We start from the raw sequence: 57,671 nt of genomic DNA on the forward strand, positions 1-57,671 counted from the left end.
GCCCGTGTACTGGACGTACTCGGGTTTTCGGTCGGTGCGGCGAGAGCGCGTGCCGGGCGCCGCGACGCCGCGGACATCCGTCAGACACCCCCTAGCTCCAGGTCCGCCCCGACGCCTGGGCGACCAGCTCGAAGGCCGTCTTGCCGTCCAGGGACTCGCGGACGATGTCCGCATGGCCCGCGTGCCGGGCGTGCTCCTCGACCAGGTGCAGGAGCAGCCAGCGCATCGAGACGCGGCCCTCCTTGGGGAACCACGGCTGGTCGGGCAGCGGGAAGGTGTCGTCCAGGCTCGGCACGTCGCGGATGAACTTCTCCAGCTCGGCCACCACCCCGTCCCAGAACTCCAGGACCGCGGCGACCGATTCGCCCTCGACCAGCCGGAAGCTGTCCGCCCAGGTCTCCTCGGTGCGCTGCTTCTCGTTCGGCTGCTGCTGGGCCATCCGCAGCCAGCCCAGCTCCGTCTCCGCCACGTGCTTGAGCAGTCCGGAGAGGGAGAGTTCGCTCGCGCTGGGGCGGCTCGCGGCCTGCTCCTCGGTGAGCCCGAGGACCGAGCGCCGCAGCGCGCCGCGCTGGGCTTCGACGAAGGACAGGAGCGCGCCGCGCTCGTCGCCGGGTGCTTCCGAGGGAACGTGAGTGACCATGCCGACCGACCGCCTCTTGTTGTCCGTGGTGTGTTGTCCGTGGTTCCGGCTCGGTGCGCCGTCCCCGACAAGAGACAATCTACGGAGCAATGAGGACAGGTCCTGTCCTAGAAGGCCACGACAGGGGCCCTAGAAGGGGAATTGGGTCCGTCCGTGCTGGACCGAGATCCACTTCTGGGTGGTGAAGGCCTCCACCGTCGCCCGGCCGTTCAGCCGGCCCAGCCCTGAGGCCTTCTCGCCGCCGAACGCGGCCAGCGGCTCGTCCCCGATGGTGGAGTCGTTCACATGGATCATGCCCGTCTCGATCCGCTGGGCGAAGCGCACGCCCCGCTCGACGTCCCGCGTGTGGACCGCGCCGCTGAGGCCGTACGGGGTCGCGTTGGCCAGCCGTACGCCCTCCTCCTCGCCGTCGAAGACGACCAGCAGGGCCACCGGGCCGAAGATCTCCTGGCCCAGCAGGGGGGAATCCTCGGGCAGGTCCGCCAGCACCGTCGGTTCGACCAGGTTGCCGCGCGTAGAACCGCGTACGAGCGCCTGCGCGCCCGAGGCGACGGCCCGGTCCACCAGCGCGGTGAGCGCGTCGGCCTGGAAGGAGTTGATCAGCGGGCCGATGTGGGTCTCGGGGTCGTGCGGGTCGCCGGTGTTCAGGGAGCGCACCTTCGCGGTGAACTTCTCGGTGAACTCGGCGGCCACGGAGCGGTCCACGAGGATCCGGTTCGCCGCCATGCAGACCTGGCCCTGGTAGACGAAGCGGCTGAAGACCGCCGCGTCCACGGCGTAGTCGAGGTCGGCGTCGTCCAGGACGACCAGCGCGCTGTTGCCGCTCAGCTCCAGGACGGTCCGCTTGAAGTGGCGGGCGGCGACGGCGCCGACGTGCCGGCCGACCCGGTCGGAGCCGGCGAAGGAGATCACCTTGGGCACCGCGTGGGTCAGGAGCGCGTCGCCTATCTCCGCTATGTCGGTGACGAGGACGTTCAACAGTCCGGCCGGGAGGCCCGCGTCCTCGAAGATCTTCGCGATGACCCCGCCGCCGACGACCGGCGCGTTCTGGTTGGGCTTGATCACGACGGCGTTGCCGAGCGCCAGGGCGGGCGCGACCGACTTCATCGTGACCAGGAAGGGGAAGTTGAAGGGGCTGATGACGGCGATCACGCCGACGGGCAGCCGCTGGACCCTGTTCTCCTTGCCCTCCACGGGCGAGGGCAGGATGCGGCCCTCGGGGCGGACGGAGAGCTGGATGGCCTCGCGGATGAACTCCTTGGCGAGGTGGATCTCGTACTCGGCCTTGGGCCGGGTGCCGCCCAGCTCGTCGATCATCGCCTCGACGATCTCCGGCTCGCGCTCCTCGGTGATCCGCAGGGCGCGTTCGAGGACGGTGCGTCTGGAGTAGGGGCTGGTGGCGGCCCATTCGGCCTGCGCGCGCTCGGCGGCGCGGTAGGCGCGGTCGACCTGCTCGACCGTGGCCACGGTGATGGCCGCGAGCTTCTCGCCGTTGTAGGGGTTCACGTCGATGATGTCCCACGAGCCCGTACCGGCCAGCCATTCGCCGTCGATGTACTGGTGGGCCAGGTCGCTGAATATGGACATGCCATCCCTTACTGCGAGCGCGCACCCTTGCGCTGCACTGGAGACTGATCAGTCGTCATAGTACGTGCGAATCAAGACAGTTGGAGCAGGCCACGCAGAAGATCCCGGGTCTGGCGCGGATCCGGGCAGTCGCCCTGGAGCCGTTCCATGGCCCGGCTGTACTGCCCCACTTCCTCGTCCTTGTCCAGGTAGAGGGCGCTGGTGAGCTGTTCCAGATAGACGATGTCCTGGAGGTCGGACTCGGGGAAGCGCAGCAGTGTGAACGCGCCGCTCTCGCCCGCGTGCCCGCCGAAGGAGAAGGGCATCACCTGGAGTTGGACGTTGGGGCGCTGGGAGATCTCGATGAGATGCTCCAACTGGCCCCGCATGACGTCGCGGTCGCCGTACGGGCGGCGCAGGGCCGCCTCGTCGAGGACGGCGTGGAAGACGGGGGCGTTCTCGGAGACCAGGACCTTCTGGCGTTCCAGGCGCAGCGCGACCCGCCGGTCGATCTCGGCGGCGGTGGCCGTGGGCATGCCGCGGCTGACGACGGCGTGGGCGTACGCCTCTGTCTGGAGCAGGCCGTGGACGAACTGGACCTCATAGATACGGATGAGTGACGCGGCGCCCTCCAGACCGATGTACGTCTGGAACCACCCGGGCAGTACGTCGCCGTAACTGTGCCACCAGCCCGCGGCGTTGGCCTCGCGGACGAGCCCGAGGAGCGACTCGCGCTCGGTGCCGTCCATGACTCCGTAGAGCGTGAGGAGGTCCTCGACGTCCCTTGCCTTGAAGCTCACCCTTCCCAACTCCAAGCGGCTGATCTTCGACTCGGATGCGCGGATCGAGTAGCCGGCCGCCTCACGGGTGATCCCACGGGATTCACGGAGCCGCCTGAGCTGCGAGCCCAGGAGAATACGGCGCACCACAGAACCGCTGGCTTCTGCGGTCACTTGTCCTGCCTCCCCTTCGCCTTGGCGTGCGCGGGGCCCCCGTACCCCAGGGGCCGCAGTCTGCCACCAAAACGCATCGGCCCGTACTCGTTCTGTAACGGAATCCTGCGTCCCGGAAAAGAAGTCCGTAAGTATGCGTAGGAAGAAATGAGCAAGAACCATGACGGGACCGGACACGTCCGGCGCGTGCACGTGCATCTGCCCTTGCATCTGACATCCGCATTCGGAAGCATGGTCCCCGCGCACCTGCGTGCTCTTCGCGCCGGCGCGAGACCCACCCCGCAGTTCTTTCTGGTCAGGGCCACCGCCCGGCCGCGAATCCCGGGAGTGCCTCGCATGGGGACGAATGGATCGACCGTGCTAGAGCCGTTACGGCAGGGGCTGCCCCCGGTCGACCCCACGGCTGTCTCCGGGTCCGCCTCCTGCGCTCTGCCCGCCCGGTACGAGGCGGTGCGGGGCGCCCGTTCGTTCACGCGGTCCACGCTGGCGCAATGGGGACTGGACGACCGTTTCGACGACGTGTCCCTGGTCGTCTCCGAACTCGTCACCAACGCGCTGCGGCACGCGCTGCCCGAGGAATCCCACGGCCCCCAGGGGTCTCGCGAGACCCGCGGGGAGCAGGACCCGCCGGTCAGGCTGCACTTGATGCGGTGGAGCACCCGGCTGGTGTGCGCGGTGCGCGACCCGAGCGAGGACCGTCCCGGGGGCTGTTTCTCACCGGAGCGGACCGAGGAGAACTTCGACGCCGAGTCGGGGCGCGGGCTGTTCCTCGTGGACTCCTACAGCGACAGCTGGGGCTGGCACCCGCTCGCGGGACGGCTCACCGGCAAGGTGGTCTGGGCCCTGTTCATGCTCCAGGACTGACGGGCGCGAACCAGCCGATCCACACGACACTGGCCGGGAACGATCATTGCGATCGTTCCCGGCCAGTGCACGTGCATGGCTTGATCAGCTGCCCTGTACCTGCTGCCCGCGGCCCGTTGCCGTCAGGCGATGAGGTGGTCGAATTCCCCGTCCTTGACGCCCAGCAGGAGCGCCTCTATCTCGGCCGGCGTGTAGACCAGCGCCGGCCCTTCCGGGTGACGTGAGTTCCGTACCGCCACGTCGCCTCCCGGCAGTTTGGCGAACTCCACGCAAGAACCCTGCGAGTTGCTGTGCCTGCTCTTCTGCCACATCACCCCGTCGAGTTCTGCGGCCGCCATCCCGTTGTACGCATGGTCCACAGGAAGCCCCCGATAGTGCAGATGTCAACTGCACCGGATCATAGCTGTGTTCATCAGGCGCTGCATGGGCAGATGCACGTGCACGGGGCGTGGTCCCTTGATCACAGCCGGGCGGCCGGTTTCGCCCCCAGCGCCGCCGAAACCTCCTCCAGGGACTCCAGCAGCAGCTCGGCGGTACTGCGCAGCACACCGGGCGGGGGCCCGGCCGGGTCCGCCAGGACGTCCCGGACCGCGTCCCACTCCGGGATCCGCCGCTCCCGCACCGCCCGGGCCCCCTCCTCGGTCGCCGTCCGCACGGCCTCGGCCAGCGCCGCCGCGCCCGGCTCCGGGGCCCGGTCGCGGTCGGGCAGGTGCGCCTCCAGGAGCATCGCGCGGCGCCCCAGCGCCGCCAGCGCCTCGGCCGCGTCGTCGGCGGCGGAGCGGGAGATGCCCCGGTGCCGGACCGGCTCGTCGGAGGCCCGCGCGACCGCGTCCTGCCAGGCGACCCGGGCGTCCCGGGCGGCCAGCACCGCCTCGCGCACGTCGGCCCGGCGGGCGCCCGCCGGGTCGGCGTACTGCCCGAGCACCGCGGCCGCGTACCGCCCGCCGGCCGCGACCCAGTCGGCGAGCCGGGTGCGCAGCCGCGGGGTCTCCCACGCCGGGTAGAGGGCGTAGCCGATCATCGCCAGGAGCCCGCCGACGAGGGTGAGGGCGACCCGGTCGGGCACGGTCTGGTCCCAGCGCACCCCGCCCATGCCGAGCAGGAAGACGACGTAGGCCGAGAGGAAGACCTGGGAGACGGCGTACCCCGTGCGCATCAGGACGTACATCAGGCAGGCGCTCACCACCGCGAGCAGCCCGGAGAGGTACATGCCGGGCTGCGCGAGCTGGACGATCCCGGTGGCGGCCGCGACCCCGACGAGGGTGCCGCCGAAGCGGGCGACGGCGCGCGAGTAGGTCTGGCTGAAGTCGGGCCGCATCACCATGACGGCGGCCATCGGGGCCCAGTAGGCGTGCCCGAAGGGCAGCAGGTGGCCGATCAGATAGCCCGCCGAGGCGACCGCGGTGACGCGCAGCGCGTGCCGCAGGACCGGCGATCCGGGGCGCAGCTCCGCCCGTACGGCCTTGGCGACCAGCGGGACCAGCCCGGGCAGCGTGGGGCGCAGCATCGATTCCGCGGGGTCCGCGGTCCGCCCGGACCCCGGCTCCGCGGTCTCCAGTACGTCCTCCAGCAGAGCGGTGAGCCGGCGTGCGGCCCGCAGCGCCGCCCCGTCGAGCAGGTCGGGGGTGTCCGGCGACTTGAGGACGGCCAGGGCGGGCGCGGGCAGCCGGACGGGCTCCCCCTGCCGGATCGCGCGCGCGGCGGCGTCGAGTACGGTCCCGGCGGCGGCCAGCAGCTCCCGCACCCGGTCCCGGGCGGGCCCCTCGGCCGGCGCCCCCACCGCGGGGTCGGCGAGCGAGGCCAGCACGGGCCGGATCCGCTCGGCGAGCCCCCGGGCGCCGTGCAGTTCGGCGGGCCGGCTGCGGGCCTGGCGGCGGGTGACGGTGGCGGCGGCGCGGGCCGTCATCAGCGGTGCGGGATCGAAGGGCGCGGCCGGATCCTGGCGCAGCCGCCGCGCGTAGTCCGCCTCGGCGGCGAGCGCGTCGGCGAGGGCGTCGCGCTGGGCGCCCCAGCGGCGCACCGGGAAGAGCACGATGAGCAGCGCCTGCACCACCCCGCCCGCGGCGATCATCGCGGCGTGCCCGGCGGCCTGCGCCACGGAGGTCGGCAGGGTGACGGTGACCAGCATGATCGCCACGTTCCCGGAGGCGATCACCCCGGCGGTCGGCCCGGCCGCCCAGAGCATCCCGGAGGCGAAGGTCCACAGGGCGAGCAGCGCCAGGAAGGCCAGGGTGTCGGAGGAGCCGACGAGATAGCCGATGAACGTACTGACGGCGAGGGTCAGTCCGGAGGCGAGCGCGAGCACCGGGCGCGGGCGCCAGCTGCGCTGGAAGGAGGAGACGGCGGCCGTGAAGGCGCCGAAGGCGGAACTGGCGGCCGCCCCGGGCCCCAGGAAGGTCAGGCCGAAGCCGATGACGAGGGCGAGGCCGATGCCCGCGCGCAGCGCGATGAGCGGTTCCAGGCGGGTCCGCTCGACCGTCAGCCCCGACCGGGCGGTGTCCTTCAGGGCCCGCAGCCAGCTCATGCAGCGAGCGTAACCGCATTCAGGGTTTCTTCAGATTTGTCCGCACACGGCGGATGGGGCTTCCATAGGGCCGTTCAAGACCGTTCAATGCCGTTCAAGGCCGTCCGACGCCGGTCACCGTACGTCCGAAAGATGGGTACGCGCATGCTCAGGAACGCCATGGAACCCTGGCACCTCGTCGTCCTCCTGGTCGTCTGTCTCCTCGTGTTCGGTTCGAAGAAACTCCCCGACATGGCCCGCTCGCTGGGCAAGTCCGCCCGCATCCTCAAGAGCGAGGCCCGCGCCATGCGGGCGGACGACCGGCCCACGACGGGGGACGTCACCCCGCACTGAGCGCGGACGGCCGCTACCGGCGCAGCGCCTGACGGTCCGGCCGCCCCGCCGTGCCCACATGGGCCCGGTCGGCCGCCTCCGTGCCGTCGGTCCACCCCGCGAGGTCGGTGGCCCCGCGCAGCCGGGTCGTCGTGGTCTTCGGGAACATCTCCTCGGCCCGGGAGCTGACGGCCACGTCGCGGGCCACCAGCGCGGGCAGGTTGTCGGGCGTCTCGGCGGCCGTGTGCTCGGCGGTCTCCGCCAGCCGCTGCCCGAGCCGGCTCGCGTAGGCGAGCAGGAACGACTGACGGAACGTCTTGGTCCGCTTGCGCCCGCCGGCCCGCTGCCCCGCCTCGGCGCGCGTCATCGCCGCCGTGCCCTGCACGAGCAGCGAGGTGTGGAGCAGCTCCACGGACTCCAGATCGCCCTCGAACCCCACCACCGTCGAGAACTCGAAGGCCGCGTTCCACACCGCCTGGCACCGGTTGGCCCGCGCCACCGCGTCCAGCAGCACCGCCTTGGCCTCCTCGTACGGCGGCTCGACCCCGATCCGGCAGGCCCCGGGCACCTGCCCGGCCCCCCCGGCGCGCACGGCCAGCAGCGCCTCGTCGACCGTGTGCCGGGCCATCAGCTCCTGCGCCTTCGCGCTGAGCGCCTCCGCCTCCTCCGGGAAGTTCGTGGCCTCCGCCTTCGCCAGCAGTGCCCGGATCCGCGCGAGCATCCGCGGCTCTATGTGCCCGGCCGCCTCCAGCTCCCCGGCGGGGTCCCCGGGCAGCGGTCCGACCGGCTCGATCGACGGCAGCCGGACCAGCACCCGCAAGACCTCCAGCACCGCGGTGGCCAGCGAGAACCGGTCGCACTTCTCCCGCGCGGCCACCCGCTCCGCGTACGCGGAGTCCTCGCCCCACCACGCCTGCCCGGCCCCCCACCGCGCGGGCAGCCGCGCGTACCGGCGCGCCTCCCCGGCGATCAGGTCCCCGACGAGCCGCACGTGCCGCTCGTCCAGATCCCGGCGCACCAGCCGCACCACGTCGGCGGGCTGCCATCCGCGCTCCCAGGCCTGGCGTACGAACGCCTCGCCCCGCGCCAGCAGCTCCTGGCCCACCTCGCCCCACGCGGCGGCGGCGAGCAGCGACGCGCCGGTGTCGAGCCCGGTGTCGTCCTGGGCGTAGAGGGCGGCGGCGAAGGCGCGGTCGACAACATTTTTCACACCACCAGCTTGGCACGCCCCGTCACAGGGCCCGAGCGCCCCCGGGCCCGCCCCGCGGCCGCCGCCCCACACCCCCGGCCCGCCGGCTCCGGCCCGTCGGCGGCCCCGCTGTCAGACCCCGGTGGAACACTCGGACGATGAGCGACCACCCCCCGCGGTGGGTGTTGGCCGAGACCCCGGACGCCCACTGGCAGGCCACCCCGGCCGACGGCCACGGCCCCCGGATCACCAGGCCCACCCCCGCCGAGGCGGTCCGGGCCGCGGCAGCCCCGCCCGCCACCCGCTGGATCTGGCGCTCCACCCAGGCCGTGTACCCCCGCCTGCTCGCCTCCGGGGTCACCGTCGAGCGGTGCTACGACATCGAGGACGCCGAACTCCTGCTCCTCGGCCACGAGGGCCGCCTCGGCGAGCCCCGCTCCGCGGCCGCCGCCTGGGCCCGGCTCACGCACACCGCCGTCCCGCCCGACCCCCCGCAGCGCGCCGCCGAGCCCGGCACGCAGTCGTCCCTCTTCGACCCCCGCCCGGCCCCGCTCCCCCTCGACTCCCTGCTCGCCGTCTACGCCGACCAGATGCGCCGGCACGGCGCCACCGCCCACCCCGACCGCATGCACCTGCTCACCACCGCCGAGTCGGCCGGCTTCCTCGTCGCCGCCGAGATGAACCGGGCGGGCCTGCCCTGGCGGGCGGACGTGCACCGCGCGCTCCTCACCGACCTCCTCGGCGAGCGATACGGCGGCGGCGGCTCCCCCCGCCGCCTCGCCGAGCTGGCCGAGCAGATCTCCGCGGCCTTCGGCCACCCGGTCCGCCCCGACCTCCCGGCGGAGGTCATCAGGGCCTTCGCCCGCGCCGGGATCAAGCTGAAGTCCACCCGCCGCTGGGAGATCAAGGAGATCGACCACCCCGCCATCGCCCCGCTGCTGGAGTACAAGAAGCTCTACCGCATCTACACCGCCCACGGCTGGGGCTGGCTCCAGGACTGGGTGCACGACGGCCGTTTCCGTCCCGAGTACATCCCCGGCGGCACCGTCACCGGCCGCTGGGTCACCAACGGCGGCGGCGCCCTGCAGATCCCCAAGGTGATCCGCCGGGCGGTCGTCGCCGACCCCGGCTGGCGGCTCGTCGTGGCGGACGCGGACCAGATGGAGCCCCGGGTGCTGGCCGCGATCTCCCGCGACCCGGGCCTGATGGAGGTGGCCGGCCGGCCCGAGGACCTCTACACCTCGATCTCCCGGCAGGGTTTCTCCGGCGACCGCGACATGGCCAAACTCGCCGTCCTCGGCGCGGTGTACGGGCAGACCTCCGGCGACGGCCTCAAGAACCTCGCCGCCCTGCGCCGCCGCTTCCCGCGCGCCGTGGCGTACGTCGACGACGCCGCCCGCGCGGGCGAGGAGGGCCGTCTGGTCCGCACCTGGCTGGGCCGCACCTGCCCGCCCGCCGCCGGGGCCGCCGCCCAGGAGGAGGCGGGCCTGCCCCAGGAGGCCCCGGCCGCGGGGGCTCCGTACGCGGTGGACGACGGCGCCCCGGACGCGCCCGAGGGCTTCACTCCGGGGTACGCGTCCTCCAACTCCCGCGCGCGCGGCCGCTTCACGCGCAACTTCGTGGTCCAGGGCAGTGCCGCCGACTGGGCCCTGCTGATGCTGGCGGCCCTGCGCCGCTCCCTCGCACCCCTCCGCGCCGAGCTGGTGTTCTTCCAGCACGACGAGGTGATCGTGCACTGCCCCGCCGAGGAGGCCGACACCGTCGCCGGGGCGATCCGCGCGGCGGGCGACCGGGCCGGTCTGATCGCCTTCGGCGAGACCCCGGTCCGCTTCCCCTTCACCACAGCCGTGGTGGAGTGTTATGCCGATGCAAAGTAGGGACGTAAAAGAGCCACGGTTGGTTCAGAGATGTTTCAGAAATACGCTGAACCGATGACCGGGTGAGTGCCACCCTTGTCCCATGTCGGGTATCCGTGGCGCGGGCCCATCGCCCGAGCGCCGCCTTGTGCTGGACCGTTACGCACTGCTGGAGCGTTTCCAAGGGGGCATGGCAGAGGTCTGGAAAGCTCACGACCAACGGCTCGACCGCATGGTCGTGGCCAAATTCCTCCGGGTCACGGACCGGGGCACCCACCCCGCCCTCCGCTTCCTGCGCGAGGCGAAGATCCTGGCGGCCATCGACGATCCCCGGATCGTCCGCGTGCACGACGTGGACGAGGCCCGGATCGACGGCTCCTGGCACCTCTACCTGATCACCCAGTACGTCCACGGCCGGACCCTGCGCGCCGCCGTCCCCAAGGGCCACCGGCTGGCGGTCGCCCACGCCCTGCGCTGGGCCGCCGAGTTGTGCGAGGCACTCGTCCCGGTGCACGCCCGGGACCTGGTCCACCGGGACATCAAGCCGAGCAACATCATGGTCCGCGGCGCCGACACCACCGCCGCGGCCTCGGACCCGGGCGGCGGCGGCCCGGGCGGCGGCCCGGGCGGCGGTACCGGAACGGACAGCGGCGGCACCGGCGGTGGCCTCACCGCCGCCGCGGCCGCGCCCTCCACCGGCAATGCCGCCGGCTCCCGCGGCAGCCTGGTCCTCCTCGACTTCGGCATCGCCCGCTCGTACACGGCCTTCGGCGCCCTCGGATACGCGGCCGGGGTCACCGGCTACGCCCAACTCGTCGGCACACCCGAGTACATGGCCCCTGAATGCTTCCTCCAGGAGCCCATCGGCCCGGCCACCGACCTCTACGCCGTCGGCTGCGTGCTCTTCGAGATGCTCACCGGCCGTCAGCCCTACAGCGCCCCCGACGACTACGGCACCCTCGTCACCCTCCACTGCCGGGCCCCCATCCCCTCCGTCCGCGCCCTGCGCCCGGAGGTGCCGCCCGCCGTGGACCACCTGGTCACGCGGCTGCTCACCAAGAACCCCGGTGAACGCCCCGCCGACGCCCGCGAGATCGCGGGGCTGCTGCGCGGGCTCAGCGTCGCCGTCGTACCGCGGCCCACCGTCGTCGTCACCCCGCTCACCCCGCCGCCGCCCGGCCCGCCGCCGGGGCCCCCGGCCGATCCCGCCCGGGCGGTCGAGGCCCGCTGCAACGCCGTACTGGAGGCCACCGACGGGGAGTCGGAGGCCGCGTCCGGCGAGCGCGTGCGGCGGCTGGGCGAGGTGCTCGCCTCCGCGCATGCCACGCTGCCCGCCGATCACCGCGGGATCTGGCTGGTCGCGCTGCACCTCGCCCAGGCCCTGGCCCGGGCGGGACGGCCCGCGGCCGCCGCCGAGCGGCTCGCGCCGGTGGCCGCGCGGGCCCGCCAGGTGCTCGGGGCGGACGACCAGCTGGCCGTGCTGTGCGCGCTCAACCTCGCCCGCTACATCGGCGAGTCCGGGCATCCGCGCCCCGCCGCCCAGCACCTGCTCGAACTGCGCGCCGCCGTCTCCGGGGTCCTCGCCGCGACCGACCCGAAGCTGTCGGAGATCCGCTACGACCAGGCCCACTGGCTGGCCGCGGCCGGCGAGACCCAGCGCGCCGCCGCCGAGTTCGAGGCCCTGTACGCCGATCACTGGACGGCGTACGGCCCGGACCACCCGCAGACCGTCCGACTGCGCGAACTGATCGCCCGCACCCGGGCATGACGCGCAGCCGGAGCATCAGGGAGGGGATGTAGAGCATGGCCGACATGTACGACCTGAACGCGATCCGGGACAGCTTCTTCGCCAGCCAGTCCAAGACGGGGGCCGGGCAGCAGGAGGTGTACGTGGACCGCGACGGCAAGGTCCGCCTGGGAACGGGCGGCGAGAACGACGCCCCGCTCTCCAGAGTCCCGCAGAGCACCTTCGCCGCCGCCACCGACGCGGCCCGGCTGACACGCGAACGCCGCGTGGTCGAGGCCAAGATGCCCGCCAACACCTACTACGAGGACGCCCCGGGCGCCGAGGGCTGGGTCTACGAGATCACCACGATGTTCGAGCACAAGTACGTGATGTGCGCGCGCTTCGACGGGGTCGAGTACCAGGTGCGGCTGATCGAACCGGAGCTGGAGTCGCTGCCCAGCCACGACCAGCACGGCTTCCACCTCTACAACAGCGGGAAGATCTGCCTCTCCGAGCGCCCCGGCTCGGGCCAGCCCACCCTCCAGGAGGCGTACGCGCGTTCGGCGACGTGGGCGCTCGGCGTCGACTTCGTCCGCATGGGACGCCCGTTCCCCTTCAACCGCAAGCAGTAGGGACCGATGCCGTGCTGCCCGTACATGTCTTCGACTACGTGATCGACCAGGTGGGCAGGGACATCGGGCGGACCCGGCCCGAGCAGGGCGGCGCCCTGCTCGGGCTGCGCGGGCGCGACGTACTGACCGCGTTCGTGCACGACGCCCGCGCCCAGGTGACCCGGGTGGAGTACAGCAACACCGCCTGGCTGCTGGACGAAATAGGGCGGATGGAGGGGGCCGGCCCGGTCCGGTTCAAGGGCATCATCCACTCGCACCCGACGGGCATGCCCCGGCCGTCCCGGCAGGACCACCGCGAGTACGGCCGCACCCTGGAGGCAGTGCCCGACCTCGGGCGCTACCTCGCGCCGATCGTCACCCACGACCTCACCACACCGGGCGAGCGGCACGAGCTGTTCACCGACACCGCCCGGATCTCCTTCTTCGGCGCGATGTGGACCGAACGCGGGGTCCGGCTGGAGCCGATGCGTCCGGTGGTCGTACCGCTGGCCGCCGCGCTCCGCCACGCCGGGCTGTCCTGGTCGGACTCCTTCCCGCTCACCTGCCTGGTGGGCGGCGTGCCGGGGGTACGGGTCCCCCTGCCCCCCGGCCGCTCCGGCGCCCGCCGCCACCTCTTCGCCACCGCCGACTTCCCGGTGACCCCGCCGCTGCTGCTGGAGGAGGCCGGGGCGGACGGGGCGCACCCCGAGCTGATCGTGCGGGAGCTGGGCTGGGACCCGCGGATCCCGGAGACGGACCGGCTGCGCGAGGCGCTGGGGGCGCTGGGGTCGGGGGGCGCGCAGGGTTCCCGGGGGGCGCACGGTTCGCCGGGGGCGCTGGGTTCAGCCGGGGCGCACGGTTCGCCCGGCGCGCACGGTTCGCACGGGGCGCACGGTTCGCCCGGGGCGCTGGGGGCTCGTACCGGCGCGCCCTTGTCCTCCGCGCCCGCCCTCTCCGCGCCCCCGCCCACGCCCCTTCCGGCCCCGCGGAAGCCGCGCACTCCGGACGCGCGCGAGGCGCGCGCCCCGCAGCCCCTCGCCCCGCAGCCCCTCGCCCCGCAACCGCTCGCCCCGCACGGGGCGGACGAACCGCCGACCCCCTCGGACCCGCCCCCGGGACGGATGCGCAGGCTCGTCTACCGGGCCGGGATCGGCCGCTCGCGGGCCGCGCGCGACGGGCTCTTCGCCCGCACTCAGGGCCTGCTCTCCCCCGCGCTCGCGGACACCCACGTCCTGCTGGTCGGGGTCGGCTCGGTCGGCAGTTACCTCGCCGAGGTGCTCGTCCGCTCCGGGGTGGGACGGCTGACCCTGGTCGACCCCGACCGGGTCGAACCGGCCAACCTGGGCCGGTCGTTGTTCGGGGTGCGCGACATCGGCCGCAACAAGGCCAAGGCCACCGCCCGGCGGCTGCGCAAGGTGAACCCGCGGCTCAAGGTCACCGTCCTGGCCCGCGACGTCGCCGCCCTCGACGACCACCACTGGCACCAGCGGATCTCCGACGCCCAGCTCGTCGTCGCCGCCACCGACGACAACCAGGCGCAGCAACGCCTCAACCACCTCTCGTACTTCCTGCGCCGCCCGGCCGTCTTCATCGGCCTGTACGACGGCGCGGCGGGCGGCGAGGTCGTCTTCACCACCCCCGGCTCCCCCTGCTGGTCGTGCGCGACCGGCGGGGTCCGCGAGTCCCTGGGCGAGCTGGGCCACCAGCCCCGTACGGACTACGGCACGGGCCGCCTGTACGCCGTACCCGGACTCCTCACGGACATCCACCACCTCACCGCGGCGGCGGCGAAGGTGGTCCTGGCCCTGCTGCACCCGAGCGGCGGACCGGACCGGGTCGGCGGGTTCCTGACCGCCCCGCTCCGCAAGGACCTGTCCATGGCCCTGTTCGCCATGGAGCCCGACCACTGGTTCTTCCCGCGGGTGCTCGGCGAGGCACCCGGCCAGCACGCCTTCCAGAGCATCTGGCTGCGGACGGGGCGACGGCCCGACTGCCCGGTCTGCGGCGACCCCTCGCTGCGCAGCGACCCGCGCGAGTACGGCGACGGGGCGCGCCACGACGCCGAACTGACGCGGCGCCAGAAGAAGGCCTTCGAAGAACGCCAGCAACGCCACCGGCGCTGAGCAGGGAGGACGAGAGCACCCATGGGGGACGACACGACAGAGGCGATGCGCCGCGCCCGCGAGGCCCGCCTCAAGTTCAACAAAGCGGAACCGTCGGCCCCCAAGCCGGCCCCTGCGCCGACGCCGCCCCCGAGGCCCCCACGGACACCGAGGCGCGCGCCGACACCGAGGCCCGCGCCGAGGACCGCACCGACGCCTCCTCCGGCACCCACACCCACGCCGAGGCCGGCACCGACGCCGTTCCCCCGGTCATCGGCCGCGCAGCCGCGCCCGGTGGCGGGCCTGGGCCCGCTCGCCGCGTTCGGCCAGGGCGCGGCCCTGGTGCTGCTGCTCTGGCAGCTGCTCGTCCTCAGCGCCTGGGCGGCCCCGCTGCGCATCTCGACGGAGCTGGCCCCGCGTTGGGGCTATCCGCACGATCTCGCGGTGAGCGAGCTGCGTGCGGACTGGTACGGCGACCTGTGCGACCTGGTGCTGTGGCAGGGCCCGGGCCGCGCGTACCCGTGGCTCTTCCCGGCCTGCGCGGTGATCCTCTACCTCCTGGTCCGGGTGGGCCGCCTCCCGGAGGCCCTCCAGGCCCTCCTGGGCACCCTGATCGGCGCGTACGGCCTGGCGGCCCTCCTCGCGAGCGCCCCGCCCCTGCTCCGCCAATGGCCCCTGGGCCTGGCCCTGGTGGCCCTGAGCGCCTGGGCTCTGAACGGCCTCCACCTGAAGAAATAGCCCCCCGGCCGCGGGCGGCCCGACCCACCTGGGCCGGGCCGCCCGCTCAGCTCATCTCAGGTCAGCTCAGGTCGTGGGCGTAGACGTGGAACTCGTCGCGCACGAACCCCTCGGACTCGTACAGCGCCTGGGCGGTGTGGTTGTCGTACGCCGTCTCCAGCTGCAGCCCGGCCACCCCGGCCTCCCGCGCCCGCCGCAGGCACTCCCGCAACAACGCCCGCCCCGCCCCGGTCCGCCGCCCCTCCGGAGCGACGTACAGATCGCTCAGCAACCAGGCGGGCCGCAGCGAGAGGGACGAGAACACCCGGTAGACCTGCGCGAACCCCACGGTCCCGGCCCCATCCACATCGGCGAGCAGCACGAGCGACTCCCCGTTCCGCATCCGCTCGGCCAGGAACTCCCGCGGCGCACCCTCGTCCTCGACGACCACCTCGTAGAACCCGAGGTACCCCCGGAACAACCCGGCGGCCACCTCAAGATCCCCGACCCCGGCCTCCCGCACCCCGACCCGCTCACCCATGTCCCGACTCCTCCTCATCCACCCCCGCGCGGCCCCCATTATCCCGCCCGCCTCCGGATTCCGGGCGGCGAGCCCCCCGGTCACGGGTGGTCAGCACACCCACCCGTTGATCACTCTTCGCAGTGGACCCGCCTCCAGGCCAGAACCTCGCGGCGCCGACAGGCGTTCCGGTCTGCACACACGACACTCCGCCAGAAGGGGACACCAGTGAGCAGGCTCGTCACCACCCGGATCATCGCCACTCTCGCCACCACGTTGACCTTGGCCGTCTTACCCGTCACCGAGGCCCAGGCGGGCGCCATCGGCTCCACGCCCGTCGCCGGCTTCGCCTACCAGGTCGGCGGCGTCACCATGAAGGTCCCGACGGGCTGCATGTTCACGCACATCATCCGAGGCGGGGGCAAGAAGATCACTTACCAGAACGCCGGAGTCGACTGCGGCTTCGTCGGAGCCCTCAACGCCGGCTTCTGCAACTGGCGCATCGACTTCACCTACGCGGACACCGACAACAAGACCTACCGCACCTCCCGCGGCCAGACGCACACGAAGTGCGAGATCCACCCGATGCGTAACAACGCCCCCCAGACGCTGCCCCGCTACGGCAAGGCGTGCGCCCACCTCAACATCAACGGCGTGCGCCGGGTCAGCCAGTGCCACCACATCACGAAGTGAGCTGCACATGACCACCCCACGCCCGCCCGAGGACTCCGCGCGGGAAGCCAGGCTCCGGCGCAGCGGCATCGCCGCCTTCCTCACCGGGGCGGCAGCTTGCCTCGCCTTCTTCGCCTTCTTCCCCGGCCTCCCCCACGTCATCGACTGGGGCGCGATCCTCGCCTCGCTGGCTGTCGGAGCCCTCGCCCGATGGGCCTGGCGGTCGCACATGGGCAAGAAACACGCCCGCGTCGAGTAGCCCTGAGGCTTGCGGCCGACGTCGACATCAAGATCGTGTCCGACGCCTTCGGGCACGGCGAGACGCCGGTGACGCACGGCACCCATCAGCCCGTCATGCCCCAACAGGCCGCCGACGCGATCGCGGCCACAACGCCGCTCGTCGAGCCGGCCTCGCGGTCCGCCATTGATCAACTTGTGGCACAGATCCGCGAGGCCGGCGAACATGACACCCGAACCCACGGATCCCGCGCTCACACCGGGCGCCAGGCGCGAAGACGGGCACGCCGGGAGGGTGCGCGGATCATCGCGTTCCGCCCCTTGCCGCCCCATCCGCCCTGTGCCACCCCGTCCGCTCACGCGGCGCGCACGCAGCGAGCCGCAGTCCGGACAGGGAAGGCGGGCCGGCACTGGAGTGATGCAGGCGATGGATCGCCTGCCCAGAGGAACGCCGCGACGGTGTGCGGCGTCCGGGCCCACGACACGCCTCCGGGGATACCTGGTGCGGTTATTTCGACTACTGCAGGTAATGCGAAAGGGACTCGCCTTCGCGAGCCCATGTCGCCGCACGAAGAAACGGGCACATCACGCTGATTGCGTACCGGCACCAGGACGATCAGAAGCGGCGGGCAGCTGCGGGCGAGCTCACGGCCCTGAACGAGGAGATGGGGCTGACCTGACAAGCCAACAGGCCTGAGCTTGATCCAACGAAACCGGCCGGCACACGAGAGTTGATGACGCGCGCCGTCCGGGACTGCCTCGTCAAGGACTACGAGCCACTGGAGGCGGTGCCGAAACAGACGCTGACGACCGTCACGTGCTCGCTGACGCCATCAAATCCCGGGCTCAACCCACCGTCACCAACAACCTCAAGGACTTCCCTCAAGAGACCCTCACAGCGTGGAATGTCGAAGCTGTTGGCGCAGACGACTTCGTCTTGGCCCAGATCGACCTGGAAGCGAGACGGCCTCGTAGAGTCGGCGGCCGCTCTCCGCGCCGTCTGAGGGCAGCGGGACTCTGGCTCACCTCGCGGAGCGAGCTTCCGAGATTCGAGCAGGATGGCCTCACGACGGCCTCACATGAGGGCGCGAAGATCATCGCGCTCTGCGCCCGCCTGATCGGGGCATAAGAAAAACCCCAGGTCACGGCGAGTGAGTCCTGAGGTTCTTCTAGAGCCGCCTTCGGGATTCGAACCCGAGACCTACGCATTACGAGTGCGTTGCTCTGGCCAACTGAGCTAAGGCGGCACCGCTGGGAAGACAAGAATTTCCCTGGTGGGAGGCTCTCATCAGCAGCGGCGCCAAGTCTACAGGGTTAAACCGGGTGCCCCGAACCGCGTCGCGGAGGGGTGGGTGGCGAGGGGGTCAGCACTTCTTGCCGGGCGGGGGCGCGGTGCCCTCCAGGAGGTACTGGTTGATCGCCGTGTCGACGCAGTCGCTGCCGCGGCCGTACGCCGTGTGGCCGTCGCCGTCGTAGGTGAGCAGGACCCCCGAGTCGAGCTGGCCCGCGAGGGCCTGGGCCCACTTGTACGGGGTCGCGGGGTCGCGGACGGTGCCGACGACCACGATCGGGGCCGCACCCTTCGCCTGCGCGCGGTGCGCCGTGCCGGTCGCCTTGACCGGCCAGTACGCGCAGTTCAGCGAGGCCCAGGCGAGGCCCGCGCCGAAGACCGGGGACGCCTTCTCGAAGGAGGGGAGGGCCTTCTCCACGTCCTCCGGGCCGGCGAAGGCGGCGGGCTGGTCCAGGCAGTTCACCGCCGCGTTGGCGTACATCAGATTGGCGTACTTGCCGTTCGCGTCGCGTTCGTAGTAGCTGTCCGCCAGCCCCAGCAGCCCCGCGCCCTCGCCGTTCATGGCGGCCTGCAGCGCCTCGCGCAGCTGCGGCCAGGCCGCCTGGTCGTACAGCGCCTCGATCACCCCGGTCGTCGCGAGCGACTCGCCGAGCGGGCGCTTCGCGTCACCACTGGGCACAGGCTGGGCGTCGACCTTGCGGAAGAAATCCTTCAGCCGGGCGGCCACCTCGTCCGGAGCGCCCTGGCCGAGCGGACAGTCGGGCTGCTTCGCGCAGTCCTGGGCGAAGGAGCGGAACGCCGTCTCGAAGCCCTCCGTCTGATCCCGGTTCAGCTCCAGCGCCGGGCGCGCGGGGTCCATCGCGCCGTCCAGGACCAGCCGCCCGACCCGGGTGGGGAAGAGGTCCGCGTAGGTCGCCCCGAGGAAGGTGCCGTACGAGGCGCCGACGTAGTTCAGCTTCGCGTCGCCCAGGACCGCGCGCAGCATGTCCATGTCCCGGGCCGCCTCCACCGTGGAGACGTACGGCAGGATCCGCCGGGACTTCTCGGCGCAGCCCGCCGCGAACTCCTTGAACGTCGTCACCAGCTTCGCTCGCTCGGCCGCGTCGTCCGGGGTCTGGTCCACCTGGGTGTACGCGTCCATCTGCGGTCCGGTCAGGCAGTCCACCGGGGCGCTGCGGGCCACGCCTCGCGGGTCGAAGGACACCATGTCGTACTGGGCGCGCACGGGCGCCGGGTAGCCGATGCCCGCGTACGCCTGGAGGTAGCCGATGCCGGAACCGCCCGGCCCGCCCGGGTTGACCAGCAGCGAACCGAGCCGCTTGCCGGGCCCGGTGGCCACCTTGCGCGAGACCGCGATGTCGATGTCCTGGCCGTTGCCGGGGTGCGCGTAGTCCAGCGGGGCCTTCATCGTGGCGCACTGGAACCCGGGCGCACCGCAGTCGCGCCACTTCAGCTTCTGCGCGTAGTACGGGGCCAGCGCGGCCGGGATCGCCGTGGGCTCGGGTGCCTGCGCGCTCGCGCCCGTACTCGCCCCGGAGGCCGAGCCCGGGCCGTTCGTGGCGCCGGCCCCGGAGGAGGACACGGCGGCGCGGGAGCCGGAGCTTCCCGTGGTGCACCCGGAGAGCAGCAGCCCGGCGGCGGCGATCACGGTTCCGGTGGTGCGCAGCAGGCGACTCGTGTCCATCTCCGGAGCGTACGGCCTGCCCGGCGCCCGCGAGGCGGAGGCCGGGCCCGCCCCGAAGGGTGACGCGGGGCCCGCCGGACCGCCGCACCGGCGAGGCGGGGCCCGTCGCGCTTCCGGCCGCGCCTTGCCCGTACGGGTGAGCCGGTCAACCGGCGTCCCCCGTCCGGGGCCACGCGCCCGGTCTCGGCCGCGGTCACCGTCCCGGACAGAACCCCGACCCCGACCCCGACCCCGACCCGACCGCGGCCCCGGCCTCGGCCCCGGGCGTGATCCCGGGCGTGATCCCGGTCAGCCCGCGCGCAGTGCCATCGTCATCGCCTCGACCGCGAGCAGCGGGGACACGTTGCGGTCGAGTGCCTCCCGGCACGCGATGATCCCCTCGATGCGGCGCAGGGTCCGCTCGGGGCCCGAGGCGCGGGCGACCCGGTCGAGGTCCGGACGTATCTCCTCGTTGGCGATGGCCAGTCCGGAGCCGAGCTGCAGCGCGAGCACGTCCCGGTAGAAGCCGATCAGGTCGGTGAGGGCCAGGTCGAGGGTGTCGCGCTGGGTCCGGGTGCGGCGGCGCTTCTGCCGGTCCTCCAGGTCCTTCATCACCCCGGCGGTGCCCCGCGGCATCCGGCCGCCGATCCCCGCGGAGGCGCCCATCGCGGCACGCAGCTCCTCGGTCTCCTTGACGTCCACTTCCTCCGCCACCTGCTTGGCGTCCTCGGCGGCTGCGTCCACCAGCTCCTGAGCGGCCTTGAGGCACGCCCCCACGTCATCCACCCGCAGCGGCAGCTTCAGCACGGCGGCCCGGCGGCTGCGGGCGCGCTCGTCCGTGGCGAGCCGGCGGGCCCGGCCGATGTGGCCCTGGGTGGCGCGGGCGGCCGAGGCGGCCATCTCCGGGGCGATGCCGTCCCGCCGGACCAGCACGTCCGCGACGGCGGAGACGGACGGGGTGCGCAGCGTCAGGTGGCGGCAGCGGGAGCGGATGGTGGGCAGCACGTCCTCCAGCGAGGGCGCGCACAGCAGCCACACCGTGCGGGGAGCGGGCTCCTCGACGGCTTTCAGCAGCACGTTCCCCGCGCCCTCCGTGAGCCGGTCGGCGTCCTCCAGGACGATGACCTGCCAGCGGCCCACGGCCGGGGACAGCTGGGCCCGGCGGACCAGGTCCCGGGTGTCCTTCACGCCGATGGAGAGGAGGTCGGTGCGGACGATCTCGACGTCGGAGTGCGTGCCGACGATGGTGGTGTGGCAGCCGTCGCAGAATCCACAGCCCGGTTCACCGCCGAGCGCCCGGTCCGGGCTCGTGCACTGCAGGGCGGCGGCGAAGGCCCGGGCGGCGGTGGACCGGCCGGATCCGGGCGGACCGGTGAACAGCCAGGCGTGGGTCATCTTGGACGCGGTCGCCGACTCGATGCCCGCGGCATCGGCCGTGACCAGGGCGTCGGCATCGCGGGCGGCGGCGGCCAGCTGCGCCTGCACGCGCTCCTGGCCCACCAGGTCGTCCCATACGGGCATGCCGCCCACCGCCTTTCTCTCTTTGTGCGTTCACGCGGTCACCCAGCGCTCACCATTGTGCCGGGGCCCACTGACAATCCCGGCCGACGGACCTCCCGGCCCGCCCGCCGGGCAGGTCAGCGGCGGCGCGGGCGGCCCTCGTCGCCGTCTTCGTCGTCCCGCCGGTGCGGGCCGAGCAGCTCGTCCGCGAGCGTCGGCAGATCGTCCATCGGCGTCTCCTCCGCCCAGTCCGAGCGGCGGCGCGGGTGGCCGGAGCCGTCGACGAGGGGCAGCTCCCGGGTGACGTCGTTGCCGTTGCCACCGCCCTCGCCGCCGTCGCCGGGGCCGCTGCCCTGGTCGGCCGCCGAATCCCGAAAGATCCGCTGCGGCACCCGGGCCGTCGGGTCGGAGTGCCGGACCGGCGGCAGCACGGCCGTCTCCTCGTTCGGGGAGACCGGCGCGGAAACCGGCCCGGAGACCGGCGGGGTGAACTTCGGGACGGGGACAGTCTGGGTGATGTCGTCCGGCTTCACCACCGGGGTGGCCACCGTGATCGCGTCCGCCGGATGCGCGCCGGTACCCGGCTCCGCGCCCCGCGCGTCCTCCTTGACCATGTCGACCCGCCGCGCGGGCCCCTCGGCCGCCGTGGCGGCAGCCGTCGCAGCGGCCTCGGCAGCGGCATCAGCGGCGGCCTTCGCGGCAGTGGCCGCCGCGGCCTCGGCCAGCCGCCGCGCCTCCTCCGACCTCAGCAGGGCCTCCTCGGCCCGCCGCTGCTTCTCCAGGCGGCGCTCCTCGGCCTCGGCGCGCAGCCGCGCCTCCTCCTCCGCCTGCTTGCGCAGCCGCTCCTGCTCCACCGCGCGGGCCTTCGCCTCGGCCTCCACGCGCAGCCGCTCGGCCTCCGCCCGGGCCCGGGCCTCCTCCTCGGCGCGCAGCCGCTCCTCGCGCGCCGTGCGGGCGGCCTCCGCCTCGGCCTCGAGCCGGGCGGCCTCCGCCTCCCGTGCCTTGCGGGCCTCTTCCTCGGCGCGCAGCCGCGCCTCCTCCGCCTTGCGCGCGGCCTCCGCCTCGGCGGCCCGCCGCGCCTCCTCCTCGGCCAGGCGGCGCGCCTCGATCTGCGCCGCCACCTCGGCCTCGGACAGCGGGAGCATCCGGTCCATCCGGTGCCGGACCACGGTGGCCACCGACTCCGGGTCCTGGCCCGCGTCCACCACCAGATAGCGGCCGGGGTCGGACGCCGCCAGGGTCAGGAACCCGGACCGCACCCGCTGGTGGAACTCCTGGGGCTCCGATTCCAGCCGGTCCGGCGCCTCCGTGAACCGCTCCCGGGCCGTGGCCGGGGAGACGTCCAGCAGGATCGTCAGGTTCGGCACCAGCCCGTCCGTGGCCCAGCGCGAGATCCGGGCGATCTCGGTCGGCGACAGGTCACGGCCCGCGCCCTGGTAGGCGACGGAGGAGTCGATGTACCGGTCGGAGATGACGACCGCGCCCCGCTCCAGGGCGGGCCGGATCACCGTGTCCACGTGCTCCGCGCGGTCCGCGGCGTACAGCAGCGCCTCGGCGCGGTTCGAGAGCCCGGCCGAGGAGACGTCCAGCAGGATCGAGCGCAGCCGCTTGCCCACCGGGGTCGCCCCCGGCTCGCGCGTGACGACGACCTCGTGGCCCTTGCCGCGTATCCATTCGGCGAGCTTCTGCACCTGGGTGGACTTCCCGGCGCCGTCGCCGCCCTCCAGGGCGATGAAGAACCCGGTGGCGGCCGCGGCCTGCACCGGCTCGCCGCCGCGCAGCGCCTCGCGCAGGTCGCGGCGCAGCGGGACGCCCCGGCGGTCGTCCGCCTTGATCAGTACGACCACGGACACCGGCAGCAGCAGCGCGCCGACCAGCATCAGGACGAAGGCCGCGCCGCCGTGGTCGAAGACGACCTTGCCGACCGCGAGCCGGTGCGGGCCGATCAGGGCGGCCAGCGCCGGGGCGCCGACGGCGCCGAGGCCGACCGCGACCCGGACGGCCGCGTGCAGGTGCTCGGTGAGCCGGGTCCGGCGGAACTCCTCGGTCTCCTGGTCCAGGAGGGTGTGTCCGGTGTTGGCCGCCACGCCCGCGCCGGTACCGGCGAGCAGGGTCAGGAACAGGACGGTCGCGGTGTCCTCGACCAGCCCGGTCAGCATCAGCGCGACGCCGGTGACGCCGAGCGCCAGGGCCAGCAGGCGGCGCCGCGAGAGCGCGGGCAGCATCTTCCCGGCCTGGGTGAGACGGATCCCGACGGCGGTGCCGCCGGCCAGCGCGAGCACCAGCAGGGCGAAGGTGGCGGGGCCGCCGGCCAGGTCGTACGCGTGCAGCGCGGCGACGCCGACGGCGCAGGCCACGGCTCCGGCGACCGCCGCACAGGCGCCGACCAGGAGCCGGATGGCGCCCGTACGCCCCTTCTCCGGGCGGTCACCGGCCTTCGGCGCGCGCAGCCCCTCCAGCGGGGAGCGCGGGCGCGGGGTCTTCGCATCGGGCAGCACCAGCGGGAGCAGCAGCGAGACGGAGGCGGCGAACAGTCCGGCGGCGACGTACGAGCCCAGCGCGGCCTGGTTCGCGGCGAACCAGTCCACGCCGAGGCCGAGCGCCCGGCCGACCAGGGTGGCCGCGAGCAGCGCGGCGGCGGCGATGGGCAGCGCGGCGAACGCCGTACGCAGGGTCAGGCGCCGCAGCGTGTCGAGGTGGTCCGGCAGCGGCCGTACGGTCGCGCCCTCGGGCGGCGGCCCGGGCAGCAGGGCCGGGGCGGCGCTCTCCTTGGCCAGGGTCCACAGCCGCTCGGCGGCGCCGGAGACGAAGACGGTGGCGAACAGCACGGTCAGCGCGTGCTCCGGGAGCCAGTCGAGCCACAGCGGAGCCACGACGAACAGCACGAGGCGGACCCCGTCGGCGCCGACCATCGTCCAGCGCCGGTCGAGCGTGCCGCCCGGGGCCGTGAGCTTGGCCAGCGGACCGAGCAGCACCGCGCCGAAGATCACGGTGGCCAGGACGCGGACGCCGAGGACGGCCGCGACGACGAGCGCGGGGCCCCGCGTGCCGTCGCCGAACGTGCCCTCCTCGACGGCGGCCTGAAGCGCCAGCAGGACCAGGACCAGCAGCGCGAGCATGTCGCCGACGCCGCTCACCAGCTGGGCGCTCCACAGGCGGCGCAGCCTGGGAGTGCGCAGCAAGGCGCGCACCGCGCGCTCGCGGGAGTCCGCGGCGAGGGCTTCGTCGTAGGTCGGGGGCGGGGTGGGAGTCTCGGGGGCCGTGACGACCGTTGGCTGCTCGGCTCGCGTCATCCGCCCAGCCTATCCGCTGCGCTTGGCGGGTGCGGAGGGCTGTGGACAAGGTCCCGTGCCCCGGGGCCGGGGTCCCGGCCCCGAAGACCCCGCCGCACACGCCGAAGGCCCCGCGCACACGGCGCGGGGCCCTCAGGTGGCACGGGATACGGCGGGGTCAGTCGTCCGACGCCGGGGCGGCGGCCGTCTTCTTCGCCGTCGTCTTCTTCGCGGCGGCCGTCTTCTTCGTGGCCGTCGTCTTCTTGGCGGCCGTCGTCTTGGCCGCGGTCGCCTTCTTGGCCGGGGCCTTCTTCGCCGGGGCCTTCTTCGCCGGGGCCTTCTTGGCGGTCTTCTTCGCCGGGGCCTTCGCCCGCTTCTCCGCGAGCAGCTCGTAGCCCCGCTCCGGCGTGATCGTCTCGACGTCGTCGTCCCGCCGCAGCGTCGCGTTCGTCTCGCCGTCCGTCACGTACGGCCCGAAGCGGCCGTCCTTGACCACCACCGGCTTCTCGCTGACCGGGTCGGTGCCCAGCTCCTTCAGCGGCGGCTTGGCCGCGGCCCGGCCCCGCTGCTTCGGCTGGGCGTAGATCGCCAGCGCCGCTTCCAGCGTGATCGAGAAGAGCTGGTCCTCGGTCTCCAGGGAGCGCGAGTCCGTGCCCTTCTTGAGGTACGGGCCGTAGCGGCCGTTCTGCGCGGTGATCTCGACGCCCTCGGCGTCCACGCCGACGACGCGCGGCAGCGACATCAGCTTGAGGGCCTCCTCCAGCGTCACCGTGTCGAGGCTCATCGACTGGAAGAGCGAGGCCGTCCGCGGCTTGACCGCGTTCTTGCCGGTCTTCGGGGTGCCCTCGGGGAGGATCTCCGTCACGTACGGCCCGTAGCGACCGTCCTTCGCGACGATTTCGTTCCCGCTGACCGGGTCCTTGCCCAGCTCGAACTCGCCGCTCGGCTTCGCGAAGAGCTCCTCCGCGTACGCGACGGTCAGCTCGTCCGGAGCCATGTCCTCCGGTACGTCGGCCCGCTGGTGGCCCTCGGAGTCCTTCTCGCCGCGCTCGACGTACGGCCCGTAGCGGCCCACGCGGAGCACGATGCCCTCGCCGACCGGGAAGGAGGAGATCTCCCGGGCGTCGATCGCGCCGAGGTCGGTGACCAGCTCCTTGAGGCCGCCCAGGTGGTCGCCGTTGGCCGGGACCACCTCGGAGGCGTCCTCGGAGCCGAAGTAGAACCGCTTGAGCCACGGCACGGACTGGGCCTCGCCCCGCGCGATGCGGTCGAGGTCGTCCTCCATCTTGGCGGTGAAGTCGTAGTCGACGAGCCGGCCGAAGTGCGTCTCCAGCAGGTTCACCACGGCGAACGACAGGAAGGACGGCACGAGGGCCGTGCCCTTCTTGAAGACGTAGCCGCGGTCGAGGATCGTGCCGATGATCGACGCGTACGTCGACGGGCGGCCGATCTCGCGCTCTTCCAGCTCCTTGACCAGCGAGGCCTCGGTGTAGCGGGCCGGGGGCTTGGTCGAGTGGCCGTCGGCCGTGATGTCCTCGCCGGACAGCGCGTCGCCCTCGGCGACCTGGGGCAGCCGCTTCTCGCGGTCGTCCAGCTCGGCGTTCGGGTCGTCGGCGCCTTCGACGTAGGCCTTCATGAAGCCGTGGAAGGTGATCGTCTTGCCGGAGGCGGAGAACTCGGCGTCGCGGCCGTCGCTCGCCCGGCCGCCGATCTTGACGGTGACCGAATTGCCGACCGCGTCCTTCATCTGGGAGGCGACGGTCCGCTTCCAGATCAGCTCGTACAGGCGGAACTGGTCGCCGCTCAGACCGGTCTCGGCGGGCGTGCGGAAACGATCACCCGAAGGCCGGATCGCCTCGTGCGCCTCCTGCGCGTTCTTGACCTTGCCGGCGTAGACGCGCGGCTTCTCCGGCAGGTACTCGGCCCCGTAGAGCTGGGTGACCTGCGCCCGGGCGGCCGTGATGGCCGTCTCGGACAGCGTCGTGGAGTCCGTACGCATATAGGTGATGAAGCCGTTCTCGTACAGCTTCTGCGCCACCTGCATGGTCGCCTTCGCACCGAAGCCGAGCTTGCGCGAGGCCTCCTGCTGGAGCGTGGTCGTACGGAACGGCGCGTACGGGGAGCGGCGGTACGGCTTGGACTCGACCGAGCGGACCGCGAAGGCGGTCTCGGCGAGGGCGGCGGCCAGGGAGCGGGCGTTCGCCTCGTCGAGGTGCAGCACCTCGCTCTTGAGCTGCCCGGTGGAACCGAAGTCGCGGCCCTGGGCCACGCGCTTGCCGTCGACCGTGGCCAGGCGGGCGACGAGCGAGGACGGGTCGGAGGCGTCACCGGCGCGGCCGGTGGAGAACGTCCCGGTCAGGTCCCAGTACTCGGCGGAGCGGAAGGCGATGCGCTCGCGCTCCCGCTCGACGACCATGCGGGTGGCCACCGACTGGACGCGGCCCGCCGACAGCCGCGGCATGACCTTCTTCCACAGGACCGGCGAGACCTCGTAGCCGTAGAGGCGGTCGAGGATGCGGCGGGTCTCCTGGGCGTCGACCATGCGCTGGTTCAGCTCGCGCGGGTTGGCGACGGCGTCGCGGATCGCGTCCTTGGTGATCTCGTGGAAGACCATCCGGTGGACGGGGACCTTGGGCTTGAGGACTTCCTGCAGGTGCCACGCGATGGCTTCGCCCTCGCGGTCCTCATCGGTGGCGAGGAAGAGTTCGTCGGACTCGGCCAGCAGCTCCTTGAGCTTCCTGACCTGCGCCTTCTTGTCCGCGTTGACGACGTAGATCGGCTGGAAGTCGTGCTCGACGTCCACGCCGAGACGGCGGACCTCACCCGTGTACTTCTCGGGAACCTCGGCCGCGCCGTTCGGGAGGTCGCGGATGTGCCCGACGCTCGCCTCGACGACATACCCCGGGCCGAGGTAGCCCTTGATCGTCTTCGCCTTGGCTGGAGACTCGACGATGACGAGTCGGCGGCCGCCCTTTGCGGTCTCGCTAGTCGGGGACAACTTGGCTCTTCTCTCCGGTCGGCACTGGTCGCGGTACGGCGACGCTGCGGAGTGTGACGGTACAACCCGCCCCCGTGTCAAACGGCACGAGCCCGCAACGGCCACTCGAACGGTAACCCGACAAGTGCCACTTCTGCCGCCCGGATGCTTCGGCGGCCCCGTCCCGACCACCGTGCGGGGTTCCCCGGAGGGCTGTCTGGCCCCGCCCGCGGACCGCCCGCCCGCGCCGCCCGGCGCGCCCGGCTCAGAGCCGGCCGAGGCACCACGCCCCGACGGCCAGGGACACCCCGCCGGCCAGCACGGCGACCGGTACGGCCACGGCCTGGCGCACCCCGTCGGCGATCGGCTCGCGGCGCCGGGCGCGCACCCCCGTCCAGGTCAGCAGGGCGGCTCCGAACAGCAGGAACACGGCCGCCGCGAAGACCGCCGGACCACTTTCCACGCCGTTTCCCCCGCCCGGTGAGCCGCTCCCCGGAGTCCCCCCGGACTCCCCCGGTCCGGACCTTTCCAGCCCCGGGCGTACGGCGCGCCAACCCCGGGTTAACTCACGGCTTCGCGGGCTCCACGGACTCCGCCGGCTCCAGGAATCCCTGCTCCACCAGCAGCCGGATCGCCTCCGGCGTACGGTCGCGCAGCACCACCGGATCCTCCTCGACCAGGTGGGCGATCGCGTCGAGGATCCGCCCCGCGCTCAGTGAGCCGTCGCACACTCCGGCGAAGCCCGCGCCGACCGTGTCCACCTTCGTGGCGCGCCGCATCCCGCGGTTCTGCCGGAGCACGACGTGCTCGGGATCCTCGGCGCCGGGCGCGCCGACCTGCTCCTGGACGACCTCCTCGACGAGCCGGAAGTGCCCCTCCAGCAGCGCGGCGTCGTCGTGTGCGCGCAGGTAGTCCTGGCGGGCGAAATGGGCCCGGACGGTGTCTCCGAGCGGCTGCTCCACCGAGTGCGGCCACTCCTCGACCACGATCGACGGAACCTCCGCGTCCGTCCGCCGCAGGGTGATCCAGCCGAAGCCGACGGACCGGGTCCGGCGGGCCTCGAACTCCTCCAGCCAGGCCTCGTAGCGCCGTGCGTACGCCTCCGGATCGTCGCGGTGGTCGCCCGCGTCCCGCAGCCAGAGTTCTGCGTACTGCGTCACATCCTGCACGTCACGCTGCACGATCCACGCGTCGCAGCCCTTGGGCACCCAGGAACGCAGCCGGTCGTGCCAGTCCTCGCCGTCGACGTGCTGCCAGTTGGCCAGAAACTGCGCGTATCCGCCCGGATTCAGCCGGTCGCCGGCCTGCTGGACCAGCGCACGGCACAGGTCGTCGCCGCCCATCCCGCCGTCCCGGTAGGTCAGCCGGGCCCCGGGAGAGATCACGAAGGGCGGGTTGGACACGATCAGGTCGTAGGTCGCCCCGCCGACCGGCTCGAAGAGCGAACCGGCGAGCAGCTCCGCCTCCGGGGCCCCCGACAGCGCGAGTGTCAGACGGGTGAAGTCCAGGGCGCGCGGGTTGACGTCGGTGGCCGTGACCCGGGTCGCGTGCTGCGCCGCGTGCAGCGCCTGGATGCCGGATCCGGTGCCGACGTCGAGGGCCGAGCCGACCGGGGTGCGGACGGTGATCCCCGCCAGGGTGGTGGAGGCGCCGCCGACGCCGAGGACCACGCCCTCCTCCCGGCTGCCGATGCCCCCGGCCCCGCCGACCGCGCAGCCCAGGTCCGAGACGATGAACCAGTCCTCGCCGTCCGGGCCGCCGTACGGCCGGACGTCGACGACGGCGTGTACCTCGTCCCCCGAGCGGCGCACCCAGCCGTCGGCCAGCGCCTCCTCGACGGGCAGCGCGGCCGCGGCCCGGTCGTACGGCACGGGCCGCTGGAGCAGGAACAGCCGCACCAGGCTCGCCAGCGGGCCGTCGCCCCGGGTGGCGCGCAGGGCGGGGACCGTCTCGCTGCGGGCCAGCGCGGCGTAGGCGGGGGCGCCGAGCAGGTCGAGCAGGCCGTCGGCGGTGAAGCCCGCGGCGAGCAGGGCCGTACGCAGTGCGGCGGCGCGGTCGGGCGAGGGCAGGCGGGGAAGACCGGTGGTACTCACCCGCCCATTGTGGCCGCTGTGACCGACAATCCGTGCGACGCGCGGACACGGGCAGGGCGGCCGGGTCCGCATCCGGTCCCGGCCGCCCTGATCGGCGTACGCCCTGTCAGCAGGCGGGCGCTCAGCTCTTGGAGGGCTCCGGGGCCGCCGTGACCTGGCAGCCCTTCTGGCCGTTCATGGCCTTGTCGAGGCCGCCCGCCTTCAGCTTCTCCAGGGCCGCCTTGCCACCCTGGGTGGTCTGGTCGAGGCCGCTGGCGATGGTCTTGAGGCCCTCGGCGAACTTGCCCTGATCCTTGGGATCGAGGGCGTCCATCTTCGTCTTGAGGTCCGCATAGCCCTTGGACGTGTCCTCGAAGCCCTTGACGGCGGCCTTCTGGGTCGCGTCACCGTCCTTGACCGGGGGAACTCCCGCGCTCGTCAGGGCGCCACCCATGGCCTTGTAGGAGTCGGACATGGTCTGGAACGCGCCCGCGTCGGTCTTCTGCACGTCCTCGGGCTTGCTGCTCTCGGTCGCCACGCGCTTGATGTCGGCGTTGGCTCCCTCGATCTTCTTGAGTTCGGGCTGCCACTTGTCGCAGACCTTCTTGGCCCAGTCGTCGGTCTTGTTGCCGCCGTCGTCACCGCAACCGGACAGCACGAGCATCAGTACCGCGCCGCCGGACAAGGCGGCCGCAAACTTCTTGTTCACCGGATCGGTCCCTTCCAAGGCTCTCGGCCCGGAAGATACACGTCTGCATCCGGATAAGCGGAAAGACGGACAGACGGCGCGTCAGTCCGCGCCGCCCGTCCGCCATTCGGTCCCTTACCGCGAGCCCCCAAGGAGCTGGTCGGCCTACGGTCAGGAGACCACCGCCGGGTCGGTCGGCTGGGCCACCCGCTCGGCGGCGTCACTGCCCGCGTCGTCGCCGACCGTGATGCCGCGCCGCTTGGACACGTACACCGCGCCGACGATCACGATGATCGCGACGACGGCGACGACCGCGCGGACGGTCGCGCTGGCGTCGGAGCCGTAGCTGAACTGCACGACGGCCGGGGCGATCAGCAGCGCCACCAGGTTCATCACCTTGAGCAGCGGGTTGATCGCGGGACCGGCGGTGTCCTTGAACGGGTCGCCAACGGTGTCGCCGATGACGGTCGCGGCGTGGGCCTCGCTGCCCTTGCCTCCGTGGTGGCCGTCCTCGACGAGCTTCTTCGCGTTGTCCCACGCGCCACCGGAGTTGGCGAGGAAGACGGCCATCAGCGTGCCGGTGCCGATGGCGCCGGCCAGGTACGAGCCGAGCGCGCCGACGCCGAGGCTGAACCCGACCGCGATGGGGGCCATCACGGCGAGCAGACCGGGCGTGGCGAGTTCGCGCAGCGCGTCCTTGGTGCAGATGTCCACGACGCGCCCGTACTCGGGCTTCTCGGTGTAGTCCATGATCCCGGGGTGCTCGCGGAACTGGCGGCGCACCTCGTAGACCACGGCCCCGGCGGAGCGGGACACCGCGTTGATGGCCAGGCCCGAGAACAGGAACACGACGGCCGCGCCCAGGATCAGCCCGACCAGGTTGTTGGGCTGGGAGATGTCCAGGCTCAGGCCCATGTCGCCCGCCTTGGCGCCGACGTCCTTGACGGCCGTGGCGATGGCGTCGCGGTACGAGCCGAAGAGCGCGGCGGCGGCCAGGACGGCCGTGGCGATGGCGATGCCCTTGGTGATCGCCTTGGTGGTGTTGCCCACCGCGTCCAGGTCGGTCAGGACGCGGGCGCCCGCGCCCTCGACGTCGCCGGACATCTCCGCGATGCCCTGGGCGTTGTCGGAGACCGGGCCGAAGGTGTCCATGGCGACGATGACGCCGACGGTGGTCAGCAGACCGGTGCCGGCCAGGGCCACCGCGAAGAGCGCCAGCATGATCGAGGTGCCGCCGAGCAGGAACGCCCCGTAGACGCCGAGGCCGATGAGCAGCGCGGTGTAGACGGCGGATTCCAGGCCGATGGAGATGCCGGCGAGGACGACGGTGGCCGCGCCGGTGAGCGAGGACTTGCCGATGTCCTGGACGGGTCGGCGGGTGGTCTCGGTGAAGTAGCCCGTGAGCTGCTGGATGAGGGCGGCGAGGACGATGCCGATGGCCACGGAGACGAGCGCGAAGATGCGCGGGTCGCCGGAGTGGCCGGTGATGCCCGCGTCCTCGACGCCGACCAGGTCCTTGAAGCGGGACGGCAGGTAGACGACGACCGCGACGGCGACCAGCACCAGCGAGATCACCGCCGAGATGAAGAAGCCGCGGTTGATGGCGGTCATGCCGCTGCGGTCGGTGCGGCGCGGGGAGACCGCGAAGATGCCGATCATGGCGGTGATGACGCCGATGGCGGGCACGATCAGCGGGAAGGCCAGGCCCAGGTCGCCGAAGGCGGCCTTGCCGAGGATGAGCGCCGCGACGAGCGTGACGGCGTACGACTCGAAGAGGTCGGCGGCCATTCCCGCGCAGTCGCCGACGTTGTCGCCCACGTTGTCGGCGATGGTCGCGGCATTTCGCGGGTCGTCCTCCGGAATGCCCTGTTCGACCTTGCCGACCAGGTCGGCGCCGACGTCGGCGGCCTTGGTGAAGATGCCGCCGCCGACACGCATGAACATCGCGATGAGTGCGGCGCCGAGACCGAAGCCCTCCAGGACCTTGGGCGCGTCGGCGGCGTAGACGAGCACGACGCAGGACGCGCCGAGCAGGCCGAGGCCGACCGTGAACATGCCGACCACGCCGCCGGTGCGGAAGGCGATCCGCATGGCCTTGTGGGAGACCTCGGTGAGGTCCTTGGCGGGTTCGCCCTCGGCGGGGGTGGCCTCGCGGGCGGCCGCGGCGACGCGGACGTTGGCGCGGACGGCGAGGCGCATGCCGATGTAGCCGGTGGCGGCCGAGAAGAGCGCGCCGACGAGGAAGAAGGCGGAACGTCCCGCCCGCTGGGTCCAGTTCTCGGCGGGGAGCAGGAAGAGCAGGAAGAACACGACGACGGCGAAGATGCCGAGGGTGCGCAGCTGGCGCCCCAGGTAGGCGTTGGCGCCCTCCTGGACGGCCGCCGCGATCTCCTTCATCCGGTCGGTTCCCTCGTCGGCGGCGAGCACCTGGCGGACCAGGATCTGCGCGACGACGAGTGCGGCGAGTGCCACCGCCGCGATGACGATCACGATAAGCCGATTGTCATCGGTAAGCACCGCCGCTGCCAGCTGAGCGGTGCTGTCTTGCGCGAGAGGGGTGAAGAGCCCCGTCATTCGTCCTCCTTGACGTGATGAGCTCAAGATGTGGACGGATTGTAGGGAGCCCCACCTGATCAAAACAGGGGGCGGGAAACGGAATTGGCCTGCTCTTGCTCCTCAGCAATAGATCGCGTCACGCCATTACCCTCGAAAGTAGTAATGGGGCAAACCCATTGACCGCACACGGACGGGCCCCGGATCGCCGGTATTCGATCTAGAAAAACAAAAAAGGCCCTGCTCAGCAGGGCCTTGAAAAAATATCGGAAGATGGGATTAAAGATCTATGGAGAGAAACACGAGCGGCCTAGGGGAGTTCGGAGGCGGCGGTGGTCGGCCAGCTCATCCTGATGACACCGCCCGATTCCCCACTGGTCACTTCCAGATCGTCGACCAGCCCGCTGATCACGGCGAGGCTCATCTCGTCCTCGGCGTCGCCGTCGGCCTCCGCCGGGGCGGATCCGGAGTCGCCGGGCAGGCCGTCGGCCGACCGCGCGGCGGTGCCGGCGGCCGGCCCGGGGACCTCGTCGCCGACCTCGATGGAGAAGACCTTCTCCTCTTCGGTCAGCACCACGCGGACAGGAGCGGTGAGCCCGTTGCCGCGGTGCAGTCCGACGGCGCGCGAACAGGCCTCGCCCACGGCGAGTCTGACCTCGTCGAGGACGGCTTCCTCCACGCCGGCCCGGCGCGCCACGGCGGCCGCGACCAGGCGGGCCGTCCGGACGTGTTCGGGCTGAGCGCTGAAGCGGAGTTCAACGGTGGCCATGCGCGTCCCCCTCGGACTACGGGCGTGCCTTACGGGGGCCCGGACCTCTGTGGCCCGGAACCCCCCGCTCCTACTGCCGGGATCCGTCAGTCGGTGGCGTTGACGGCGTCTTCCACCGTGGTGTGAATCGGGAACACCTTGGTGAGACCGGTGATGCGGAAAATCTTGAGGATGCGCTCCTGGTTGCACACCAGGCGCAGCGAGCCCTCGTGCGCGCGAACGCGCTTGAGGCCTCCCACGAGCACACCGAGGCCGGTGGAGTCGAGGAAGTCCACTCGCTCCATGTCGACAACCAAGTGGTAGCTGCCGTCGTTCACCAACTCGACCAACTGCTCGCGCAGCTTGGGCGCGGTATACACATCAATCTCGCCACCTACCTCGACGACTGTGCGGTCGCCAACTGTGCGAGTCGACAGGGACAGGTCCACGGATCCTCCAGCACCTTGCTATCGAGCGGCGCCCCCCAGGGGCCTCCTCACCCGAAGGTAGAGGAGGGATTGGCTGCCGCGATGGCATTCAATCACTTACCGACAGGCGCGCACGACGCCTTGGGACCATTGTCCCGCACGCCGATGACACACTCGCTTCCGATGTCCCATTCTCCTCGTCCCGGTCGGCCCACGGCTGCAACGGGCTCGCGACCCGCCCCCGACACGGTCCTGGACCGCCTGTCACGGGGGCCTTCGCGAGCTGCGCGCATCACCCATACGGAGCACTTGCCCCCTCGGGAGGGCCGTCATGCGGTGTGGCCCGATCGCATCCGAACGGATGTCGTATCCGCGATCCAGGCAGCCGGCATCGAACACCCGTGGGAACACCAGGCCAGGGCCGCCGAGCACGCCCTGGACGGCGAATCGGTGATCGTCGCCACCGGTACCGCCTCGGGCAAGTCCCTGGCCTACCTCGCGCCGGTGCTCAGCGCCCTCGCGGACGGCGCCGAGGCGCCGAACGGGCGCGGCGCGACCGCCCTGTACCTCGCCCCCACCAAGGCCCTCGCCGCCGACCAGCGGCGCGCCGTACGGGAGCTGGCGGGCCCCCTGGGGAACGCGGTCCGGCCCGCGGTCTACGACGGGGACACCCCCGTCGAGGAACGCGAATGGATCCGGCAGTACGCGAACTACGTGCTGACCAATCCCGACATGCTGCACCGGGGGATACTCCCGGCCCACCCCCGCTGGTCCTCCTTCCTGCGCGCGCTGCGCTACGTGGTCGTCGACGAGTCCCACACCTACCGCGGGGTCTTCGGCTCCCACGTCGCCCAGGTACTGCGCCGTCTGCGGCGGCTGTGCGCCCGCTACGGCGCCGATCCCGTCTTCCTGCTCGCCTCGGCCACGGCGACCGATCCCGCGGCCTCAGCGAGCCGCCTGACCGGTGTCCCGGTGACGGAGATCACGGACGACGCCTCCCCGCGCGGCGAGGTCGTCTTCGCCCTGTGGGAGCCGCCGCTCACCGAGCTGCGCGGCGAGAAAGGCGCCCCGGTGCGCCGCACGGCCACCGCGGAGACCGCCGACCTCCTGACCGACCTGGTCGTCCAGGGGGTCCGTACGGTCGCCTTCGTGCGCTCCCGGCGCGGCGCCGAGCTGATCGCCCTGATCGCCCAGGAACGCCTCGCCTCCGTCGACCGGTCCCTGCCGGGGCGGGTGGCCGCCTACCGCGGCGGCTACCTGCCCGAGGAGCGCCGGGCCCTGGAGCGGGCCCTGCACTCCGGCGAGCTGCTCGGGCTCGCCGCGACCACCGCCCTGGAGCTGGGCGTGGACGTCTCGGGCCTGGACGCCGTCCTGATCACCGGCTACCCGGGCACCCGGGCCTCGCTGTGGCAGCAGGCTGGCCGGGCCGGGCGCTCCGGCCACGGCGCCCTGGCCGTCCTGATCGCCCGGGACGACCCGCTGGACACCTACCTCGTCCATCATCCGGAGGCGCTGTTCCGCCAACCGGTGGAGGCGACCGTCCTGGACCCCGACAATCCGTACGTCCTGGCCCCCCACCTGTGCGCGGCGGCGGCCGAGCTGCCCCTGACCGAGCCCGACCTGGCCCTCTTCGGCCCGGCCGCCCAGGACCTCCTCCCCCAGCTGGAAGCGGCGAAGCTGCTGCGCCGCCGCGCCACGGCCTGGCACTGGACCCGCCGGGAGCGGGCCTCGGACCTGACCGACATCCGGGGCGACGGCGGGCGCCCGGTGCAGATCGTCGAGGCCGCCACCGGCCGGCTGCTGGGCACCGTGGACGAGGCGGCCGCCCACACCGCGGTCCACGACGGCGCCGTCCACCTCCACCAGGGCCGCACCTACCTGGTGAGGCACCTGGACCTGGAGGATTCGGTCGCCCTCGTCGAGGAGGCGTCCCCGCCGTACTCCACCACCGCCCGCGACATCACCTCCATCTCCGTCCTGGACACCGAGACCGAGATCCCCTGGGGCCCGGCACGGCTCTGTTTCGGCTCGGTCGAGGTCACCAACCAGGTCGTCTCCTACCTACGGCGCAAACTGATCACCGGCGAGGTGCTCGGCGAGTCCAAGCTCGACCTGCCGCCCCGCACCCTGCGCACCCGGGCCGTGTGGTGGACGGTCACCGAGGACCAGCTCGACGAGGCCCGGATCAATCCGGAGATCCTCGGCGGCGCCCTGCACGCCGCCGAGCACGCCTCCATCGGGCTGCTCCCGCTGTTCGCCACCTGCGACCGCTGGGACATCGGCGGCGTCTCCGTGCCGCTCCACCCGGACACCCTCCTTCCGACGGTCTTCGTGTACGACGGCCACCCCGGCGGCGCCGGGTTCGCGGAGCGGGCGTTCCACACGGCCCGCGCCTGGCTGACCGCGACCCGCGACGCGATCGCCGCCTGCGAGTGCGAGGCCGGCTGCCCGTCCTGCATCCAGTCCCCGAAGTGCGGCAACGGCAACGACCCCCTGCACAAACGCGGCGCCATCCGCCTCCTCACCCACCTCCTGGCCACGGCCCCACCGCCGGCCTAGCCGGGGGCGGGTTCGGGAACCCGGCCGAGGGCCGGGGCGGGGCCACGGGCCCGGAGCGAACGGGCCCGAGGCGGGGCCCGGAGCGAACGGGCCCGGGGCGGGGGCCGGGGCCCGCGGCCGGGGCCCGGGGCGGGTTCGGGTCGGCGGGGCCCGCGCGGGAGGTGGAGGTCGGGGTGAACGGGCCCGTCGGGACGCGGGCCGTGACGTCCGCGAGCTCCCCCGACACCGCGCAGGCCGTCATCAGGGCCCCCTGCGCCCGCGCCACCCGCAGGGCCGAGGCACAGGCGGCCACGGGGCCGTGGGTCCAGCTCGCGGCCGCCGCCAGGGCCGCCAGGTCCGCGGCGGCCGCCGCCCGGTGCCGGGCCACCACCGCCTGGCCCAGCAGCAGCACGCCCCCGAACACCGCCACGAGCGCCGTGGCCACCACCGCCGCCCACACCGTGGCCGAACCCCGGTCCCGGCTCATGGCGGCGGCCCCACACTGTCCTCGGCCAGCGCCACCGCCTGGGCCCCCAGCCGCACCGGCAACGCCCCCGGACCCGGGGCGGGCGCGCTCACCCGGACCCGCCACAGGTCCCCGGTCCGCTCCAGCTCCACCCGCGCCCCCTCCGGAGCCGCTTCCCGGGCCGCGCCGAGCGCCACCTCGGCCGGTTCGGAACGGGCCGCGACCCGCGCCCCCGCCCGCGCCGCGTCCACGCACCGGATCTGCGCGGCCGCCGCCATCAGCGCCCAGACCAGAAGCGCCGCGAAAAGCACCAGAGCCGGGATCACCAGCGCCGCCTCGGCCGTCACATATCCCCGGTCCCCCTTTTCCCGAGCCGTCCCGGACTTTCCGGACCCGCCGTCAGACCAGCCGCCAGACCAGCCGCCAGACCAGCCGTCAGGACATCTGTCAGGACATCTGTCAGAAGGGCGCATCGAGCGCCTTCCCGATGGTCGACTGAAGCGCCGCCGCGACGACGTCACTCGTGACCACCTTGTACAGAACGGCCGCGAACGCACACGCCGCGATCGTGCCCATGGCGTATTCCGAAGTCGACATTCCCGCGTCCCGGCAACGTCCCCGCAGCGCCGCCCGCACACGCACCCACATGATCCTCATGACAACCTCCTGTGAATTTGAGTTCCTGATGTGATTTCAGTTGCCGGAGAGGAGACCGGAAGCCATCCCGATCACCACCGGAGCCACCCCCACGGAGAGAAATGCGGGGAGGAAACACAGCCCGACCGGGGCGGTGATGAGCACGGAGACCCGCTGCGCCCTGGCCCCCGCCCGCCGGGCCCGGTCCTCCCGGAGCCGCGCCGCCAGCCGGGACACCGGCTCCGCGGCGGGCGCCCCCGTCCGCGCGGCCCGGTCCAGACACTCGGCCAGCTCCCGGGCGTCCGGTATCTCCGCCAACCTGCCCCACGCACCCCCCGGTTCGCCGCCGAGCCGCAGCTCCGCCCCGGCCAGGGCCAGCCGCTCGCCCACCGGCCCGCCCAAGGACTCCCCGACCACCTCGGCCGCCTCCACGGGCCCCGCTCCGGCCGCCAGGCACGCCGCCAACAGGTCGGCGGCGAAGGGCAGCTGCCGGGCCACTTCCCGCGGGTCCGCCCCGGGCGAAGCCCGCACCCTGCGCTGCCATCTCCACACCCCGAGGGCCGCCGCGCACCCGACCGCCCCGCCCGCCACCCCGCCGACCAGGACCCAGCCGGCCAGCAGCGCCCCGGCCGGCCCCGCCCACAACACCACCGCGGCCCGGGCCCGCGGTCCGGCCGTGGACCTCCGGCGCCCCAGGTCCACCGCGAGCAGCGTCGCGAGCCTGCGCCGGGCCGCCCTCTCCCTGACCCGCGCCCCCAGCGCCGACCCGAGGTACGTCACGGCCCCCGCGAGGCAGAGCGCCGTCCCCAGCCTGTGGACGAGCAACCCCGAAGCGAAGCCGAAGCCGCCCATCACCGCTCCCCCGCCCGCATCAGCCGCCGGCACCACAGCAGCCCCAGCGCCTCCAGCACCCCGCCCACCGCCAGGCACCCCAGCCCCAAGGGCGTGTGCAGCAGCACCCGCAGCGGATCGGCCCCCATCGCGGTCCCCATCAACAGCCCGACCAGCGGCAGCAGCGCGAGCACCACCGCGGTCGACCGCGCCCCCGCCAGCTGGGCCCGCAGCGACTCCTCCCGGTCCCGCTCCGCCCGCAGCGCCCCCTCCAGCCGCTCCAGCCCCGCCGCCAGCCCCGCACCACCGTCCACGGACACCCGCCAGCAGGCGGCCATCCCGGCCAGCCCCTCCGCGCCCGGCTCCCGGGCCGCCAGCCGCAGCGCACCGGGCACGTCCCCGCCGAACGCCGCCGCGGCCAGCAGCCCCGCCTCCGCCGCGCCCGGACCTCCCGGCCCGGCCACCGTCCGGCGCATCGCCGCCGTCAGGGCCTGCCCCGGCTGCGCCCCGGAGCGCAGCTCCCCCACGACGGCCCCGCACAGGGCCACCACCTCCGCGGCCCGCGCCTCCCGGTCCCGGGCCCGCCGCCGGACCAGCAGCAGCCTGCGCACCACAGGCACCGCCACCACGCCCACGACGAGCGGGATCGCCGATCCACCCAGCACGGCGAGGACCAGCCCGGCCACCAGCGCACCCCACTCCGGCCCGCGCGCCGCCCGCACCCGCACCGCCGCGGCCAGCCGCTCCCACGGCACCGGCCCGCCGGGCGCCAACGGACCCGCCCCGGCGAGCAACAGCCGCACCCGCCGGGGCCCCCGGTCACCCCCGGCCAGCAGCCAGGCCGCCACCCCGGCACACAGCGCCGCGGCGAACACCGGAGCCGACACCAGCGGCGTCCCCGCGCTCATCGGACACCTCCCAGCAGCGGGCGCAGCCGATCCCAGCCCGCCTCCCGGACGAAACCCCGCGCACCCCAGCGCAGCGCCGGTACCGTCACCACCAGTCCGGCGGGGTCCCGCTCCAGCACATGCACCTCGGCCACCCGCCGCTGCCCGCTCCGGTCCCGGACCAGATGGATCACCAGGGACAGCGCGGCGGCCAACTGACTGTGCAGGGCGGCCCGGTCCAGCCCGGCAGCGCTCCCGAGCGCCTCCATCCGGGCCGGGACATGCGCGGCGGCATTGGCATGGACCGTCCCGCAGCCACCCTCGTGCCCGGTGTTCAGCGCGGCCAGCAGATCCGCCACCTCGGGGCCGCGCACCTCTCCCACGACCAGCCGGTCCGGACGCATCCGCAGCGCCTGCCGGACCAGATCCGCCAGGGTGACCAGACCCGCCCCCTCCTGGTTCGCCGGCCGGGCCTCCAGCCGCACCACATGGGGATGGTCGGGCCGCAGCTCGGCCGAGTCCTCGGCCAGCACGATCCGCTCACCCGGGCCGACCAGCCCCAGCAACGCGCTGAGCAGCGTGGTCTTCCCGGTACCGGTGCCCCCGGACACCAGGAACGAGAGCCGGGCCTCCACCAGCGCCCGCAACAGCCGCTGGCCGCCCGGAGGCAGCGTCCCGGCGGCCACCAGCTCCTCCAGGGTGAATGCCCGCGGCCGCACCACCCGCAGCGACAGACAAGCGGATCCCACCGAGACCGGGGGCAACACCGCGTGCAGCCGGGTCCCGTCCGGCAACCTCGCGTCCACCCAGGGCCGCGCGTCGTCCAGCCGGCGCCCCGCGACGGCGGCCAGCCGCTGCGCGAGCCTGCGCACCGCCTCGGCGTCCGCGAAGGTCACCGGGGTCAACTCCAGCCCCCCGCCCCGGTCCACCCACACCCGGTCCGGCGCCGCCACCAGGACGTCCGTCACCCCGGGATCGGCCAGCAGCGCCTCCAGCGGCCCCGCGCCGACCAGCTCGCACCGCAACTCCTCCGCCGCGCCCAGCACCTCCGCGTCCCCCAGCAGCCGCCCATGGGCCCGCAGCGCCGCCGCCACCCGGGCCGGGGTCGGCTCCGCCCCGCTCTCCGCGAGCCGCTGGCGCACCGCCTCCAGCAGCCCCGCGCTCATACCGTCACCCCCTGACCGGAAGGAACCAGCGCCCGCTCCCAGAAGCCGTCGCAGAACCGGGCCAGCGCTCCCCGGCCCCGCGCGCCCGGCGTCTCCCCCTCGGCCACCCGCCCGGGCAGGCCCACCTCCAGCGGCACCTCGCCCGCGAGCGGCACCCGCAGCAACTCGGCCACCGCCTCGGCCTCCAGCCCGCCCGGGAACCTCCCCCGGACCACCACCCGCACGTCCCGGGCCACCATCCGGACCCCGGCCGCCACCCGCCCGGCGGCGGCCACCGCCCGCAGCTCACCCGGCACCACGAGCAGCACCAGGTCCAACTGGGCCAGCACCTCGGCCACCCCCTCGTCCACCCGCCGGGGCAGGTCGACCACCACCACCCCGCCCCGGCGCCGCGCGGCGGCCACCACGGACCGCATCGCGGCGGGCGGCACCACCACCCGGTCCCCGCGGTCCCAGCTGAGCACCCGCAGCGCGTGCAGCTCCGGCAGCGATTCCGCCAGCGCGTCGGCGCCGACCCGGCCCCGGGAGCCCGCGAAGTCCGGCCAGCGCAGCCCGTCCGCACCCTCGCCCCCGAGCAGCACGTCCATGCCGCCGCCCAGCGGGTCGCCGTCGATGAGGAGGGTCCGCTCCCCGAACGCGGCGGCCCGCACCGCCAGGGCGCAGGCGAGCGTGGACGCCCCGGCCCCGCCGCTGCCGCCGATCACCCCGACCGTGAGCGCGGGCCGCCCGGCGCCCTCGACCACATCCGCGATGCGGTCGACGAGCCCGCTCTCCGCGTCCGGGAGCCGCAGCACCTCCTCGGCCCCGATCTCCACCGCGCGCTGCCACACCTGCGGGTCGTCGAGATCCCGGCCGACGAGGAACACGCCGTCCCGGCGGGGCGCTCCGCGCACCCGCCGAGCGGCGTCGTCCCCGACCAGGACGAGCGGTGCGTCCTGCCAGCCGACGCCCCCACAGGCGGCCGTGTCCACACCGCCGTTGCCAAGGGCCCCTCCCTCGGCGCCGCCGGCCTCACCGGCCTCGGCGGCCCACCCCGTTCCGCTTTGCTCGGGCACCGAGTGGCCGACGTACGGCTCGGCGCCCGCGGCGGCGCACAGCCGCAGCAGATCATCGAGCAGCAGCGGATCCTCGGTGACGATCAGCGGGCGTCCGCCACCCACCGCGGGCCGCATGTCGGGGGCAGCCGCCCGGCCCCGCCGGGTGCGGGATCCCGCACCGGCTCGCGGCATGGCCCGCGCCGCCGTTTCCGGCTCCCCAAGCGTTCGAACAGCCTTCCGCGTCCGCGGCCGGGGCGCCGCAACGCCCCCTGACCCGCCCCGCGTCCGGGCGCCCGCGCCGGCCACCGACCCGGCCGCCCGCCTGCCCGGCGCCCCGGCCACCGGTCCCACCCCCGGCCCGGCCGTCGGTCCGGCCGTCGATCCTGCGAAGGATCCAGCCATGATCCCCACCCCTTTCTCACCGCAAATCCCGGGCCGTGGACTTCACGCCCGGAATCACCGTGCAGCGATGAGGGGATATCAAGTGGATCTTGATCGAAAACTGTGGACAAGAACTCGCCTGTGAATAACTTCGACACCCACACGGGTGAGTTCACAGCGCGCCGGAACCACTACACAGCGTCACGAGTTCAAGGGGATGAAGGGCCTTCGCCACACAGGCCCACCGAGCAAGGAGGGCCGGATGAACGATCACTTGGGGCCGAAGGCAGGGACGCGAACCGCGTCCGGACATGCGACGACCCCCGCCGGGGGGGAGAGCGGGGGTCGTCCCCACGGTCTGACTCGGGGGGGGAGGAGCCAGACCGGGTTAGCACGGTCGCGAACGATCCGTGACTTCCATGGTGTACCCGAGAGGCCTCTTAGGCAAACCCACGCGCCGCTCCTTACGCCGAATGGTGGGCGCATATGCTCGGGGCGTGGAAAATCAGCCCTTGCCGCACTCCTTGCCTCGCACCGCCGCCTTCTTCGACCTGGACAAGACGGTCATTGCCAAGTCGAGCACGCTGACGTTCAGCAAGTCCTTCTACCAAGGCGGCCTGATCAACCGGCGGGCGGTGCTGCGCACCGCGTACACCCAGTTCATCTTCCTGGCCGGTGGCGCCGACCACGACCAGATGGAGCGGATGCGGGAGTACCTCTCCGCGCTCTGCAAGGGGTGGAACGTCCAGCAGGTCCGGGAGATCGTCGCCGAAGCCCTGCACGACCTCATCGACCCGATCATCTACGACGAGGCCGCCTCCCTCATCGAGGCCCACCACACCGCGGGCCGCGACGTGGTGATCGTGTCCACCTCCGGGGCGGAGGTGGTCGAACCGATCGGTGAGATGCTCGGCGCCGACCGGGTCGTCGCCACGCGCATGGTGGTCGGCGAGGACGGCTGCTTCACGGGCGAGATCGAGTACTACGCCTACGGGCCCACCAAGGCTGAAGCGGTAAGGGAGTTGGCCGAGTCCGAGGGCTACGACCTCGCGCGCTGCTACGCCTACAGCGACTCGGCGACGGACGTCCCGATGCTGGAGGCGGTGGGCCACCCGCACGCGGTCAACCCCGACCGGGCGCTGCGCCGGGAGGCACTCGCCCGCGAGTGGCCCGTCCTGGTCTTCAACCGGCCGGTCCGGCTCAAGCAGCGGGTCCCCGGGCTGTCCATGCCCGCCCGCCCCGCGCTCATCGCGGCGGCGGCCGTTGGCGCGGCCGCGGTCACGGCAGGCCTGGTCTGGTACACCAGCCGCCGCCGGGCCACCGCCCTCGCGGCCGCCACCGGCGCCGTCTGACCAGCACCGAGCCGCCTGACCAGCACCGATACGACCTGTCCGATTCGCTCCGGTACGCCCTGGAAAGTAAAGAAGTGAGGCAAGGGGTTCCGCTTAACTCGGAAGCGGGGTACAAATGAGTCAACGGCCCGCGAGACCAAAGAACATCCGAGAGGATCATCTTTAACCGCAGTAAGGCCCACGGACCGAGCAAAATGCATGAACGCCGAGCACCCACGCGACGTCGACCCGTCGATTACGGGCCAGCCGCACCAGGCCACGGGCAGAGTTCCCGACCTGATGGGCAACCTTCGAGGACGCTTGGTAACTGGGCGCGAGTGCCAGCGGCGACACCAAAGCAAGACGGTGTCGCCGCATCCCTTTGTGCCCGCCCCCGGCTTGCGCCCGCCCCCGGCGAGCCGGGCCCGCCCCGGCGGCAGCGGTCAGGCCGCTCCGCGCTGGAGCGCCTCGCACACCGCCGTCGACTCGCGGACACCCAGCTCGATCGACCGCCCGCAGTGCGCGATCCAGGCAGCCATCCCCTCCGGAGTGCCGGACACATAGCCCCCGAAGGCCGCCAGGTACTCCGCCCGGCCCTGCTCGGCGTGACCGACCTCCGCCGGGCAGATCGCCTTGGGGTCGAGGCCGCTGTTGATGAGCACGATCCGCTCGGCCGCCCGCGCGACCAGGCCGTTGTACGAACCGAACGGCCGCAGGGCCAGCAGTTCGCCGTGCACCACCGCCGCCGTGACCAGGGCCGGAGCCGAACCCCCGCCGATGATCAGCCCGGACAGCCCTTCGAGCCGCCCCGCGACCTCCTGCGCGTCCGGCAGCGCAAGCTCCACCAGCGGCTCGTCGACCGGCTCACCGGCCAGCCTCGGCCGCCCCACCGTGTCCGACCCCGCCGCGCCACCGGCGAGCGGCCCGGCGCCCCGACCCGCGCCCACCTGCCCCACCGCCACCAGGTGCAGCCGCGCCAGCACCCGCATCGGCGACTGCCGCCAGATGCTCAGCAGCTGCCCGGCCTCGGCGGTGAGCCGCAGCGCCGCACCCACGGTCCGCGCCTGCTCCTCAGAGCCGAAGTCACTGCGCCGCCGCACCTCCTCCAGTGCCCAGTCCGCACCGGACAGCGCCGCGCTCCCGCGCGCCGCCCGCAGTGCGGCCTCCGAGGTGATCTCACCGGCGCGCCGCCGCATCACCCGGTGCCCGTAGACCCGGTCCACGGCCTTGCGTACGGAGTCCACCGCGTCCGGAACACCGGGGAGCGACGTCAGGGCGGCCAGCGGATCAGAAGCGCTACTCATAAGTAGGGAGCCTACGCACTGCTCACCCATAGCACCGACCCCTCCTTGGAGTGGTCTTCTTCACTCACCTCGACCACACCACGCGACCGAGCGACTACGCTTGGTGAACATGAAGATCGCTTTCGTGGGAAAGGGCGGCAGCGGCAAGAGCACGCTGTCCTCCCTCTTCATCCGCCACCTCGCAGCCAATGAGGCCCCCGTCGTCGCGGTGGACGCCGACATCAACCAGCACTTGGGCGCCGCGCTCGGTCTCACCGAGGAAGAGGCCGACGCCCTGCCCGCCATGGGCGCGCACCTGCCCCTGATCAAGGAATACCTGCGCGGCTCCAATCCCCGCATCACGTCCGCCGAGACAATGATCAAGACCACCCCGCCCGGCACCGGCTCCCGGCTGCTGCGCGTCGCCGAGGACAATCCGGTCTACGAGGCGTGCGCCCGTACCGTCATCCTCGACGGCCACGAAGAGGGCGACGTCGAGTACGTCCGGCTCATGGCCACCGGGCCGTTCACCGAGTCCGACCTCGGCGTGGCCTGCTACCACTCGAAGGTCGGGGCGGTCGAACTCTGCCTGAACCACCTCGTGGACGGGCCCGACGAATACGTCGTCGTCGACATGACGGCCGGCTCGGATTCCTTCGCTTCTGGCATGTTCACCCGCTTCGACATGACCTTCCTGGTCGCCGAGCCGACCCTCAAGGGCGTCTCCGTCTACCGCCAGTACAAGGAGTACGCGCGGGACTTCGGGATCACCCTCAAGGTGGTCGGGAACAAGGTCCAGGGGCAGGACGACATCGACTTCCTGCACGCCGAGGTGGGGGACGACCTGCTCGTCACCATCGGGCACTCCGACTGGGTCCGGTCCATGGAGAAGGGCCGACCGGCCCCCTTCGATCTGCTCGAGGCGAGCAACCGGCTGGCCCTTCAGACGCTCCAGGACGCGGCTGACGACTCCTACGCCGCGCGCGACTGGGCGCGGTACACCGAGCAGATGGTGCACTTCCACCGGAAGAACGCCGAGAGCTGGGGCAACGCGAAGACCGGGGTCGACCTGGTGGACCAGATCGACCCCGACTTCGTCCTGCACGAGCGGCTCGGTCAGCAGCGGCTCGGCGAGCCCCTCACGGGAGCACCCGGCGGAGGGCTGTCCGGCGAGCCGCTCAGCTCTCCTCTGCCGACTCCGCAGCCGGCTTGACGCCCGCGGGCGCCGCGGGAGCGGAGGGCGGGGTGACCGGACCCGTGGTCAGGAACTTCCTCCAGCCCTCCTTCGGCGCCTGGCCGACGTCGAGCGTGCGCATCCACTCCAGGGTCTTGGGGTCCTGCGCGTCCAGCCAGTCGGCCAGCTCGCGGAACGTGACGCAGCGGACCTCCTTCTGCGTGCACATGCCCTTGATGGAGTCCTCCACGGCGCGCATGTAGGTGCCGCCGTTCCAGGACTCGAAGTGGTTGCCGATGATCAGCGGGGCCCGGTTGCCCTCGTAGGCGCGGCCGAAGGCCTTCATCAGGCCGTCGCGCATCTGCTCACCCCAGTAGGCGTGCTGCGAGGGGTCGCCCTGGGTGGTCGTACCGGACTGGTTGACCAGGTAGTTGTAGTCCATGCTGAGCGTCTCGAAGGCACGGCCCGGCATGGGCACCAGCTGGAGCGGCAGGTCCCACAGGCCGTCCGTCTTCTTGGGCCAGATCTGCTTGCTGATCCCGCTCGAGTCGTAGCGGAAGCCCATGTCCTTCGCCGCCAGCATGAAGTTCTTCTGGCCTTCGAGGCAGGGGGTGCGGGCGCCGATCAGCTCCTTGTCGTAGTCGAAGGGCAGCGCCTTCTCCTGCTTGAGGGCCGGCGTGTTCGTCTTCCAGGACTTCACGAAGGACTTGGCCTGGTTGATCTCGCTCTTCCACTCCTCCACCGACCAGGTGCCGACGCCGCCCTCGGGTCCGCAGAAGTGGCCGTTGAAGTGGGTGCCGATCTCGTTGCCCTCGAGCCAGGCACCGCGGACCTGCTCGGCGGTGTCCTTGATGCCCTGGAGGTCGCCGAAGCCGATGTCCGAGCGGCCCGGGGCGTGCTGGGGAGCGGTGTAGAGGGAACGCTTCTCCTCCGGGAGCATGTACACGCCGCTGAGGAAGTACGTCATCCGCGCGTTGTACTGCTTGCCGACCCCACGGAAGTGCGAGAAGAGCTTCTGGCTGTCCTCGCCGGCCCCGTCCCACGAGAAGACCACGAATTGCGGCGGCTTCTCGCCGGGCTTGAGCTTTTCCGGCCTGGGCACGTTCGGCTGCGTGCCGGTGTACGAGGTCGAGCCGTCGCCGATCAGCCGGAGCACGCTGCCCGGCGCCTCCGGCGCGGCCGCGCCCTTCCTGGCCTGACTGCCACCGGCACCGGTGGGCTTGGCGGGCTCCGAGGCGCCGCACCCGGTCGCGCCCAGGACCAGTGCCGTGGCGACCAGGCCCCCGGCGATCTTCTTCGTGGCGGCCATCATCCGCCCACCTCATCCCTTGCCCGTTTCGGTGTTCCGCACGTTCGGGCTGAAACGTCGCACGCGGCCCACCCCGGGAAAGGTATGACAAGCCAGACAAAATACTTAATCACCCTTCTGGGCTAATTCGTAGACCATTTAACCCCTATGTCTAGGCACGGTCTTTACTCTGCATTACCATCCATTTACCGAGTGTTGATACTCCCGCCGCTTCACCCCTGCCCCCAGAGGAGACGGGACATGACCGCCAGCGCCCCCACGCGCCCCACCCAGCACGGCTCCCCGCCCCCGGTGCCACCGAGGGCGTCGCCCCGGCTCCCGGCCCGGGTCCCGCCCGGCCTCGCCGCCGACCTGTCGGCCTCCGTCGCCGTCTTCCTGATCGCCCTGCCGCTCTCCCTGGGCATCGCCCTCGCCACGGGAGCCCCGCTCCAGGCCGGACTCGTGGCCGCGGCGGTGGGCGGGATCGTCGCCGGGCGGTTCGGCGGCGCCCCGCTCCAGGTGAGCGGCGCCGCCACCGGAGTCACCGTCGTCGCCGCGGAGTTGATCCAGCGCTACGGATGGCGCACCACCTGTGCCATCACCGTCCTCGCGGGCTTCTGCCAGCTGGGCCTGGCCCTCCTGCGCACCGCCCGCTCGGCCCTCATGGTCAGCCCGTCCGTCGTCCACGGCATGCTCGCGGGCGTCGGCGTGACGATCGCGCTCGCCCAGCTCCACATCGTGCTCGGCGGCACCCCGCAGAGCTCCGCCCTGGCCAACGTCCGGGGGCTGCCCGCCCAGTTGGCCGACCTGCATCCGTGGGCGCTCGCCGTCAGCGCGCTCACCCTGACGGTGCTGCTCGCCTGGCCGCGGCTGCCCGGGCGGGCCGGGCGGGCGCTGCGCAAGGTCCCGGCCGCGCTCGCCGCGGTCGCCGCGGCCACCGCCTTCGCGGCCTTCGCCGGGCTCAGCCTGCCCCGGGTCGACCTGCCGTCCTGGAGCAGCCACGCCCTGCCCGAGCTGCCCGAGGGGCCCGTCCTGGGCATCATCGCGGCGGTACTGACCGTCACTTTGGTCGGCAGTGTGGAGTCGCTGCTGTCCGCCGTCGCGACCGACAAGATCATCGCCGCCCACCGCGGTACGGCCGCCCGCCCGCCGCGCGCCGACCTGAACCGCGAGCTGCGCGGCCAGGGCCTGGCGAACATCCTCTCCGGGGCCCTGGGCGGGCTGCCCGTCGCCGGCGGGGCCGCGCGCAGCGTGGCCAACGTCAAGTCCGGCGCGGTCAGTCGGCGGGCCTCGATGCTGCACGGGCTCTGGGTGCTGCTCGCCGCCGGGCTGCTCGCCCCCGTCCTGGACCTGATCCCGCTCGCCGCGCTGGCCGCGCTCGTCATGGCCGTGGGCGTGCAGATGGCCAGCATCACGCGCCTGCGCAATGTCACGCGCCATCGGGAGATCATCGTCTACCTCACGACCATCACGGCCGTGGTGCTCGGCGGGGTGCTCGAGGGCGTGGCCGTCGGCATCGCGGTCGCGGTCGCGATCGCGCTGCACCGGCTGGCGCGCACCCGGATCACCGTGGAGGTGCAGGACGACGGCGCGGTCCACCGGGTCTGGGCCCGCGGCCAGTTGACCTTCCTCGCGGTACCCCGGCTGAGCCGGGAGCTGGGCCAGATCCCGCATCACGCGCACGCGGTGATCGAGCTGGACGGCTCGTTCATCGATCACGCGGCCTACGAGACCCTGCAGGACTGGCAGGAATCCCATCTGGCGCACGGGGGTTCGGTGGAGGTCACCGGCCGCTCCGGAGCCCGGATCGGCGAGCCCGACCGGGCGCAGCGCGGGGCACACCACTGCTGCCGCCCCTGGACCCCCTGGCAGAACCACTGCGACCACCGGACACCGCCCGACACCTCGGCCGACCCCGAGCCGACCGGCACCGAACGGACCGGCCCCGCGCGGCACGGCGCCGCGCACCACGGCGCCGCCCAGGCCACCCCCACCCGCACCGGCCCCGGCCCCGGCCCCGGCCCCGGACATCACGCCACCGCACAGCCCACCGGCGCCGGACAGAGCGCCACCGAGCCGAAGGCGGCGGCCGCCCGCCCCGCTCCCGCGCCGCGTCGCCGGGGTGCCGGCCAACTGGCCAGCGGGATCGGCGCCTTCCAGCGCGACACCGCGCCGCACGTCCGGGACGAGCTGGCCCGGCTGGCCCGGGAGGGCCAGAGTCCCTCGCAGCTCTTCCTGACCTGCGCGGACTCCCGGCTGGTCACCAGCATGATCACGGCCAGCGGCCCGGGCGACCTCTTCACCGTCCGCAACGTCGGCAATCTGGTCCCGCTGCCGGGCGCCGAGTCCACGGACGACTCCGTCGCCGCCGCCATCGAGTACGCGGTGGACGTGCTCCAGGTGGACAGCATCACCGTGTGCGGGCATTCGGGCTGCGGCGCGATGCAGGCGCTGCTCAACGCCGCGCCCGGGGCGCCGATGACCCCATTGCGGCGCTGGCTGCGGCACGGTCTGCCGAGCCTGGCGCGGATGGCCAGCCGTCACCACCCCTGGGTGCGGATCTCGGGCAGGCTGCCCGCGGACGCCGTCGAGCAGCTCTGCCTGACCAATGTGGTGCAGCAGCTGGAGCACCTGCGGGCCCACGAGTCGGTGGCGCGCAGGCTGGCCGAGGGCACGCTGGAACTCCACGGCATGTACTTCCATGTCGGTGAGGCCCAGGCCTATCTGCTCTCGCCGGGCGAGGACTTCTTCGACTGCCGGGTCTTCGACAGTGTCCTGCCGGACACCAGGGGGGCAAAAACGGCCATGCGGGACGCTCACGCCTCGCCCAGGGCGGTCACGCCCGCCTGAACCGATACGCTCCGTCCTCGGACGCCCCCGATGGCCCCTTCCCGCGATCACCGCGGCAAGGGGCCATCGGCGCCTGCCCGCCCAGGGCCGGGGCACCCAGTTGACCGTGGTATAGGTCTAAACCAATTTGCGGCAGGGTCTTGTCACCTGGGTGTCTGACCTGATGAGCTATCCCCGGGGACACAACGGACACCCTGGGAAAGGGAGATGTCGTGAGCAATGACAGCCTGGCCAACCTGCTCAAGGAGGAGCGGCGGTTCGCACCGCCCGCCGATCTGGCCACCGCCGCCAATGTGACGGCCGCGGCGTACGAACAGGCCGACGCGGACAGGCTGGGCTTCTGGGCCGAGCAGGCACGTCGGCTGAGCTGGGCCGTCGAGCCCACCGAGACGCTCGACTGGAGCAACCCGCCCTTCGCGAAGTGGTTCGCGGACGGCAAGCTGAACGTGGCCTACAACTGCGTGGACCGCCACGTCGAGGCCGGCAACGGCGACCGGGTGGCCCTCCACTTCGAGGGCGAGCCCGGCGACAGCCGCTCGATCACCTACGCCGAGCTCAAGGACGAGGTCTCCCGGGCCGCCAACGCCCTGACCGAGCTGGGCGTGCGCACCGGCGACCGGGTCGCCGTCTACCTGCCGATGATCCCCGAGGCCGTCGTCGCGATGCTCGCGTGCGCCCGGGTCGGCGCCGCGCACTCCGTGGTCTTCGGCGGTTTCTCCGCCGACGCCGTCGCCTCCCGCATCCAGGACGCCGACGCGAAGCTCGTCATCACCGCCGACGGCGGCTACCGCCGCGGCAAGCCCACCGCGCTCAAGCCCGCGATCGACGAAGCCGTGGCCAAGTGCCCGCAGGTCGAGCACGTGCTCGTCGTCCGGCGCACCGGCCAGGACACCGCCTTCGCCGAGGGCCGCGACGTCTGGTGGCACGACGTCGTCGGCCGCCAGTCCGCCGAGCACACCCCCGAGGCCTTCGACGCGGAGCACCCGCTCTTCATCCTCTACACCTCGGGCACCACGGGGAAGCCGAAGGGCATCCTGCACACCTCGGGCGGCTACCTCACGCAGGCCGCGTACACCCACAACGCCGTCTTCGACCTCAAGCCGGAGACCGACGTCTACTGGTGCACCGCCGACATCGGCTGGGTGACCGGGCACTCCTACATCGTCTACGGGCCGCTCGCCAACGGCGCCACCCAGGTGATGTACGAGGGCACCCCGGACACCCCGCACCAGGGGCGCTTCTGGGAGGTCGTGCAGAAGTACGGCGTCACCATCCTCTACACCGCGCCGACGGCCATCCGGACGTTCATGAAGTGGGGCGACGACATCCCCGCGAAGTTCGACCTGTCGAGCCTGCGCGTGCTGGGTTCGGTCGGCGAGCCGATCAACCCCGAGGCCTGGATGTGGTACCGCAAGAACATCGGCGGTGACCGCTGCCCGATCGTCGACACGTGGTGGCAGACCGAGACCGGCGCCATGATGATCTCCCCGCTGCCCGGTGTCACCGCGACCAAGCCGGGCTCGGCCCAGCGCGCGCTGCCCGGCATCGGCGCCACCGTCGTGGACGACGAGGGCAACGAGGTCCCCAACGGCGGTGGCGGCTATCTGGTCCTCACCGAGCCGTGGCCCTCGATGCTGCGCACCATCTGGGGCGACGACCAGCGGTTCATCGACACCTACTGGTCACGCTTCCAGGGCAAGTACTTCGCCGGTGACGGCGCCAAGAAGGACGACGACGGCGACATCTGGCTGCTCGGCCGGGTCGACGACGTGATGCTGGTGTCCGGCCACAACATCTCGACCACCGAGGTCGAGTCGGCGCTCGTCTCGCACCCCGCGGTCGCCGAGGCGGCCGTGGTCGGCGCCGCGGACGAGACCACCGGCCAGGCCATCGTGGCGTTCGTCATCCTGCGCGGCAGCGCCGCCGAGACCGACACCCTGGTCGCGGAACTGCGCAACCACGTGGGCACCACGCTCGGCCCGATCGCCAAGCCGAAGCGGATCCTGCCGGTCCAGGAGCTGCCCAAGACCCGCTCGGGCAAGATCATGCGTCGACTGCTGCGCGACGTGGCGGAGAACCGGGCGGTCGGTGACGTCACCACCCTCGCCGATTCCTCGGTCATGGACCTGATCCAGACCCAGCTGCCCTCCGCGGGCAGCGAGGACTGACACCCACCGCACGACGAGGGGCGTCCGGCGCACAACGCGCCGGGCGCCCTTTTCGCGCATAAAGTGATGATCGCCGGATACGTCCCTTGCGCGCCCCCGCTTCCCTGTAAAGTCATGGGAACGTAAATATTTTGTCCACAGGGTGCGCCGGGAAGTCTGGTCGGCAACGTGCTTCGCCATGCCGTCCAACCGACCCGGAGGTGTCCTCACGTGGCCGCGCCCCGCCCCACCGACCAGCAGAACCGCACGTTCCTCGGCCGGCTCTCCCTGCCCGAGCGGCGGTACGTGGCCGACGCCCTGCGCGCCGAGACCGTCGGCGGCGTCCTGCTCCTCGTGGCCGCCATCGCCGCCCTGATGTGGGCCAACATCCCCGCCCTGTCCGACAGCTACGACAGCGTCCGCGGTTCCCACATCGGCCCCGCCTCCCTCGGCCTGGACCTCTCGCTCCAGCACTGGGCGGCCGACGGGCTGCTCGCGGTCTTCTTCTTCGTGGCGGGCATCGAGCTCAAGCGCGAGCTGGTCGCCGGCGACCTGCGCGACGCCAAGGCCGCCGCCCTGCCCGTCATCGCCGCCGTCTGCGGCATGGCGGTGCCCGCGCTGGTCTACGTACTGGTCAACATCACCGGCGACGGCTCGACGGACGGCTGGGCGGTCCCGACCGCCACCGACATCGCCTTCGCGCTCGCCGTCCTCGCGGTCATCGGCACCTCGCTGCCGTCCGCCCTGCGCGCGTTCCTGCTGACCCTGGCCGTCGTGGACGACCTGTTCGCCATCCTGATCATCGCGGTGTTCTTCACCAGCGAGATCAACTTCCTGGCGCTCGGCGGCGCCTTCGTCGGCCTCGCCCTCTTCTGGTTCCTGCTGCGCAAGAACGTCCGCGGCTGGTACGTCTACGTCCCGCTCGCCCTGGTCATCTGGGGCCTGATGTACAACAGCGGCGTGCACGCGACCATCGCGGGCGTCGCCATGGGCCTGATGCTCCGCTGCAGCGTCAAGGACGGCGAGCGGCAGTCGCCGGGCGAGCACATCGAGCACATCGTCCGGCCCCTCTCCGCCGCTCTGGCCGTCCCGCTCTTCGCCCTCTTCGCAGCGGGCGTCTCCCTCTCGGACGATTCGATCGGGCAGGTCTTCACCCGGCCCGAGACCCTGGGCGTGGTCCTCGGTCTGGTCGTCGGCAAGACCGTCGGCATCTTCGGCGGCACCTGGCTGGCCGCCCGCTTCACCAAGGCCGAGCTGAACGACGACCTCGCCTGGCCGGACGTCTTCGCGGTCGCCTCGCTCGCCGGCATCGGATTCACCGTCTCCCTGCTGATCGGCGAACTCGCCTTCGCCGGCGACCAGACCCTCACCGACGAGGTCAAGGCCGCCGTCCTGATCGGCTCGCTGATCGCCGCCGTCTTCGCGGGCGTGATGCTCAAGCTCCGCAACCGCACGTACAAGGCCCTCACCGACGCCGAGGAGCGCGACGAGGACCTCGACGGCATTCCGGACATCTACGAGGAGGACAAGCCGGAGTACCACCTGCGCATGGCGAAGATCTACGAGGACAAGGCCGCGGAACACCGCCGCAAGGCCGAGGCGGCCACCGCCGCGGCCACCGCGGCCGCCGCCGAAGGGACCGAAGCCGCCACCGCCGGCACCACCGGATCCCCCGCCGGGGGCGACCGTCCGGCATGATCTGACTGACGGAGGACAGCCGTCGCCGGCAGACGAATGAGGGAGAGAGCGATGAGCGCAGTGGACCAAGGGGCGCAAGGAGCCGAGCGCACACTCGGTCAGCTGGTCGCCTCGGCCACCGCCGAGATGTCCGCCCTGGTGCACGACGAGATCGCCCTCGCGAAGGCGGAACTGCGCCAGGACGTCAAGCGCGTGGGCATCGGTGGCACCGCCATCGGTATCGCGGGAGTGTTCGGAATCTTCTCGCTGCCGGTGCTGAGCTTCGCGGCGGCGTACGGGATCCACGCGCTCGGCCTCGGTCTCGCCTGGTCGTTCCTGATCGTCGGCGCGGCGTTCCTGCTGCTCGCGGGCCTGCTCGCGCTGCTCGCCGTGTCCAAGTTCAAGAAGGTCAAGCCGCCGGAGCGGTCCATCGCCTCCGTCAAGCAGACCGCGGCGCTCGTCGGGACCGTCAAGCCGCACCCGCGGCCGGTCAGTGACAAGGCGGTGGGTGTGGCACGCTCGTCCTCATGACAGCGCCCACACCGGAACCCAGCAGCACCCCGCCCCCGGCTGCCTCGCCGGTGCGGATCGACGGCCCCTGGACCCACCGGGACGTCGCCGCCAACGGCGCCCGGTTCCACGTCGCCGAGCTGGGCGAGGGGCCGCTGGTCCTGCTGCTGCACGGCTTCCCGCAGTTCTGGTGGACCTGGCGCCACCAGCTGGTGGCGCTCGCCGACGCGGGCTACCGCGCGGTCGCGATGGACCTGCGCGGGGTGGGCGGCAGCGACCGCACCCCGCGCGGTTACGATCCCGCCAACCTCGCGCTCGACGTCACCGGGGTCATCCGCTCGCTCGGCGAGCCCGACGCCGCGCTCGTCGGGCACGACCTGGGCGGGTACCTCGCCTGGACCGCCGCCGTCATGCGGCCCAAGCTGGTGCGCCGGCTCGTCGTCTCCTCCATGCCGCACCCGCGCCGCTGGCGCTCGGCGATGCTGTCCGACTTCGGGCAGACCCGTGCCAGTTCGCACATCTGGGGCTTCCAGCGGCCGTTCCTTCCCGAGCGGCAGCTCGTCGCCGACGGGGGCGCGCTGGTCGGCGACCTGATCCGCGAGTGGTCGGGTCCGCTGCCGCGGGAGGGCGCCGACGCGGCCGCGGAGGAAGCGGCCATCGACGCCTACCGGCGCGCGATGTGCATCCCGTCCACCGCGCACTGCTCCATCGAGCCCTACCGCTGGATGATGCGGTCCATGGCCCGGCCGGACGGACTGCAGTTCAACCGCCGGATGAAGCGGCCGGTGCGGGTGCCCACGCTGCATGTGCACGGCGCGCTCGATCCGGTGATGCGGACGCGCAGCGCGGCCGGATCCGGGGAGTACGTCGAAGCGCCCTACCGGTGGCGGCTGTTCGACGGGCTCGGGCACTTCCCGCACGAAGAGGCTCCCGACCTGTTCTCGACCGAGCTCGTGAACTGGCTCAAGGACCCTGAACCGGACCGCTGAGCCCGCCCCGGACATGCGCTGACGGGCCGTCGGAGGTCATCGGCGGCCCGCCGTGCGGCCCCTGACGGGCCGTTTGACCGGAACGCTTGTCCTACGAACGTTCACTTGCCCGCCGCATAGGCCAATTGGCCGCCTCCCACACGATTACGGACCTTGGGGCACGGGCAGAGGTCGGGGTATGGGCTGGACGCACGACTACGGTGACTCCGCACGCGAACGAGGCTCGGCCACTGCGCCGGGCAGCCACGAGAGGGTCGGCCGGCATGGCCACGGTCACGACCCCCGACTCGGGATTCCGCTGATCCTGCGCCGCCGGGCCCGCTGGGTCTCGGCGCGCCTGCGTCATCAGCGTACGTAGGCGCCGCGCCCCTCACGTGGCGGGCGCGGGCGCGTACGTCGGGCCCGGCGGGCCCGGGCTCCCGCGCCCGGCTCAGCGGGCGCAGGAGCCGTACGCGGGTCTCAGAGGGCGCAGCCCTGGCTGTCGACCCGGCGCTGGGCCACCTGGCCGTTCCTGATGTCGTCGCGGACCTCGTCCGCTGTCAGGGCGTACCCGGTGTTCGGGTCGTCGAGCGACTTCGCGAAGACGACCCCGTACACCTTGCCGTCGGGCGTCAGCAGCGGGCCACCGGAGTTGCCCTGGCGGACCGTCGCGTAGAGCGAGTAGACGTCACGGCGGACGGTACCGCGGTGGTAGATGTCCGGTCCGTTCGCGTTGATCCGACCGCGGACGCGCGCCGGGCGGACGTCGTACGCGCCGTTCTCCGGGAACCCGGCGACGATCGCGTCGAAACCGCTCGCCGCGTCCTTCTCGGCGAATTCGAGCGGCGGCGCCTTCAGCTTGGGCACGTCCAGGACGGCGATGTCGCGCGCCCAGTCGTAGAGCACGACCTTGCCGTCATACAGCTTGCCCTCGCCGCCGATCTGGACGGTCGGCTCGCCCACCCCGCCGACGACATGCGCGTTCGTCATGACCTTGCCGGGGGCGAAGACGAAGCCCGAGCCCTCCAGCACCTTGCTGCAACTGGGCGCCGTACCGACCACCTTGACGATGGACCGCTTGGCGCGCTCGACGACCGGGTTGCGGACCAGCTCCGGATCGGGCGGCTTCACCTCGGTGATCGGCTCGTTCGAGAACGGGCTGAAGACCTGCGGGAAGCCGTTCTGCGCGAGCACGGAGCTGAAGTCCGAGAACCAGGTGTTGGCCTGGTCCGGGAGGACCCGCGACACGCCGAGGAGCACCTTGGAGTTACGGACCTCCTTGCCCAGCGTGGGAAGGGAGGTCCCGGCCAGCGCGGAGCCGATCAGCCACGCCACCAGCAGCATGGCCATGACGTTCACCAGGGCGCCACCGGTCGCGTCGACCACGCGGGCCGGTGACCAGGTGATGTACCGGCGCAGCCGGTTGCCCAGGTGGGTGGTGAGGGCCTGGCCGATCGAGGCGCAGACGATGACGACGACCACCGCGACGACGGCCATGGTGGTGGACACCTTGGCCTTGTCGTCCATCACCTGGTCCCAGACGAGCGGGAGCAGGAACACGGCGATGAGGCCACCGCCGAGGAAGCCGGTCACCGACAGAATGCCGACGACGAAGCCTTGGCGGTAGCCCACGATCGCGAACCACACGGCGGCGACCAGCAGCAGGATGTCCAGCACGTTCACGTGGGCCACCGTCTCATGCGCGCCAGTCCAGGGGGACCCGGCGTGAGCGGTCCCACGGCTGCTCCCAGCCGGCGAAATGCAGGATCCGGTCGATCACTCCGGCGGTAAAACCCCAGACCAGGGCCGATTCGACCTGAAACGCGGGGCCTTGGTACCCGCCGGGATGGACGACGGTGACCCGGTGAGCGGGGTCCGTGAGATCCGCCACGGGAACCGTGAAGACCCGGGCGGTCTCCGCGAGGTCCACGGCCCCGACCGGGCTGGGCTCGCGCCACCAGCCGAGCACGGGCGTCACCACGAACTCGCTGACCGGGATGTAGAGCCGGGGCAGGACGCCGAAGAGCTGCACCCCGGCCGGATCCAGCCCGGTCTCCTCCTCGGCCTCGCGCAGCGCGGCCCGCAGCGGGCCGGTGGTCTGCGGGTCGCCGTCCTGCGGGTCGAGCGCGCCGCCCGGGAAGGACGGCTGGCCGGCGTGGGAGCGCAGGGTTCCCGCGCGCTCCATCAGCAGCAGCTCGGGGCCGCGGGGACCCTCGCCGAAGAGGACCAGGACGGCGGACTGGCGGCCCGCGCCGTCCTCGGGGGGCAGGAAGCGGCTGAGCTGGGCCGGGCGGACGGTCCGGGCGGCCTCGACGACGGGGTCGAGCCAGGCGGGCAGGCCGTGGGCGCTGACCTCGGCGCCCCCGGGGGCCCGGCCCGGGTCTCCCCCGCGGCCGGGCTGAGGTCCGGGACCGGTGCGGGCCCGGGTCTCGGTGGTCACGCTGTCGTCCTGCGTCCCGCGCGTCATAGGCACCCTTGCTCCCCTGTACTTCCCGGCATCCGGACAACGCGGTCCGTGGCCGGATTCGTTCCTCAGTACTTCGACATGGCCGTGGCCCGCATGCCCGCGGGCGCCACGCTGATGACCCCTGTGCTCACGGCCCCCGCGCTCACGACGGCGCGCCGAGGGCGGGCGCCGGGAGCCCCGGATAGTCGGCCGGCGGGCTCAGCCGCTGGCCCGGATACCCGCCCTTCTCGTACTTCAGCAGCAGCTTCGCCTTCTCCGGGTCGGTCTCGCCCTCCCCGTACGCCGGGCAGAGCGGCGCGATCGGGCAGGCGCCGCAGGCGGGCTTGCGGGAGTGGCAGATCCGGCGGCCGTGG

Annotated in this window: 47 protein-coding genes and 1 tRNA gene (1 of these 48 running past the window's edge); 18 read left to right on the plus strand and 30 right to left on the minus strand. The window is 72.8% G+C overall.

Translation table 11 applies throughout. The features are described 5' to 3' along the window. Positions 1 to 91: 91 nt before the first annotated feature. From ABT084_RS03230 to ABT084_RS03240, 3 genes are all read right to left on the minus strand, one after another. On the minus strand, positions 92 to 640 hold the full coding sequence (locus ABT084_RS03230; protein WP_351037950.1) for a DinB family protein: 549 nt from the start codon (positions 638 to 640) through the stop codon (positions 92 to 94). A 129-nt stretch (positions 641 to 769) separates the two neighbouring features. After that, a complete protein-coding gene (locus ABT084_RS03235) occupies positions 770 to 2,227 on the minus strand; it encodes an aldehyde dehydrogenase family protein (protein WP_351037951.1) in 1,458 nt (485 codons plus the stop codon). Between the two features lie 71 nt (positions 2,228 to 2,298). After that, complete coding sequence (locus ABT084_RS03240) at positions 2,299 to 3,135, minus strand: Sco1979 family transcriptional regulator (protein WP_330335079.1); 837 nt, start codon at positions 3,133 to 3,135, stop codon at positions 2,299 to 2,301. 360 nt (positions 3,136 to 3,495) lie between these two features. Between ABT084_RS03240 and ABT084_RS03245 the strand changes: the two genes are divergently transcribed. Continuing rightward, positions 3,496 to 4,023 carry an ATP-binding protein gene (locus ABT084_RS03245; protein ID WP_351037952.1) on the plus strand — a complete coding sequence of 176 codons (528 nt, stop codon included), beginning with the start codon at positions 3,496 to 3,498 and terminating at the stop codon, positions 4,021 to 4,023. A gap of 122 nt (positions 4,024 to 4,145) precedes the next feature. On the opposite strand, the gene ABT084_RS03250 is transcribed toward ABT084_RS03245, so the two are convergent. Beyond that, positions 4,146 to 4,382: a DUF397 domain-containing protein gene (locus tag ABT084_RS03250; protein ID WP_351037953.1), complete on the minus strand. Its 237-nt coding sequence runs from the start codon at positions 4,380 to 4,382 to the stop codon at positions 4,146 to 4,148. Positions 4,383 to 4,483: 101 nt separating this feature from the next. Then, the gene (locus tag ABT084_RS03255; RefSeq protein ID WP_351037954.1) at positions 4,484 to 6,547 is read right to left on the minus strand and encodes an FUSC family protein; all 2,064 of its coding nucleotides are present in this window, start codon (positions 6,545 to 6,547) and stop codon (positions 4,484 to 4,486) included. A gap of 144 nt (positions 6,548 to 6,691) precedes the next feature. Here ABT084_RS03255 and tatA point away from each other — a divergent pair, with 144 nt between their 5' ends. Then, positions 6,692 to 6,880, plus strand: coding sequence for a Sec-independent protein translocase subunit TatA (tatA, locus tag ABT084_RS03260; RefSeq protein ID WP_351037955.1), 189 nt, complete (start codon positions 6,692 to 6,694; stop codon positions 6,878 to 6,880). Between the two features lie 13 nt (positions 6,881 to 6,893). Here the strand turns inward: tatA and ABT084_RS03265 are convergent, their stop codons facing one another. Next, positions 6,894 to 8,069: a DUF2786 domain-containing protein gene (locus ABT084_RS03265; protein WP_351037956.1), complete on the minus strand. Its 1,176-nt coding sequence runs from the start codon at positions 8,067 to 8,069 to the stop codon at positions 6,894 to 6,896. Between the two features lie 137 nt (positions 8,070 to 8,206). Here ABT084_RS03265 and ABT084_RS03270 point away from each other — a divergent pair, with 137 nt between their 5' ends. The 5 genes from ABT084_RS03270 (at position 8,207) to ABT084_RS03290 (ending at position 15,081) form a co-directional block, all read left to right on the plus strand. Further along, positions 8,207 to 9,925 (plus strand): bifunctional 3'-5' exonuclease/DNA polymerase, encoded by a 1,719-nt coding sequence (locus tag ABT084_RS03270; RefSeq protein WP_351037957.1) that lies wholly within the window; start codon positions 8,207 to 8,209, stop codon positions 9,923 to 9,925. 169 nt (positions 9,926 to 10,094) lie between these two features. Next, on the plus strand, positions 10,095 to 11,672 hold the full coding sequence (locus ABT084_RS03275) for a serine/threonine-protein kinase (RefSeq protein WP_351037958.1): 1,578 nt from the start codon (positions 10,095 to 10,097) through the stop codon (positions 11,670 to 11,672). Between the two features lie 35 nt (positions 11,673 to 11,707). Then, positions 11,708 to 12,262 (plus strand): hypothetical protein, encoded by a 555-nt coding sequence (locus ABT084_RS03280; protein ID WP_351037959.1) that lies wholly within the window; start codon positions 11,708 to 11,710, stop codon positions 12,260 to 12,262. Positions 12,263 to 12,273: 11 nt separating this feature from the next. Then, positions 12,274 to 14,364: a ThiF family adenylyltransferase gene (locus ABT084_RS03285; protein ID WP_351037960.1), complete on the plus strand. Its 2,091-nt coding sequence runs from the start codon at positions 12,274 to 12,276 to the stop codon at positions 14,362 to 14,364. A 273-nt stretch (positions 14,365 to 14,637) separates the two neighbouring features. Then, positions 14,638 to 15,081 carry a hypothetical protein gene (locus ABT084_RS03290; protein ID WP_351037961.1) on the plus strand — a complete coding sequence of 148 codons (444 nt, stop codon included), beginning with the start codon at positions 14,638 to 14,640 and terminating at the stop codon, positions 15,079 to 15,081. Between the two features lie 61 nt (positions 15,082 to 15,142). Here the strand turns inward: ABT084_RS03290 and ABT084_RS03295 are convergent, their stop codons facing one another. After that, positions 15,143 to 15,601, minus strand: coding sequence for a GNAT family N-acetyltransferase (locus tag ABT084_RS03295; protein WP_351037962.1), 459 nt, complete (start codon positions 15,599 to 15,601; stop codon positions 15,143 to 15,145). A 207-nt stretch (positions 15,602 to 15,808) separates the two neighbouring features. Between ABT084_RS03295 and ABT084_RS03300 the strand changes: the two genes are divergently transcribed. Together ABT084_RS03300 and ABT084_RS03305 are read left to right on the plus strand one after the other, a co-directional pair. Then, entirely contained in the window at positions 15,809 to 16,273 is a 465-nt protein-coding gene (locus tag ABT084_RS03300) for a hypothetical protein (RefSeq protein ID WP_351037963.1), read from the plus strand. Positions 16,274 to 16,280: 7 nt separating this feature from the next. Beyond that, the gene (locus tag ABT084_RS03305; RefSeq protein WP_351037964.1) at positions 16,281 to 16,511 is read left to right on the plus strand and encodes a hypothetical protein; all 231 of its coding nucleotides are present in this window, start codon (positions 16,281 to 16,283) and stop codon (positions 16,509 to 16,511) included. Between the two features lie 1,151 nt (positions 16,512 to 17,662). On the opposite strand, the gene ABT084_RS03310 is transcribed toward ABT084_RS03305, so the two are convergent. From ABT084_RS03310 to bldG, 11 genes are all read right to left on the minus strand, one after another. Further along, positions 17,663 to 17,736: transfer RNA gene (locus ABT084_RS03310), tRNA-Thr, on the minus strand. A 117-nt stretch (positions 17,737 to 17,853) separates the two neighbouring features. Continuing rightward, a complete protein-coding gene (locus tag ABT084_RS03315; RefSeq protein ID WP_351037965.1) occupies positions 17,854 to 19,464 on the minus strand; it encodes an alpha/beta hydrolase in 1,611 nt (536 codons plus the stop codon). A gap of 288 nt (positions 19,465 to 19,752) precedes the next feature. After that, the gene (locus ABT084_RS03320; RefSeq protein ID WP_351037966.1) at positions 19,753 to 20,964 is read right to left on the minus strand and encodes a DNA polymerase III subunit delta'; all 1,212 of its coding nucleotides are present in this window, start codon (positions 20,962 to 20,964) and stop codon (positions 19,753 to 19,755) included. 116 nt (positions 20,965 to 21,080) lie between these two features. Continuing rightward, on the minus strand, positions 21,081 to 24,236 hold the full coding sequence (tmk, locus tag ABT084_RS03325; protein WP_351037967.1) for a dTMP kinase: 3,156 nt from the start codon (positions 24,234 to 24,236) through the stop codon (positions 21,081 to 21,083). A gap of 157 nt (positions 24,237 to 24,393) precedes the next feature. Then, positions 24,394 to 27,213, minus strand: a complete 2,820-nt coding sequence (gene topA, locus ABT084_RS03330; RefSeq protein ID WP_351037968.1) for a type I DNA topoisomerase — start codon at positions 27,211 to 27,213, stop codon at positions 24,394 to 24,396. A 244-nt stretch (positions 27,214 to 27,457) separates the two neighbouring features. Then, positions 27,458 to 27,655, minus strand: a complete 198-nt coding sequence (locus tag ABT084_RS03335; RefSeq protein WP_351037969.1) for a hypothetical protein — start codon at positions 27,653 to 27,655, stop codon at positions 27,458 to 27,460. A gap of 103 nt (positions 27,656 to 27,758) precedes the next feature. Further along, positions 27,759 to 29,285, minus strand: a complete 1,527-nt coding sequence (locus ABT084_RS03340) for a DUF7059 domain-containing protein (protein ID WP_351037970.1) — start codon at positions 29,283 to 29,285, stop codon at positions 27,759 to 27,761. A gap of 121 nt (positions 29,286 to 29,406) precedes the next feature. Continuing rightward, complete coding sequence (locus ABT084_RS03345; RefSeq protein WP_351037971.1) at positions 29,407 to 29,973, minus strand: small secreted protein; 567 nt, start codon at positions 29,971 to 29,973, stop codon at positions 29,407 to 29,409. Positions 29,974 to 30,123: 150 nt separating this feature from the next. Further along, positions 30,124 to 32,526 (minus strand): sodium-translocating pyrophosphatase, encoded by a 2,403-nt coding sequence (locus ABT084_RS03350; protein WP_351037972.1) that lies wholly within the window; start codon positions 32,524 to 32,526, stop codon positions 30,124 to 30,126. A 289-nt stretch (positions 32,527 to 32,815) separates the two neighbouring features. Continuing rightward, positions 32,816 to 33,274, minus strand: a complete 459-nt coding sequence (locus ABT084_RS03355) for an ATP-binding protein (protein WP_351037973.1) — start codon at positions 33,272 to 33,274, stop codon at positions 32,816 to 32,818. An 86-nt stretch (positions 33,275 to 33,360) separates the two neighbouring features. After that, a complete protein-coding gene (gene bldG, locus ABT084_RS03360; RefSeq protein WP_008743037.1) occupies positions 33,361 to 33,702 on the minus strand; it encodes an anti-sigma factor antagonist BldG in 342 nt (113 codons plus the stop codon). Between the two features lie 81 nt (positions 33,703 to 33,783). Here bldG and ABT084_RS03365 point away from each other — a divergent pair, with 81 nt between their 5' ends. Further along, entirely contained in the window at positions 33,784 to 36,240 is a 2,457-nt protein-coding gene (locus tag ABT084_RS03365; protein ID WP_351037974.1) for a DEAD/DEAH box helicase, read from the plus strand. Here the strand turns inward: ABT084_RS03365 and ABT084_RS03370 are convergent. From ABT084_RS03370 to ssd, 7 genes are all read right to left on the minus strand, one after another. After that, positions 36,203 to 36,706, minus strand: coding sequence for an Rv3654c family TadE-like protein (locus tag ABT084_RS03370; protein WP_351037975.1), 504 nt, complete (start codon positions 36,704 to 36,706; stop codon positions 36,203 to 36,205). The genes ABT084_RS03365 and ABT084_RS03370 overlap by 38 nt on opposite strands. Then, a complete protein-coding gene (locus ABT084_RS03375) occupies positions 36,703 to 37,032 on the minus strand; it encodes a TadE family type IV pilus minor pilin (RefSeq protein ID WP_351037976.1) in 330 nt (109 codons plus the stop codon). The genes ABT084_RS03370 and ABT084_RS03375 overlap by 4 nt, the downstream gene beginning before the upstream one ends. 112 nt (positions 37,033 to 37,144) lie before the next feature. Then, the gene (locus tag ABT084_RS03380; protein ID WP_502968831.1) at positions 37,145 to 37,333 is read right to left on the minus strand and encodes a DUF4244 domain-containing protein; all 189 of its coding nucleotides are present in this window, start codon (positions 37,331 to 37,333) and stop codon (positions 37,145 to 37,147) included. A gap of 45 nt (positions 37,334 to 37,378) precedes the next feature. Then, a complete protein-coding gene (locus ABT084_RS03385) occupies positions 37,379 to 38,173 on the minus strand; it encodes a type II secretion system F family protein (RefSeq protein ID WP_351037978.1) in 795 nt (264 codons plus the stop codon). Then, a complete protein-coding gene (locus tag ABT084_RS03390) occupies positions 38,173 to 39,060 on the minus strand; it encodes a type II secretion system F family protein (protein WP_351037979.1) in 888 nt (295 codons plus the stop codon). Before ABT084_RS03390 ends, ABT084_RS03385 begins: the two co-directional genes overlap by 1 nt. Further along, positions 39,057 to 40,205, minus strand: a complete 1,149-nt coding sequence (locus ABT084_RS03395; protein WP_351037980.1) for a TadA family conjugal transfer-associated ATPase — start codon at positions 40,203 to 40,205, stop codon at positions 39,057 to 39,059. Before ABT084_RS03395 ends, ABT084_RS03390 begins: the two co-directional genes overlap by 4 nt. Continuing rightward, positions 40,202 to 41,377 carry a septum site-determining protein Ssd gene (ssd, locus tag ABT084_RS03400; protein ID WP_351038123.1) on the minus strand — a complete coding sequence of 392 codons (1,176 nt, stop codon included), beginning with the start codon at positions 41,375 to 41,377 and terminating at the stop codon, positions 40,202 to 40,204. Before ssd ends, ABT084_RS03395 begins: the two co-directional genes overlap by 4 nt. 719 nt (positions 41,378 to 42,096) lie before the next feature. Between ssd and ABT084_RS03405 the strand changes: the two genes are divergently transcribed. Continuing rightward, positions 42,097 to 42,975, plus strand: coding sequence for an HAD family hydrolase (locus ABT084_RS03405; RefSeq protein ID WP_351037981.1), 879 nt, complete (start codon positions 42,097 to 42,099; stop codon positions 42,973 to 42,975). 422 nt (positions 42,976 to 43,397) lie between these two features. Here ABT084_RS03405 and ABT084_RS03410 read toward each other — a convergent pair whose 3' ends face one another. Beyond that, positions 43,398 to 44,258, minus strand: coding sequence for a Fic family protein (locus tag ABT084_RS03410; RefSeq protein ID WP_351037982.1), 861 nt, complete (start codon positions 44,256 to 44,258; stop codon positions 43,398 to 43,400). A 109-nt stretch (positions 44,259 to 44,367) separates the two neighbouring features. Here ABT084_RS03410 and ABT084_RS03415 point away from each other — a divergent pair, with 109 nt between their 5' ends. After that, entirely contained in the window at positions 44,368 to 45,450 is a 1,083-nt protein-coding gene (locus tag ABT084_RS03415; protein WP_351037983.1) for an ATP-binding protein, read from the plus strand. On the opposite strand, the gene ABT084_RS03420 is transcribed toward ABT084_RS03415, so the two are convergent. Continuing rightward, positions 45,416 to 46,723, minus strand: coding sequence for a polysaccharide deacetylase family protein (locus ABT084_RS03420; RefSeq protein WP_351037984.1), 1,308 nt, complete (start codon positions 46,721 to 46,723; stop codon positions 45,416 to 45,418). The genes ABT084_RS03415 and ABT084_RS03420 overlap by 35 nt on opposite strands. A 237-nt stretch (positions 46,724 to 46,960) precedes the next feature. On the opposite strand from ABT084_RS03420, the gene ABT084_RS03425 reads away from it, so the two are divergent. From ABT084_RS03425 to ABT084_RS03450, 6 genes are all read left to right on the plus strand, one after another. Then, a complete protein-coding gene (locus ABT084_RS03425) occupies positions 46,961 to 49,549 on the plus strand; it encodes a SulP family inorganic anion transporter (protein WP_351037985.1) in 2,589 nt (862 codons plus the stop codon). Between the two features lie 170 nt (positions 49,550 to 49,719). Then, a complete protein-coding gene (gene acs / locus ABT084_RS03430) occupies positions 49,720 to 51,717 on the plus strand; it encodes an acetate--CoA ligase (protein ID WP_351038124.1) in 1,998 nt (665 codons plus the stop codon). A 210-nt stretch (positions 51,718 to 51,927) separates the two neighbouring features. Next, positions 51,928 to 53,394 carry a Na+/H+ antiporter NhaA gene (gene nhaA, locus ABT084_RS03435; RefSeq protein ID WP_351037986.1) on the plus strand — a complete coding sequence of 489 codons (1,467 nt, stop codon included), beginning with the start codon at positions 51,928 to 51,930 and terminating at the stop codon, positions 53,392 to 53,394. Between the two features lie 51 nt (positions 53,395 to 53,445). Next, a complete protein-coding gene (locus tag ABT084_RS03440; RefSeq protein WP_351037987.1) occupies positions 53,446 to 53,904 on the plus strand; it encodes a phage holin family protein in 459 nt (152 codons plus the stop codon). Then, positions 53,901 to 54,872 carry an alpha/beta fold hydrolase gene (locus ABT084_RS03445; RefSeq protein ID WP_351037988.1) on the plus strand — a complete coding sequence of 324 codons (972 nt, stop codon included), beginning with the start codon at positions 53,901 to 53,903 and terminating at the stop codon, positions 54,870 to 54,872. Before ABT084_RS03440 ends, ABT084_RS03445 begins: the two co-directional genes overlap by 4 nt. Positions 54,873 to 55,050: 178 nt before the next feature. Beyond that, positions 55,051 to 55,230, plus strand: a complete 180-nt coding sequence (locus ABT084_RS03450) for a hypothetical protein (RefSeq protein WP_351037989.1) — start codon at positions 55,051 to 55,053, stop codon at positions 55,228 to 55,230. A gap of 101 nt (positions 55,231 to 55,331) precedes the next feature. Here ABT084_RS03450 and ABT084_RS03455 read toward each other — a convergent pair whose 3' ends face one another. The 3 genes from ABT084_RS03455 to nth form a co-directional block, all read right to left on the minus strand. Continuing rightward, a complete protein-coding gene (locus tag ABT084_RS03455; protein ID WP_351037990.1) occupies positions 55,332 to 56,534 on the minus strand; it encodes a MarP family serine protease in 1,203 nt (400 codons plus the stop codon). Between the two features lie 13 nt (positions 56,535 to 56,547). After that, positions 56,548 to 57,291, minus strand: a complete 744-nt coding sequence (locus ABT084_RS03460; RefSeq protein ID WP_351037991.1) for an NUDIX hydrolase — start codon at positions 57,289 to 57,291, stop codon at positions 56,548 to 56,550. A 169-nt stretch (positions 57,292 to 57,460) separates the two neighbouring features. Then, a protein-coding gene (gene nth / locus ABT084_RS03465; RefSeq protein WP_502968827.1) for an endonuclease III crosses the window boundary here: on the minus strand, positions 57,461 to 57,671 show its 3' portion. Its footprint extends 641 nt past the window's final position; only the last 211 of its 852 coding nucleotides appear in the window; its start codon lies off the right edge, out of view; its stop codon occupies positions 57,461 to 57,463.

This window comes from Streptomyces sp. NPDC002138, assembly GCF_040296485.1.
Classification (GTDB): domain Bacteria; phylum Actinomycetota; class Actinomycetes; order Streptomycetales; family Streptomycetaceae; genus Streptomyces.

What these genes read in the sequence shown, in the direction of transcription:
- ABT084_RS03230 (WP_351037950.1), bottom strand. Translation starts at nt 640, where the DNA reads ATGGTCACTCACGTTCCCTCGGAAGCACCCGGCGACGAGCGCGGCGCG.
- ABT084_RS03235 (WP_351037951.1), bottom strand. Translation starts at nt 2,227, where the DNA reads ATGTCCATATTCAGCGACCTGGCCCACCAGTACATCGACGGCGAATGG.
- ABT084_RS03245 (WP_351037952.1), top strand. Translation starts at nt 3,496, where the DNA reads ATGGGGACGAATGGATCGACCGTGCTAGAGCCGTTACGGCAGGGGCTG.
- ABT084_RS03255 (WP_351037954.1), bottom strand. Translation starts at nt 6,547, where the DNA reads ATGAGCTGGCTGCGGGCCCTGAAGGACACCGCCCGGTCGGGGCTGACG.
- tatA (WP_351037955.1), top strand. Translation starts at nt 6,692, where the DNA reads ATGCTCAGGAACGCCATGGAACCCTGGCACCTCGTCGTCCTCCTGGTC.
- ABT084_RS03270 (WP_351037957.1), top strand. Translation starts at nt 8,207, where the DNA reads ATGAGCGACCACCCCCCGCGGTGGGTGTTGGCCGAGACCCCGGACGCC.
- ABT084_RS03275 (WP_351037958.1), top strand. Translation starts at nt 10,095, where the DNA reads ATGGCAGAGGTCTGGAAAGCTCACGACCAACGGCTCGACCGCATGGTC.
- ABT084_RS03280 (WP_351037959.1), top strand. Translation starts at nt 11,708, where the DNA reads ATGGCCGACATGTACGACCTGAACGCGATCCGGGACAGCTTCTTCGCC.
- ABT084_RS03295 (WP_351037962.1), bottom strand. Translation starts at nt 15,601, where the DNA reads ATGGGTGAGCGGGTCGGGGTGCGGGAGGCCGGGGTCGGGGATCTTGAG.
- ABT084_RS03305 (WP_351037964.1), top strand. Translation starts at nt 16,281, where the DNA reads ATGACCACCCCACGCCCGCCCGAGGACTCCGCGCGGGAAGCCAGGCTC.
- ABT084_RS03315 (WP_351037965.1), bottom strand. Translation starts at nt 19,464, where the DNA reads ATGGACACGAGTCGCCTGCTGCGCACCACCGGAACCGTGATCGCCGCC.
- ABT084_RS03320 (WP_351037966.1), bottom strand. Translation starts at nt 20,964, where the DNA reads ATGCCCGTATGGGACGACCTGGTGGGCCAGGAGCGCGTGCAGGCGCAG.
- tmk (WP_351037967.1), bottom strand. Translation starts at nt 24,236, where the DNA reads ATGACGCGAGCCGAGCAGCCAACGGTCGTCACGGCCCCCGAGACTCCC.
- ABT084_RS03350 (WP_351037972.1), bottom strand. Translation starts at nt 32,526, where the DNA reads ATGACGGGGCTCTTCACCCCTCTCGCGCAAGACAGCACCGCTCAGCTG.
- ABT084_RS03355 (WP_351037973.1), bottom strand. Translation starts at nt 33,274, where the DNA reads ATGGCCACCGTTGAACTCCGCTTCAGCGCTCAGCCCGAACACGTCCGG.
- ABT084_RS03365 (WP_351037974.1), top strand. Translation starts at nt 33,784, where the DNA reads ATGGCATTCAATCACTTACCGACAGGCGCGCACGACGCCTTGGGACCA.
- ABT084_RS03370 (WP_351037975.1), bottom strand. Translation starts at nt 36,706, where the DNA reads ATGAGCCGGGACCGGGGTTCGGCCACGGTGTGGGCGGCGGTGGTGGCC.
- ABT084_RS03380 (WP_502968831.1), bottom strand. Translation starts at nt 37,333, where the DNA reads ATGTGGGTGCGTGTGCGGGCGGCGCTGCGGGGACGTTGCCGGGACGCG.
- ABT084_RS03385 (WP_351037978.1), bottom strand. Translation starts at nt 38,173, where the DNA reads ATGGGCGGCTTCGGCTTCGCTTCGGGGTTGCTCGTCCACAGGCTGGGG.
- ABT084_RS03390 (WP_351037979.1), bottom strand. Translation starts at nt 39,060, where the DNA reads ATGAGCGCGGGGACGCCGCTGGTGTCGGCTCCGGTGTTCGCCGCGGCG.
- ABT084_RS03395 (WP_351037980.1), bottom strand. Translation starts at nt 40,205, where the DNA reads ATGAGCGCGGGGCTGCTGGAGGCGGTGCGCCAGCGGCTCGCGGAGAGC.
- ssd (WP_351038123.1), bottom strand. Translation starts at nt 41,377, where the DNA reads ATGCGGCCCGCGGTGGGTGGCGGACGCCCGCTGATCGTCACCGAGGAT.
- ABT084_RS03405 (WP_351037981.1), top strand. Translation starts at nt 42,097, where the DNA reads ATGGTGGGCGCATATGCTCGGGGCGTGGAAAATCAGCCCTTGCCGCAC.
- ABT084_RS03410 (WP_351037982.1), bottom strand. Translation starts at nt 44,258, where the DNA reads ATGAGTAGCGCTTCTGATCCGCTGGCCGCCCTGACGTCGCTCCCCGGT.
- ABT084_RS03415 (WP_351037983.1), top strand. Translation starts at nt 44,368, where the DNA reads ATGAAGATCGCTTTCGTGGGAAAGGGCGGCAGCGGCAAGAGCACGCTG.
- ABT084_RS03420 (WP_351037984.1), bottom strand. Translation starts at nt 46,723, where the DNA reads ATGATGGCCGCCACGAAGAAGATCGCCGGGGGCCTGGTCGCCACGGCA.
- ABT084_RS03425 (WP_351037985.1), top strand. Translation starts at nt 46,961, where the DNA reads ATGACCGCCAGCGCCCCCACGCGCCCCACCCAGCACGGCTCCCCGCCC.
- ABT084_RS03440 (WP_351037987.1), top strand. Translation starts at nt 53,446, where the DNA reads ATGAGCGCAGTGGACCAAGGGGCGCAAGGAGCCGAGCGCACACTCGGT.
- ABT084_RS03445 (WP_351037988.1), top strand. Translation starts at nt 53,901, where the DNA reads ATGACAGCGCCCACACCGGAACCCAGCAGCACCCCGCCCCCGGCTGCC.
- ABT084_RS03450 (WP_351037989.1), top strand. Translation starts at nt 55,051, where the DNA reads ATGGGCTGGACGCACGACTACGGTGACTCCGCACGCGAACGAGGCTCG.